The sequence below is a fragment of the Prescottella soli genome (assembly GCF_040024445.1).
Taxonomy (GTDB): Bacteria; Actinomycetota; Actinomycetes; order Mycobacteriales; family Mycobacteriaceae; genus Prescottella; species Prescottella soli.
This window is the reverse complement of record NZ_CP157276.1, coordinates 3945442-4001925: the sequence shown is the minus strand read 5'-3', so window position 1 is coordinate 4001925 and position 56484 is coordinate 3945442. Positions and strand designations below refer to the sequence as shown.

Below are 56484 nucleotides of genomic sequence, written 5' to 3'. Positions count from 1 at the left end.
GCGATGACCAGCCCGAGGACACCGGCGACGACCGCCAGGAGCACGGCCTTGCCCGCGATCACCTGGGTACGGTTCGGGATCGCCTGGAACGTCGTGCGGATGACGCCGAACCGGTACTCGGTGGTCACGGCGAGTGCCGACATGATCATCACGAGCATCGACCCGAACTGGACGGCCCCGAGCTGGGTGTACGCCGCCGTGAACTCGCCCATCGCGTTGTCGCCGGACGACACCATGGACTTGTAGGACAGACCCATCACAGCCGCGAGCCCGACACTGGCTCCGACCGCGATCAGACTGCACCACATCGGCGACTTGGTGGACGTCAGCTTGATGCGCTCTGCATTCAACACGCTCATCGGAGCGCACCTCCCATGTTCTGCCCGGCTGCCCCGGCGATCTGAGCGTGGTACTGCACGTCGTCACCGGTGAGCTTCATGAACGCTTCCTCGAGCGAGCCTCGCTGAGAGGACAACTCGTGCAACACGATTCCGTTGGCCCCGGCCAGCGCACCGATGTCGTCGGTCTTCACGCCGGACACGACCAGCGCCGACTGGTGATCGACACCCGCGTCGTCACGGACCGCGAAGCCCTGCGCGGTGAGCACGCTGCGCAGCGCGTCGAGCTGCGGGCTGCGCACCCGCACCGACGACTCCGACGAGCGGTCGACGAAGTCCTTGACGCTCGTGTCGGCGATCAACCGGCCCCGGCCGATCACGATGAGATGCTCTGCGGTCAGCGACATCTCCGACAGCAGGTGGCTCGAGACCAGGACCGTGCGGCCCTCCGCCGCCAGGGACTGCATGAACTTGCGGATCCACACGATGCCCTCGGGGTCGAGACCGTTGACCGGCTCGTCGAAGAGCAGCACCTTGGGATCGCCCAGCAGCGCCCCGGCCAGACCCAGCCGCTGCGACATGCCCAGCGAGAAGCCGCCGGCCTTCTTCCCCGCGACCTCCGTCAGGCCGACGAGGCGCAGCACCTCGTCGACACGGGACATCGGCAGCGAGTTCGCCGCCGCCATCCACTGCAGGTGCGCCTTGGCCGAGCGGTTGGGGTGCACCCACTTGGCGTCGAGCAGTGCGCCGACCGTGCGCAGCGGCTGCTTCAGCTGGTGGAACGGCACGCCGTCGACCAGTGCGGTGCCCGACGTCGGCCTGTCGAGGCCGAGGATCATCCGCATGGTCGTCGACTTGCCGGCACCGTTCGGGCCGAGGAAGCCGGTGACGATTCCGGGCTTCACGGAGAACGTGAGATCGTCCACCGCTCTCGTCGACCCGTAGGTCTTCGTCAGTCCCCTCACTTCAATCATGAGGACCACTCTGCCCGAAACGCCCCTACCTGCGCATCGGTCTCGGGTCTACACCCGAGTCATACCCAGGGATGACGTCCACCCCGAGACCGTGTCGGGGATCACCCCGGTCAGGCCCGGACGGCCCCGTCCGGCATCGTGACGTCGGTCATGTCCGCGCCGCTCACGTCGGTCGTGGCGAGCACTGCGCCCGTCAGATCCGCATGCGCGAGGTACGCGCCCGCCAACCGGGCCCCGGTCAGGTCGGCGTCCTCGAGGTGTGCACCCGTCATGTACGCCCCCGAGAGGTCCGCCCCGGCCAGGTTCGCGCGGGCCAGGTACGTCGACGTCAGGAACGACAACGTGAGCACCGCACCGGTCAGCTTCGCGTTCGTCAGATAAGCCTTGCTGAAGTCGGCGTCCGCGGCGACCGCCCCGGAAAGGTTGGCTCCGGTCATGTCGGCCCCGCCGAACTCGGCAGCCGTCAGATCCGCACCGGAGAGGTCGGTACCGACGAGATTGGCTCCGGTGAGATTGGCTCCGGCGAGGTCCGCACCCGACAAGTCCAGACCGTGAAGGTCTGGTGCATCGGGCAATTCGTCTCGTCGGGCGTTCCACGCCACGACATCGGAGCGAAGGAGTCGGAGGAGATCTGCATTCAGCATCGTCGACATGGCACGTCCTATCGCAGCAGCGAAACCGACCTGGCCTCACCCAGCCTAGGGCGCAGCGCCCGGACCACCGGGATTTTCGATCATTCCGTTATCGGCGTGGCGCGCGGACAGACCTCCCGTAACGCGCTGCACCCACCCGCACGACACAGGGGACGACTCCGCCGAATCGCCGGCGAACCGACCCACAGTGAGGACGACACGTGAGAAGACTCGTCACCGCGGCCGCGTTCGCGGTCGCGCTCGCCGCCGTCGCCGCGCCCGTCGCCGGCGCCGAGGAACTTGGCCCGCAACCGGTCCCGCCGACCTCGATCACGAGTGGATCCGCGACGAGCACCGTGCCGGGGTTGCGCGCCGCGTTCGACCGGGGAGCGACGATCGTCGAGGCGGTGCGCGACTACACCCACTACGACACCACCCGCGGCGTCGTGTACCGCGTGGTACACGATCCGGCACAGCTGTCCGCGCCGACCGTGAAGTTCGTCGTCGTGGGAGCGCTGCCCGCCGACGAGTTCATCGGCGTCACCTATCCGCCGCAGTCCTTCGCCCGGATCTACCGGATGCCGAGCTCCCACTACGAGGGAAACACCCCGCTCAGTGGGCATTTCGTCACTGCGCCACCGGTCCTGGGCGTCGGCCTCGCGTTCGCGACCCCGTAGCCGTCGTCACATCGGCGACGACGCCTGCGCCCAGAACCGCTTGGGGATGCGTCCGGCACGGCGCGCCTCGTAGCCGGCGGTCACCGCGCCTCGCATCGCCGACGCCATGAGCGCCGGATCCTTCGCGCGGGTGACGGCGGTCGCGAGCAGCACCGCATCGCAGCCCAGCTCCATCGCGAGCGTCGCGTCGCTCGCGGTGCCGATGCCGGCGTCGAGGATGACGGGCACGCCGGCGGCCTCCACGATCATCTCGATGTTGTGCGGGTTCGAGATGCCCAGGCCGGTGCCGATCGGTGAACCGAGCGGCATCACCGCGGCGCAGCCGACGTCCTCGAGCCGCTTGGCGAGCACCGGGTCGTCGGTAGTGTACGGCAGGACGGTGAATCCGTCGTCCACCAACTGTTCTGCCGCGCTGACCAATTCGATCGCGTCGGGCAGCAGCGTGCGTTCGTCGGCGATGACCTCGAGCTTGACCCAGTCGGTCTCGAGCGCCTCACGCGCGAGCTGCGCGGTGAGCACCGCCTCCGCGGCACCCCGGCACCCGGCAGTGTTCGGCAGCGGCGCGATGTCCAGTCGGCGCAGCAGGTCCAGGACACCCGTGCCGCCGGCGGCGTCGACGCGGCGCATCGCGACGGTGGTCAGCTCGGTGCCCGACGCCACCAACGCCTCCTCGAGCACGGCGAGGTTCGCGGCGCCCCCGGTGCCCATGATCAGGCGGGAGCCGAAGGTGCGGTCGGCGATCGTCAGCTTGCTCATCTCAGCCACCCTGCACCGCCGTGAGGATCTCGATTTCCCAACCGCGGCCGACGGATTCGGACCACCGCCCGCGCGGGAACACCGCACCGTCGACCGCCACGGCGATGCCGCGCTGCGGCAGGTCCAGCCGCTCGAGCAGCTGTGTCACCGTCAGCGGTCCGTCGAACTCGCGTTCCTCACCGTTGACGGTGATACCGATCAACTCACTCATCCAAACCTCGCTCAAGCCTTCGCAGGTGAAAATCGTTCGGCGGTGGCACTTTCCGCCTCTACCAATGGTGTGCCGTCGAGGATCGCGACCGTCGCGTCCGCCGTCACCGGGGTCATCAGGATGCCGTTGCGGCCGTGCCCGGTCGCGAGCACCACCCGGTCCGAGACGCGGCCGATGATCGGTAAGTTGTCCGGACTCATCGGGCGCAGACCGGCTTTCGCCTCGTACAGCTCGTACTCGCCGATCGCCGGCATCAAGGCCTCCGCGTCCGCGATCAGGTCACGCACGCCGGCCACCGTCACCTGGGTGTCGTGGCCCGACTCGTACTGCGTCGCGCCCACGACGATGCCGTCGGCGCGCGGCACCAGATACGACGGTCGCCCGTGCACGCTGCCGCGGATCGTGCGTCGCGGCGCGGGCGTCACCCCGGGGCGCGCCCGCAGCCGCAGGATCTCGCCCTTGACCGGACGCACCGGCAGGTCCGGCCACAGCTGCGCCGAGTTCGATCCGGCCGCCAGCACCACCTGGTCGGTGGTGAGGTCGTCCAGATCGGTCACCGCGTGCTCGATCAGCTCGACGCCCGCGTCCACCGCCGCGGTCCGCAGCGCCTGCACCAGCAGCCGGTTGTCGACGGCCAGTTCGGTGGGCGCCTGCAGTGCCAGCCGGATCCCGCGCCCGAGCGACGGCTCGAGTTCACGGATCTGGGCGCGGTTCAGGATGCGCAGCTCGTGCCCCTGCTCGGCCACCCAGTCGGCGATCGTGTGCAGGTCGGCGGCGTCGGCGGCGTCCAGCGCGACGGTCAGCGAGTCGTCCGAGGTGAACAGCGTCACGCCCGCGATACGTTCGAGCTCGGCACCGAAGTCCGGCCACCGCTGCAGCGACGCGGCCCCCAGCGCGAGCGCCTGCTCCTCACCGGGCCAGCCCTCCGAGAGTGGCGCGAGCATCCCGCCCGCGACCCACGACGCGCCCGACCCGGGTGCCGGGTCGTACAACCGGACCGCCCAGCCACGCTGCGCTGCCCGCCACGCGACGGACAGACCGATGACACCGCCGCCGACGACGGAAACCGATCGGGTCAACTTTCTCCACCTCACTCCCTGCGCCGGCATGATCCGGGTCAGGTATGACGGTCGGGGCCGGCAGGCCCCCTCTCAGCCCCGCGCTCCTCGGGACTCCCGTGTTGATTCGTCCGGAGTAGAGACTACCGTTCCAAGTGTGCATGCCTCCCAATCCGTCAAGCACCTCACACCGCGCGAACGCCTCGCCGACGCGCGCCTCTACCTCTGCACGGACGCCCGGCGGGACAAGGGCGATCTGGCTCACTTCGTCGAGGCCGCACTGGCCGGCGGCGTCGACATCGTCCAGCTGCGCGACAAGGGCTCGGCCGGCGAGCGGGAGTTCGGGCCGCTCGAGGTGAAGGAAGAGCTGGCGGCGCTGGCGGTACTGGGCGCCGCGGCCCGACGCCACGGCGCGCTGCTCGCCGTCAACGACCGGGCCGACCTCGCGCTCGCCGCCGGGGCGGACGTCCTGCACCTGGGCCAGAACGACCTGCCCGTGCACTACGCCCGCCGGATCGTCGGCCCCGACGTCGTGATCGGCCGCTCCACGAACAATCGCGCGCAGGCCAGCCTCGCGGCGATCGAGGAGGACGTCGACTACTTCTGCACCGGTCCGGTGTGGGCCACGCCCACCAAGCCGGGCCGGACGGCGTCGGGTCTCGAACTGGTGCGCAGCACCGCCGAGTCCGCGCCGCCGCGGCCGTGGTTCGCGATCGGCGGCGTCGACCAGGAGCGGCTGCCGCAGATCCTCGAGGCGGGCGCCACCCGCGTCGTCGTCGTGCGTGCGATCACCGACGCCGACGACCCGGAGGCCGCCGCGCGGGCGCTGTCCGACGCCCTGCGCGGCTGACCCTCCGCATCAGCAGTTGCCGGAGACACCCGCCTGCACGGACCGCTCGATCATGTCGCGGCTGTCCGCGGGCATGTCCTCCCACGTCGCGGTCGCCGGGTCCAGCTGCGGCTGTCCCGCCACCTCGGCCTGCGCGTTGTAGGCGCCCACCCACGCGCCGGAGCTCGACTTCAACAGCCCCAGGAACTCCTCGCCCTTGGCGGCGCGGTCGAACGGCTGCCCGGCGGCCTGGGCGGCCTGGGCGGACGAGTCGATGAAGACCGCTACCTGGCTGCACATCTCCTTGACGGCCGCGTCGACGACATTGGAGGCGACGGTGGTCTCGGTCGAGGACGACGCGGTCGTGTCCGCGTCGCTGTTGCTGCAGCCGGTGAGGACGAGCAGGGCGACGGGGGCTGCGGCGATCAGGTGTCGAAGTTTCATGCCGGAATGGTGACAGGACGTCCGACTCACGCCGCCACTGGGTGCTGACCAGCCGGTTCGGCCCTGCGGGATGCTACGAGGCCGGCGCCGACCAGGACGGCCGCGTACAGCAACAGGTAGATGTTCATGAGGACGTCGGCGACGGCCCACTGCGGCGGGAACAGGAACAGACCGACCACCACGACGTGTTCGTTCCATCGGTACGGCCAGGCACCGGCGCCGAGGTAGATCACCGCCGCGGCGAGCCACCACCAACTGTTCGTCAGCGCACGGTGCACGATGTAGACGAGCAGCGGGACGAACCACACCCAGTGGTGACTCCACGAGAACGGCGACACCGCCGCGGCGCTCAGACCCGCCACCGTGACCGCGAGCAGACTCTCCCCCGCGCGATGCAGGCGCACCACGATCCACATGCTCACCGCCACGACGAGCGCCGCCAGCACGAGCCACACCGCGACCGGCGTCGCGTGGCCGGTCAGGTGCGCGACGACGCCGCGGATCGACTGGTTCGACGGGTGCTGGTCCTCCGCGATCCGCGTGGATTCGAAGAAGGTGTCGGTCCAGTACTGCCGCGAATCATCCGGCAGTACCAGCCAACTCACGGCGATCGTGGCCACGACCGTGCCGACCGCCACTGCGGCGGCCCGCCACTGGCGAAGCACCAGGTAGTAGAGCACGAAGTACCCAGGGGTGAGCTTGATACCGGCCGCGATCCCGACGCCGACGCCCCTGATCCGGCTCCGTTCGTCGCGGGAGACGTCCCACAGCACCAGCGCCATCAGCACCAGGTTGATCTGCCCGTAGAACAGCGTGGTGCGAACGGGTTCGAGGAACGTGCACGCCACCGCGAGCAGCGCCGAGATCCCGACGAGCCGACGAGAGATCCGGTAGCCGAGCATCCGCCAGCACAGCGCGACGATCCCGACCAGCAGCGCCAGGTTGGCCGCCATCCAGATGTACTTGTCGTAGTCCAGGGGCAGCAGACCGAACGGGACGAACACCAGCGTCGAGAACGGCGTGTACGTGTACAGAAGTCCGTGGATGACGGGTTGGGTGTAGAGCGGCAGATCCTCCATGATGTGGCGCGCGCCGTCGCGGTAGACGTCGAGGTCGGCTCCGCCCGCGAGGAGGCCGATCTCCGGCATCCAGGGACTCACCGTCGTGAGAACCAGGATCGCCGACGTCAGCGCCCACAGTCCGAGCACGACGAGGTGCCCTGTCCGGAGGGGTATTTCGTTTCCTCGTGCCGTCCTGCTCCGCAACAACTGCCAGCCCCCTTGTCGATCGTCCCCGGCCGGATCTACATACGAAGCCTAAGCAACGATGTCGATCACCCTGATGCGGGCACCGCCGAACACAACTCCCCTGCCCGGAAATTCGCGATCGCGCCCGGCGGTGTTACGCACCACCGGACGCCCCGAGAGGTAAGCTCGCCGAAATCGACCACCCGGTCCGCGGGCTGTACCGACGCGCGCCGAGACGGTCTACGCGGAAGGGCCGGAACATGATTCGCTTTCTCATTCGGTGCGCGATCTTCCTGGGATCGGCCGCACTCGGGATCCTCGCGGCGGTGTGGCTGATTCCCGAGGTATCCGTCACTCCCGCAGGATTCATCACTGCCGTCATCCTGTTCGCCATTGCCCAGAGCGTACTGTCGCCGTTCATCACCCGCCTCGCCGAACGGAATGCGCCCGCGTTCCTGGGCGGCATCGGACTGGTGTCGACCTTCGCCGCTCTCGCCATCGCCTCCGCGTTCGGGGGGCTGTCCATCTCCGGTTGGCGCACGTGGATCCTCGCGACGATCGTGGTGTGGCTCGTCACCGCGCTCGCCACCGTCCTGCTGCCGTTGGTCGTGCTCCGCAATCGGCGCGAGGAAAACCACTGGGACAGGAAATCCGGCAATAAGTCCGACGCCTGACCGCTTTTCGCGAGTCCTCGAGCGTCACTCCAGCGAGCGGCGCGCCTGCTCCTCGGTGACGTTCGGGACCACGCGCAACTCCCCGAGCGGCACCCGGCGCCCCGACTCGTTGCGCACCTCGACGTGGACCGGTTCGCCGGTGGTGTCGTCGGCGAGATCCAGCGGCCCGCCACGGCCATCCTGCAGATACTTGTCGCCCCACTGCATCAGCGCCAGCACCGCCGGCAGTAGATCGCGCCCCTTCTCGGTGAGCACGTACTCGTAACGCGTGCGTTGCCCGGGCTCTTTGTAGGGACTCCGCTCGAACAACCCCTCGGCGGTCAACTCCCGCAGGCGCGCGGCGGCCACCGCCTCGGTGATCCCCACCCGCTCGGCGAACTGGTCGAAACGGGTTGTGCCGTAGTACGCCTCACGCAGGATCAGCATCGCCGACCGGGTGCCCACGACGTCCATCGCCTTCGCGATCGAACAGTGCGTGGCCCGCCACGCACTGCGATCAGCGAGAAACCCGTCCAGCCGTGCCGCCTGCATGCGCCCCAGCCTACCCGCTGACTTGTGAAATCCAGAGTCAGGGTCCACACTCCTGACTATGCCAAGCAAAAGTCAGCGTCCGGGCGCGCTCATCGCGGTCCTGTCCGGGGCGCCGTTCGTCGCCGCCCTGGACCTGTTCGTCGTCAACGTGGCCCTCGACGACATCGCCACCGACTTCGCCGGAACACCGCTCACCCACCTCAGCTGGATCCTCAGCGGGTACGCGATCGTCTACGCGGCCCTGCTGATTCCGGCGGGCCGCTGGGCCGACCGTGTCGGGCGCCGCCGCGCGTTCCTGGCCGGCCTGGCGCTGTTCACGATCGCGAGCGCCGCGTGCGCCCTCGCTCCGTCGCTGTGGCCGCTGGTCGCGTTCCGCCTGGCGCAGGCTGCAGGCGCCGCCGCACTCACCCCGGCCAGTCTCGGTCTGCTCATCGCGGCCCTGCCCGACGCCCGACGCGCGTTCGGGGTGCGCCTGTGGGCCGCGACCGGCGCCGCCGCCTCGGCACTCGGACCCGTACTCGGCGGGCTGCTGGTATCCGCGTCGTGGCGCTGGATCTTCCTGATCAACGTGCCGATCGGCGTGGTGCTGTTGTGGGTGGCCGCGCGCATCGTGCCCGAGTCCCGCGATCCGCATCCCGCCGATGTCGACCTTCCCGGTGCGGGTCTGCTCGCGGTCGGTCTCGGTGCGGTGTCGCTGGCGTTGGTGCAGGGCCCCGACTGGGGATGGACACACGCCGGGACCGTGGTCGCCGCGGCCGTCGGAGTCCTGGCACTGGCATGGTTCGCCCGGCGCACGACGCGCCACCGCAATCCGCTGCTCGACCCGGAATTGCTGAGGGTGCGCCCGTTCGCGTGGTCCAACATCACCGCCGTCGCGTTCAGTGCGTCGTTCGCCGCCGGTCTGCTCGCGAACATCCTGTGGATGCAGACCCAGTGGGGGTACTCGGCTCTGCGCACCGGTCTCGCAGTGGCACCCGGTCCCCTGCTGGTCCCGGTCTTCGCGATCGTCGGACAGGTTCTCGGCCGACGCCTGCCGCCCGGCGCCGTGGCCGGTCTCGGCAGTGCACTGTGGGGCGCCGGCACGGTGCTCGTCCTCGCGAGTGTCCACACCGAACCGAACTACGCGACGGGTCTGCTTCCCGGATGGCTGATCGCCGGCGCCGGTGTCGGGCTCGCCCTGCCGACCATCCTGTCGACCGCCGCCGCGACGCTGCCGCCCGCGCAGGGCGCCACCGGCAGCGCGGTCGTCAACACCAGCCGCCAGCTCGGCAGCGTTCTGGGTATCGCGATCCTCGTCGCCGTGCTCGCGGCGTCCGGCTTCACCGCCGCGTGGTGGACCATCGCCGCCCTCGCCGCCGTCGGGGCCGTCACCGCGCTCGCGATGTCGCCCCGATCCACCGCACCGTTGTCCCCGCAAACCGTTACTACACAGGAGTTCTCGTCATGACCACGACACTCGGCCCGTTCCCCACCCGGTTCGACGACACCTGGCGTGCTTTCGACGGCATCCACGGCGGCATGGTGCTCGCGGCGATGCTGCGAGCCGCGGCCGTCGAGACCGGCGCGGTGCCCGCCGCCGCCACCGCACACTTCTACGCCCCGCTGCGCCCCGGCCCGATCGACATGACCGCGCAGCGGGGGCCGACCGGACGCTCACCGGGTGTACAGGTCCGCGCCGGCACCGCCGCGACGGCACTGGTCCGCCTGTCACGAGGTGTCGCTGCCGTCCGGCACGCACCATCGATCGAGACGGCCGTCGACCCGGACAGTCTTGCGGGACTGAATGTTCCGATCGACTTCGTGCCGTTCTCGCAGCACCTCGACATCCGTCCGATCAACGCGGCGCGCCCCTTCGCGGGCGGACCGGACCCCGAGTTCGACGTGTGGATCCGGCTGCGGCCGGGGTTGGAGTTCACCGGTGTCGAGCGCGCCGCGATCCTGCTCGACGCGCTGCCGCCGGGACTGTTCGCGACACGCACTGCGCCGGTGCCGATCCCGACCGTCGAGTTGACGACGCACTTCGCCCCCGCCGCCGCCTCGCCCACCGGACCGTGGCATCGACTGCGCCACCGCACGGTGTGGTGGACATCGGACGAGTGCGTCGACGAGACCGAACTGTTCACCACCGACGGCGAACTCGCCGCCCAGGCGCGCCAGCTGCGCCGGATCCTGGACAGCCCCCGGTGACGTGCAGCTCACACCCGAACCTTGTGGCACACGCGTGCCGCAGCGGGCAGAGTCGGGGGTGAAGGCTCATCGAGGATCGGAGCAGACATGCCGGACCGGACCACCCCTGTCACCGCGCTCACCGAGCAGGAGGCGCTGGACCTGCTGGCCACCGAGCGCCTCGGACGGCTCATCCTCGTCAGCGGCGACCAACCCGACGTCTACCCCGTCAACTACGCGGTGCACGACGGCAAGCTCTACTTCCGCAGCGCCGAGGGCGACAAGCTCACCGAGCTCAAGCTCAAGCCGATGGTCACCTTCCAGGTGGACCACGCCGACACGACGTCCGCGTGGAGCATCCTGGTCCGCGGCATCGCGCGCACACTCGTCCGGTTCGACGAGATCAATGCGGCCGAGGAACTCGACCTGCGGTCGTGGGTACCGACCGAGAAGTACAACTTCGTGGAGATCCGGCCCACCGAGATCACCGGTCGTCGTTTCCTCCTCGAGCGCGGCTGACGTCGGGCTCAGTCCAACCAGGCGAGCACCGTCGACGGCGACAGCGTCAGCACCGATTCCGGCAGCCGTCCGCGCAACCCGCGGTCGGCGGTCACGACGGCGGTGAGGGCGCCGTCGCTCGCGGCCAGCCGGGCCAGCTCGTCGTCACCGCTGCCGGACGCTGTGTGAACCGGGATCCGCGCGTCGACGTGCCCGGCGGCGCGGGCCCGGCCCTCGAGCACCGCCTCGATCCGCGGCAGCCAACCGAAACCGCCGCCGGGCAGCTCGATGGTCCGCGGCAGCACCTGCGCGAGCCGGTCCAGCAGGTTCGTCGTGGCGCCCGCACGATCGCGCCACCACCCGTCGGGCCGCGAGCCGAGCACGTTCGCGGTGTCGAGCAGAACCCGGACCTCGGCGGCCTGCAGCCCCGGCCACGCCGCGGCGAACCCGGGATGAAGCGGCATGCGCTCGACGTCGGACTCGGGCACCCAGCGCAGTTCGGTGCTCTCCCCGTTCGGGACCAGCGCCAGCGGCTTCTCCGCGTCGGCGACGACCGTCGTGTACGTCCAACCGCCCGCGACGGTGGCCGTCACCCGCTCGGTGCGCACGTGCACCGACCCCGCGTCGATTCCGGTTTCCTCCTGCGCCTCGCGGATCGCGGCGTGGATCGTCGTCTCGTGGCTGTCACGCGCGCCACCGGGCAGGGCCCACGTGCCGCCCTGGTGACTCCATGCGGCCCGATGCTGCAGTAGGACCGCGGCCGTGCCGTCCGTCAGCGGGGCACGTAACAACAGACCCGCCGCGCCGTGCCGGCCCCAATGCCGAACCCCGTCGGGGGTCATCGCCCAACCGTCTCCGTCACCGCGCATGGAGTGCCTCTCACCTGCCCTGTCCGCCGAGCCGCTCACCTTTCCCCACAGTATTCCCCGCGACATCACGAATCGGAGGAACAACCTTCCGCTGCGGCTTATGCTCGGCAGTACCGAGGCCTCGAACCAGACGGACGGCGAACGAGGACATGCCGTGGCAGTGCCGGAAACGAAGACGTCGGGAGATACGACGACGCCCGCGCAGAAGCAGACCAGCAGCATGGCGGCGACGACGTTCGGCATCGTCCGAGCGCGCCAGATCGCCCCGCGTGACCTGCTGCGATCGACACCTGCACGGCTACTCGCGGTCGGCGTCGCGCTGCTCCTCGGGACGTTGGCCGCGGGACTGATCACCTCGGCTGTCGCGAGCGACCGGAAGCACCAGATCGACGTCCTGCTGTCCACGACCGAACCGCTCGCCCGGTCGTCCCAGAATCTGTATTCGTCGCTGTCGGTCGCCGACGCCGCCGCCGCCACGGCGTTCCTGTCCGGCGGCGTCGAACCGAGCCAGGCCCGGGAACGCTACGCGCAGGCGATCGGGACCGCGGCCGCCGAACTGGTCGCCACGGCCGACGGGCTGCCCGGTGACGACGAGGGACGACAGCTCATCACCCAGATCGCGACACAGCTGCCGGTGTACACGGGGCTGGTGGAGACGGCCCGCGCGAACAACCGCAGCGGCAACCCCGTCGGCACCGCGTACCTCGCGGAGGCGTCGTCGCTGATGCAGACGAACCTGCTGCCGCTCGCACAGGCCCTGCACACCGAACGTGCCGCGGCATCGCTCGCCCCGCAGTCGGAGTTCGCCCGACCGCCGTGGTTCGCGATCGGACTGCTCGTGGCGGTGCTGGTCGCGCTCGTCGCGACGCAGGTGGTGATGTCCAGGCGCACCCGTCGCACGTTCAACGCCGGCCTGCTGTTCACGACCGCCGCGATGACCGCGCTGCTCGTGTGGATGCTCGTGGCCGGCATCGTGTCCGCGACGTCGGCGCACCGCGCCGTGCGGCAGGGGTCGACGCCATTGTCGACGTTCGGTTCGGCGCGCATCCTCGCTCAGCAGGCCCGGACCCAGGAGATCCTGCAGTTGGTCCGTCGCGACGAGAAGGAACAACACGGACAGGTCTTCGTCGACGACACCGACGAGCTGCGCAAGCTGCTCGACGGCTATTCCGCCGCCGTCGGCGCGGACGACGTGCACGAGGCGAGCCAGGGTCTGGACGGGTGGACGGCAGCACATCAACGGATGAACGATGCCCTCGAGGCGGGCGACACGAATGCGGCGGCGATGACGGCCGTGGGCACCGAGCCCGATTCGAGCGCAACGCAGTTCGGCATCGTCGACAATGCGCTGTCCGACGGTGCCGACAGCTCCCGCGCAGAGCTGCGCGACGACATCGCCAACTCGTCGAGGGTGCTTTCCGCGCTCGGTCCCGGCGCGGTGGTGATCACGATCGTGGCGGCCGTCGGTATCCCGCTGGGCCTGTGGCCCCGGCTGCGGGAGTACCAGTGATCGGACGCCGGCTGCTCGCGACGGCCGCGGTGGCTGTCGGGGTCACCGGCGCGACCGTGTCGGGCTGCACGGAGCCACCGGCGCCGTACACGCTGCCGCCGAGCGAGACGTACAGCGTGGCGCCCCTGCCACACGGAGCGTCGGTCCTGACGTCGGAGCCCGTGCCCCCACCGCAGGAGTGCGGTGATCCCACTGCGAGCCTGCGCCCGTTCTCGCCCGGCGAAGTACCGACGGGGCCGACGCTCGACGCGATCCGGGCGCGCGGTCGGCTCGTCGTCGGACTGGACACGGGAAACAATCTCATGAGCTTCCGGAACCCCGCCACCGGCGGCCTCGAGGGGTTCGACGTCGACATCGCCCGCGAGATTGCCCGCGACCTGCTGGGCAGTCCCGACAAGGTGGAGTACCGGGTCCTCACGGCGGCGGAACGCGAGCAGGCTCTGCAGGACGCGAAGGTGGACATCGTCGCCCACACCATGAGCATCACGTGCGAGCGGCGGCGGCACGTGGACTTCTCCACCGAGTACTACGAGGCGCACCAGCGAATCCTGGTCATGGCGGGGTCCCCGATCCTCGGCGTCGACGACCTCGCCGGCAAGCGGGTCTGCATGACGAAGGGCACGCGTTCCCTCGAGCGCATCCGTGACCTCGTTCCCGACGCGACGGTGATCGCGGTCCCCACGTGGTCGGACTGCCTCGTGATGCTGCAGCAGCGCCAGGTCGACGCGACCAGCGCCGACGACACCCTGCTCGCGGGGATGACCACCCAGGACCCCTACCTGAGGATCGTCGGCCCCAGCCTGGGACCCGAACCGTACGGAATCGGGATCGCGAAGGGCAAGGACGATCTGGTGCGGTTCGTGAACGGCACCCTCGAACGGATCCGCGCGGACGGCACATGGGAGAGGATCTACGACCGATGGCTCTCCGAACTGGGACCCTCACCAGGGCCGCCGCCGGCGACGTACCGGGACTGACGTGCGGCAGGGAACGGAGGATGCATGACGGGAAAGGATGCCGACGAACACGGCACCGGCGAGACCGGTGACCTCTCGAGCACCCGTGCCGCGACACCGGTCGACGACCCGATGGCGACCGCGGCACAGGAGGTGGTGCCCACCACCGGACGGCGCGCGCGCACCCAGCGCACCCGCACCCGCCGCGTGCTCGGCGGCGGACTGGTCGAGGTGCCGCCGGTTCCGGTGCAACAACCCCAGTCGGTGATCCTCAGCGATCCGCGAGTACCCGAACGCAAGCGGTTCTGCTGGAAGTGCAACAACCCGGTCGGCCGCTCGACGAAGGACGGCCCCGGCGCCACGTCCGGGATCTGCCCCCACTGTGGGTCCCGATTCGAGTTCTCCCCGCTGTTGTCCCCCGGGATGGTGATCGCCGGTCAGTACGAGGTGCAGGGGTGCATCGCGCACGGGGGTCTGGGCTGGATCTACCTGGCGATCGACCGCAACGTCGACAACCGCTGGGTGGTCTTGAAGGGTCTGCTGCAGCTCGGCGACGCCGAGGCGCACGCGGTGGCGGCCGCGGAACGTCAGTTCCTCGCCGAGGTGAGACACCCGAGCATCGTCGAGATCTACAACTTCGTCGAGTACCAGGAGGAGGGTTCACCGCCCGCCGGCTACCTGGTGATGGAGTACGTCGGCGGAAGTTCGCTGCGCGACATCCTCGCAGCATGCAAACGTCCCGAGCGCCTGCCGGTCGAACAGGCCATCGCCTACATCCTCGAGATCCTGCCCGCCCTGGAGTATCTGCACTCGATGGGTCTGGCCTACAACGACCTCAAGCCCGACAACATCATGGTCACCGACGTGCAACTCAAGCTGATCGACCTGGGGGCCGTGGCGCCGCTCGAGAGCTACGGCTACCTGTACGGCACCCCGGGGTTCCAGGCGCCCGAGATCACCGAGACCGGACCGACCGTCGCGTCCGACATCTACACCGTCGGAAGAACTCTCGCGGTGCTCACCCTCGACCTGCCGACCACGAACGGCCGCTACGCCGACGGGCTGCCGACACCGGCGAAGGCGCCGCTGCTCGCCCGATACGACTCCTTCCGTCGGCTGCTGCTGCGGGCCACAGCTTCCGACCCCGAGCGGCGCTTCCGCTCCGCCACCGAGATGTCGGGACAGCTCACCGGGGTGCTGCGCGAGATAGTCTCGCTCCAGTCCGACGAGGAACATCCGATCCTGTCGACGGTCTTCACCCGCCAGCGCGCAGTGTTCGGCTCCGACGAGTTCGTCGAGCAGACAGACGTTTTCGCCGACGGCATCGAGCGCGACCGGACCCTCAACCCGCGGAAGGTGGCGCAGGCCCTCGCGGTGCCGCTGGTCGATCCCGACGATCCCGGAGCGCCCGTGGTGAACGCGGCCGCGCACAGCGATCCCCGGCTGACGCTCGACGTCCTCGACCGGGCCCGCGAGAGCCTCGACCGGGACACCCCGGAATCCCCGGAGCTGCTTCTCGCCGAGGTTCGGGCGCACCTCGATCTCGGTGACGCGGACCGTGCGCGTCGGTTGCTGCGCCCCTTGGCGGCCGCCCATCCGAACGACTGGCGAATCGAATGGTACCGGGGCATCGCCGCACTGATCCTCAACGAATTGGCTTCCGCCTACATGGCGTTCGACAACGTCCACACCGCGCTGCCGGGCGAGGTCTCCCCGCAGCTGGCGATGGCCGCCGCCGCCGAACTGCTACTCGAACACAGCACCGAACCCGGCATCGACCGATGGCGTCTGCCGGCGCTCGCGTTCTACCGGACGGTGTGGCGGATGGACCGGAACATCGTGAGCGCCGCGTTCGGCCTGGCCCGACGACTCGCGTCGGACGGCGATGTCCACGGCGCCGTCGGCGCGCTGGACCAGGTCCCGGCCGGCTCGCGCAGCTACGGCGCCGCCCGCATGACGGCGGTCCTGACGTACCTGTCGGTGCGGCCGATCGGCAACATCAGTGAGGCGACGCTGCGCGAGTGTGCCCGGCGAGTGGAAGCACTGCCCCGCACCGAGATCCGCGCCCCGCAGATGCGGACGGTGGTTCTCGGCACGGCACTGCAGTGGCTCCTCGCCGGGCACACCCCCACCACGGCACACGAGCCGCTGCTCGGTGTCCCCTTCACCGAGCGCGGCCTGCGTGCGGGCACCGAATCCGCGTTACGAGCGATGGCGCGCGGCGCGCCTACCGCGACCCACCGCTACACGCTCGTGGACCTCGCGAACGCGGTGCGTCCTCGCAGCCTGTTCTGAGCGCGGCACCGCGACGACTCCCGCTGCCGGACTCCTGGATTCGTGCTCCGACCCATGCGAGCGCCGCGAGGACCAGCACGGCCGCCACCGGGATCGGGAGCACCAACGGGGTCGCCAACGTCAGCGCCACGGTGAGCAGCGGCGCCAACATCCGTCCCGGCTCGGGGCGGAGGTCCACGCCCGGGGCGTGGGCCATCCAGTCGCGGTACCGCCTGCCGTCGTCCATCGTCAGACCGTCGTTTCCTGCTTCAGTTCGACGGCCTTGTCGTCGCGGTGTCCGAGGCCCACGTGCGCCTCGGCCCGCATGCGGTCGACCATGTGCGGGTAGTGCAACTCGAAGGCCGGTCGCTCCGAACGGATCCGGGGCAGCTCGGTGAAGTTGTGCCGCGGCGGCGGGCAGCTGGTGGCCCACTCGAGCGAGTTGCCGTAGCCCCACGGGTCGTCGACGGTCACGATCGGGCCGTAGCGGTAGCTCTTGAAGACGTTCCACAGGAACGGCAGCGTCGAGGCGCCCAGGATGAATGAGCCGACCGTGGAGATCGTGTTGAGCGTGGTGAACCCGTCGGTGGGAAGGTAGTCGGCGTAGCGGCGCGGCATGCCCGACGCACCCAGCCAGTGCTGGACGAGGAACGTGGTGTGGAAGCCGATGAGCGTGGTCCAGAAGTGCCACTTCGCGAGGCGCTCGTCCATCATGCGGCCGGTCATCTTCGGGAACCAGAAGTAGATGCCCGCGTAGGTGGCGAACACGATGGTGCCGAAGAGGACGTAGTGGAAGTGCGCGACGACGAAATACGTGTCGGTGACGTGGAAGTCGAGCGGCGGGCTCGCCAGCAGCACGCCGGAAAGGCCACCGAAGAGGAAGGTCACCAGGAAGCCGACCGCGAACAGCATCGGCGACTCGAACGTCAACTGTCCGCGCCACATGGTGCCGATCCAGTTGAAGAACTTCACGCCGGTCGGGACCGCGATGAGGAACGTCATGAACGAGAAGAACGGCAGCAGAACCGCACCCGTGGCGTACATGTGGTGCGCCCACACGGCGATCGACAGGGCCGCGATGCCCATGGTGGCGTAGACCAGGCCGCTGTAACCGAAGATCGGCTTACGCGAGAAGACCGGGAAGATCTCCGAGACGATGCCGAAGAACGGCAACGCGATCACGTACACCTCGGGATGACCGAAGAACCAGAACAGGTGCTGCCACAACATGACTCCGCCGGTCGCGGGGTCGAAAAGGTGCGCACCGAGGTGTCGGTCCACCCACAGACCGATCAGGGCGGCAGCCAGCAGCGGGAACACCAGCAGGATCAGCAGCGACGTGATCAGGATGTTCCACGTGAAGATCGGCATGCGGAACATCGTCATGCCGGGGGCACGCAGGCACACGATGGTGGTGATGAAGTTGACGCCGCCGAGGATGGTGCCGACACCGCCGAGCGCCAATCCGATGATCCACAGGTCGGCGCCGACGCCCGGTGTGTGCACCGCATTCGACAACGGCACGTAGGCGGTCCACCCGAAGTCGGCGGCACCACCGGGGGTGATGAAGCCGGCCATCGCGATCAGACCACCGAAGAGGTAGAACCAGTAGCTCAGCGAGTTGAGCCGCGGGAAGCTGACATCCGGCGCGCCGATCTGCAGCGGGACGATGTAGTTCGCGAAGCCGAACACGACCGGGGTCGCGTACAGCAGCAGCATGATCGTGCCGTGCATCGTGAACAGCTGGTTGAACTGCTCGTTCGACAGGAACTGCAGACCCGGGATCGCCAACTCGCTCCGCATCAGCAGCGCCATGAGGCCGCCGATGAGGAAGAACGCGAACGCGGTGACCAGGTACATGATCCCGAGCACCTTGGGGTCGGTGGTCGTGATCATCTTGTAGATGAACGAGCCCTTGCGTCCGCGACCGGAGGGAGCCGGCCGGGACGCTGTCAGCGTTCGGGGTGGAGCGAGATCGATCTCGGGGTTGGCAACCATACCCGGAATAGTCGGACTTCCGAGGGCTCCGCGGCGAGGGCCTAAGGTCCCGATCCCCCGCGCCGAGTGACACTTCTTCCCGAATCAGACCAGAGCGATCGCCTTACGTGCTATGGCGAGCTCCTCGTTGGTGGGCACCACGAGGACTTCCACCGCGGAGTCGTCGGCGCTGATCCGCCGCTCGCCGGTCTCCGTCGACGCGTTGCGCGTGTCGTCCACCACAATACCGAGGCGGCCCAGTCCGGCAAGGGCATCACGGCGCACGTCCACATCGTGTTCGCCGACGCCGCCGGTGAAGGTGATGACGTCCACGCCGCCCAACTCCACGAGGTACGCCCCGATGTACCGACGCAACCGGTGCACGTAGACGTCGTACGCGAGCTTGGCCGCGGGGTCCCCGTCGGCGACCATCTGCCGCAGTGCCCGGAAGTCGTTCTCGCCGCACAGCCCCTTCAGACCGGAGTGCCGGTTGAGCAGGTCGTCGAGTTCGTCGCCCTTCATGCCGGCGTTCCGGTTCAGGTGCAGGATCACACCGGGATCCAGGTCTCCGCTGCGGGTGCCCATCACCAGTCCCTCGAGCGGTGTCATGCCCATCGACGTGTCGACGGCGCGTCCGCCCCGGATCGCCGCGGCCGACGCCCCGTTTCCGAGGTGGAGGACGATCTGGTCCAGCTCGCCGTAGTCGCGGTCCACGAACGCGGCGGCCCGCTCGCTGACGTACTCGTGCGACGTCCCGTGGAAGCCGTAGCGGCGCACCCCGTTCGCGCGTGCCACCTCCGCGTCGATCGCGTAGGTGGCGGCGGCCTCCGGCAGCGTGTGGAAGTAGGCGGTGTCGAACACCGCGACGTGCGGGACGTCGGGGAGGAGTCGGCGCGCCACCTCGATCCCGACGACGTTCGGCGGATTGTGCAGCGGGGCCAGCGGCGACAGCCTGCGCAATTCGGCGACGACGTCGTCGTCGACGACGGTCGGCTCCCGGAACACCGGCCCGCCGTGCACGACGCGGTGGCCCACCGCCACGACGCCCCAGTCGCTGAGGGAGCGTCCGGCCTCGGCGATGACGTCCTCCGCGGCGTGCAGCCCCGCCGTGTGGTCGGGGATGACGAGTTCGCGCTCGAGCACGCCCCCCGGGTGGTGGTAGACGATGCGGCCCGACGACTCCCCGATCCGTTCGACGAGCCCCGACCCGACGGCGTCGCCCACCCTCGGGTGGACGAGCTGGAACTTGATCGACGACGACCCCGAATTAATCACCAGCACAACCGGTTCGGTCACTTCTGCACCACCTTCACGGGAACGTCCTGGGCCTGGATCGCGGTGATGGCGACGGTGTTGACGATGTCCTGCACCAGCGCACCGCGGGACAGGTCGTTCACCGGCTTGTTCAACCCCTGCAGCACCGGCCCGACCGCGACCGCACCGGCACTGCGCTGCACCGCCTTGTACGTGTTGTTGCCGGTGTTGAGGTCCGGGAACACGAACACCGTCGCCCGCCCCGCCACCTGCGACTCCGGGAGCTTGGTGTGCGCGACCGTCGGCTCGACGGCCGCGTCGTACTGGATCGGACCTTCCACCAACAGATCCGGCCGCCGCTCACGCACCAGCGCGGTCGCGGTGCGCACCTTGTCGACACCGATGCCGGTTCCGGACTCACCCGTCGAGTAGGAGAGCATCGCGATGCGCGGATCGATCCCGAACCTGGCCGCGGTCTCGGCCGACGAGATCGCGATGTCGGCCAGCTGCTCGGCTGACGGATCCGGCACGACGGCGCAGTCCCCGTACGCCAGCACCCGGTCGGCGAGACACATCAGGAAGACGCTCGACACGGTCGACACACCCGGTTGCGTCTTGATGATCTCGAGCGACGGCCGGATCGTGTGCGCGGTGGTGTGCGCCGCGCCGGACACCATGCCGTCCGCGATCCCCTTGTACACCATCATCGTGCCGAAGTACGAGATGTCGGCCATGATCTCGCGGGCCCGCTCGATCGTCATGCCGCGGTGGGCGCGGATCCTCGCGTACTCGGCAGCGAACTCCGACAGGTAGTCCGACCGCTTCGGATCCAGGACCGTCGCAGACGACAGGTCCACACCGAGTTCCGCGGCGCGGGCACGGACACTGGACTCGTCGCCGAGGATCGTCAGGTCGACCACCCGACGACGCAGCAGACGCCCCGCCGCGCGCAGGATCCGGTCGTCGTCACCCTCCGGCAGCACGATCCGCTTGCGCTCGGCCCGAGCCCGATCGAGCAACTGGTACTCGAACATCTGCGGTGTCACCACCGACGGCAACTTCACCTGCAGCCGTTCGATGAGCGTCGGCGCGTGCACCCTCCGCTCCATCAGCGCGAGCGCGGTGTCGATCTTGCGCAGCGAGCCCACCGAGACCCGGCCGCGGGTCTGTGCCGCGATGTTGGCGGTGTCGAAGGAATCGAAGTGCGTGGCCAGCATCGGTAGCCGCGGACTCAGACCGGCGATCAGACGCGCCACCGATCGGTGCGGCTCGATCCCGCCACTCATGACGATGCCCGACAACGACGGGAACCCCTGCGCGTCATGAGCGTTGACGAGGGCGAGCAGGACGTCGGACCGGTCCCCCGGCACGATCACCAGCGACCCCTCCTTGATCCGTTCGAGGATGTGCTCGGCGGTCATCGCGCCGACGGTCACCTCCAGCGCCTCGCGCTGCAGCAACGCCGTGTCACCGCAGTACAGTTCGCCGTCGACCGCGGTCCGGAGCTCGGCGACCGTGGGCGCGACGAGCAGCGGGATCTCCGGCAGGCTCCACACCGGCACCCCCGCCGCCTCGGGGGCCGCGGCGTACTCCTCCAGCCGGTCCGGATCGCAGCGGTTCACCACTATTGCCACCAGATGTGCGTGCTGCGCAGCGAGTTCCGCGGTGCACAGGTTCGCCAGCTGGGCCACCTCGTGCGGGCTGCGGTGGGCACCGCGCAAGGTCAGCAGCACCGGCGCCTCGAGGTTGGCCGCGATGCGCGCGTTGTAGCCGAGTTCGCTGGGGCTGGCGACGTCGGTGTAGTCGCTGCCCACGACCACGACGGCGTCGCACTGCTCGGCCACCTGGTGGTACCGGGACACGATCTCGCTCAGCGCCGCGTCCGGGTCCGAGTGGACCTGCTCGTACGTCACGCCCATGCACTGGTCGTAGCTCAGGTCGGCGGTGGTGTGGTCGATCAGCAGTTCCAGGATGTGATCGGTCTCGTCGGCCGACCGCGCGATCGGGCGGAACACCCCCACCCGGGCGGTGGACGCGCACAGCATCTGCAGCACGCCCAGGGCCACCGTGGACTTGCCGGTGTCCCCCTCCGGTGACGCGATGTAGACGCTCGACACGGTGCCCGAATCAGCCATGAGCGACAGCCTAGTGACGATCGCGCATAATCGGCGTCCATGAGCGATTCGTCATTCCCGGACGTCCGCTGGGGTTCGGAGAACAGCATCCTCCGCCGGCCCGGCATCGCGTTCGCGTCGACCACGCTGGGTTCGTGGACCATCCGCAAGCTCGCAGGCGTGGACCGGCGACTTCTCGAGCGCAGCAAGGGCCGGTTCACCGTCCTCGGCCCGATCGGGGCACCGACGGTCCTGCTGAACACCGTCGGACGCAAGTCCGGGCAGCGGCGCACCAGCCCGCTCCTGTACCTGCGCGACGGCGACCGCCTGGTGGTCGTGGGCAGCAACTTCGGCCAGGACCATCACCCGGCGTGGACGTCGAATCTGCTGGCGCAACCCGAGGCGAGCGTGACGATGGCCGGACGCGACATCCCGGTCCTGGCCGCCCAGGTCACCGGCGAGGAGAAGGAACGGCTGTACAAGCAGTTCGTCGAACTGGCCGGCGCCTACGCCGTCTACCAGGGCCGCACCGACCGGGACATCCGGATGTTCGCCCTCACCCGCCGCTGACCGGCCTCGACCCCATGTGGCCGAATGTCACATACGTTCAGTTGGACTGGACGTATGTGACATTCGGCCGTCACGGCAGATCAGACAACCGAGGCGCGATCGATGTCGGACACGTCGGCGCCGGCCGCTTCGAGTCGCGTGAACAGTTCGTCGGTGCCGAACCGGGAAGCGAACTGCAACTCGGAGTCGGTGATCGGCACCGCCTGCAACCAGGTGGTCACGTCCTCGGCCCGTTCGACGAGGATCTCGAGCGCCGACCAGATGAACGGGACGACCAGCAGCACGTGCCGGGTGGAACGGCCCGGATCGGCTGCGTGAACGGCGTTGGGAACGATGGCGTTCGGGGTGACGTGCAGCGATCCGGACGCGACCTGGAACGCGCACTGGGCGAGGACGTCGGCGAGAGACCGATAGTCGGCGCGGCCGACGGTGATCAGCTCGGTGCGAATCGGGCGGCCGTCCTCGGTGGTGACGTTCGTCGGGAACCGCGCCATGTCGAGGGTCGCGTAGGACGCGTAGCCCGGGCCGGGGCATCCGTCGCCGACCGCGATCGACACCTCGGGCGGATCCTCGCCGTCTCCGTCCGCGTCGACCGCCGCCCGGAACCGCAACACCTGCGGCGGCACGCCGAATACGTCACCGATTCGGCGTGCCGCGGCCCGGACTTCCTCGCTGGCTTCCATGGGGACGAGCCTAGTTGCCGGTCCCGGGCGAACCGGTGTCAGGCCAGCGCGCGCAGACGCGGTGCGAGGTCGCGCTCGAACAGGTCCAGGAACCGCTTCTGGTCGTGGCCGGGCGCGTGGAACACCAGGTGGTTCAGGCCCGCGTCCAGGTACGGCTTGATCATCTCGACCGCCTCGTCCGGATCGGACGAGACGATCCACCGCTTGGCCACCTGCTCGATCGGCAACGCGTCCGCCGCGGCCTCCATCTCGATCGGATCCTCGATGCTGTGCTTCTGCTCCGCGGTGAGCGACAGCGGCGCCCAGAACCGGGTGTTCTCCAGCGCGGCCGCGGGATCGGTGTCGTACGAAATCTTGATCTCGATCATCCGATCGATGTCGGCGAAGTTGCGGGCCGCCTTCTCGGCGCCCTCCTTCACCGCGGGGATCAGCTTCTCGGTGTACAGGTCCATGCCCTTGCCGGACGTGCAGATGAAGCCCTCGCCCGCGCGGCCCGCGTAACGCGCGACCACCGGGCCGCCGGCCGCGACGTAGACCGGGATACCGCCCTCGGGGACGTCGTAGATCGAGGCACCCTTGGTGCTGTAATACTCGCCCTCGAAGTCCACACGGTCGCCGGTCCACAGATCGCGCATCAACTGCACCGACTCCCGCAACCGTGCGAACCGCTCCTTGAACTCCGGCCACTCGCCCTTGAAGCCGGTCGCGATCTCGTTGAGCGCCTCACCGGTGCCGACACCGAGCATCACACGCCCCGGGTACAGGCACCCCATCGTCGCGAACGCCTGCGCCACCACCGCCGGGTTGTAGCGGAACGTCGGGGTCATCACCGACGTCCCAAGCTGCAGACGCTGCGTGCGCTCACCGACCGCCGTCATCCACGCGATCGAGAACGGCGCGTGGCCGCCGTTGTGCCGCCACGGCTGGAAGTGGTCGCTGACGGTGACGCTGTCGAGGCCGTGTTCCTCGGCCATCACCCCAAGCTCGACGAGGTCGCGCGGGCCGAACTGCTCCGCGGACGCCTTCAAACCCAACTTCAGTCCCTGTACCACCGGTTCTCCGATCGTCTACCCGATTCGATTGGCTTCGAGTATGCCCCGCGTCACTCCCGGGCTACAGCCCCCTCTCATCGGTCGCGGTCGGTGGGGTGCGCGAGATCGTGTTCGACCAGATCCGGGGCGGGTGTCCAGTCGTAGACGACGGACGTTCGCAAAAGGATGTCCTGGAGGGATCTACGGCGCACATCGACGGCGGCCCAGAACAGCCCGAATCCGAAGAGCACGCACAGCACCGCGCGGAGCGCGCACCGCGGCAGCCGGACCAGTCGGCCGTCGCGACTGACCAGACGCAGACCCATCGCGACCGCGCCGACCGAGCGTCCACTGGTTGCCCAGCACACCGTCAGGTACAGCACCGACAGCCCGAGGAAGGTCGTGATCGACAGCAGCAGCTGCGTGTGCGGGAATCGAAACTCCTGCGGCGAGAACAACAACCGGGCGAAGACGAGGGCCGCGTAGATCACCCCCATCTGGAAGAGCACCACTCCGATGTCGATGAGTGCCGCGAGACCGCGGGTGACGATGCCGGCGGGGCGGTGAGCCGGAGCCGACTGCCGAACATCGGTCACGAGTCACCGCTCTCGCGGCCGAACAGCCGTCCGACGAAGCCCGCGACGGCGTCGTCGGCGGCCATGCCCTGCGTCCGCGCACCGCGTACCGCCTCGGTCGACATCGAACTCGTCGATTCCCGGATGATCCGGGGCAGGTCGACGCCGTCGATCACCTCGTTGGACAGCCCGACCAGGTCGATCCGTTCGATCACCGCGTCCACGTCCACCTTCGCGGCGATCGCGTCGACGTCGACGCGGTCGACGATTCGCCCGATGTCGACCCGATCGACGATCCGCTCGACGTCCACCCGGCCGGCGACGTCGTTCACGTCGACGCGATCGAGGATCGGCGCGATGTCCACCCGTGCCGCAATCGCGTCGACGTCGACCCGATCCACTATGTGCTCGATGTCCACCCGGTCGACGATCCGCTCGACGTCGATGCCTTCGGCAATCGTGTCGAGGTCGACGTGATCGCGCACCACGGTCGTGATGTCCACCTCCGCCAACGCGGCGGCCACCACTCGGCGAACGACCAGTCGCAGCAGCCGATCGGTGACGGCGTCCGCCACCCTGAGCGTCTCGGCACCCCGCGCATCCAGCGCTGCGAGGCCGGGCCCGACAACGGGTAACCGCGACGCCACGTCCAGCGTCGTGGTCGCCGCCAGCCGCGCGCCGTCGCCGAGCAGCGTTACGAATCCGGCCATCACGCGTACCGGATCCGGGATTCGATTGCCATCCATACAGACATCCAAGACTCAACAGGCGGGATTGTCGACATGCAGGCACGTCGCGTCCGCGATCCGCTCCCCCAGCCGGATGCCCCGCGGATATGCTGTGCTGAGCTTCATTCAGCCGGAAAGCAATTCAGGCCAACTCGGCCGGAGGTGCGCGATGAGAAGCTCCGGAACGACGGTCGGTGCAACGGCACGCCGGATCCTCCGTTCACTCGTCCTCGTCGGGATGACGGTGGCCGCGATGGCCGGGACGGCGCTCACCGCGCAGGCCGCACCGTCGAACGTCGCGGGCATAGTCCAGGTGAGCGACCGCGTGACCCGGATCTCGGTGTACTCGCCGTCGATGGATCGGGTGGTCACGAGCGACGTCATCCACCCCGTCGGCGGGGGTCCCGCGCCCACGTTCTACCTGCTGACCGGGATCGGTGGCGGCGAGGACGGCATCTCGTGGTTCAACAACACGAAGGTCGCGCAGTTCTTCGCGGACAAGCACGTCAACGTGGTGCTGCCGGTGGGCGGCAAGTTCTCGATGTACACCGACTGGGTCTCCGACGACCCGGTGCTGGGCCGCAACAAGTGGCAGACGTTCCTCACACGCGAGCTGCCGCCCGTGATCGACCGGCAGTTCGGGACCACCGGCGTCAACGCCATAGGCGGCGTGTCGATGGGAGCCGGGCCGGTGCTCGACCTCGCGATCCAGGCGCCCGACGTCTACCGCGCCGTCGGCTCGTACAGCGGGTGCGCGCAGACCAGCGACCCCAACGGGCAGGCCATGGTCCGATCGATGGTCGAACTGCGCGGCGGGGGCAACGCGGCCAACATGTGGGGTCCGAGCGGTGGTCCGCTGTGGATCCAGCACGACCCCGTCGTGCAGGCGGAACGGTTGCGCGGCAAGGCGTTGTACCTGTCCGCTGCGTCCGGTGTGCCGGGACCGATCGACGACCACAACCCGCTGCTGACCATCCCGCAGGCGATCGGCGGCGGAGTGGTGGAGGCGATCACGCAGGGCTGCACCGCGGTGATGGACGCGCGACTGCGCTCGCTCGGGATCCCGGCGACGGTCGTCTACCGCAATCAGGGCAGCCACTCGTGGGGCCTGTTCGAGGCCGAGATGCAGGACTCGTGGGCGGTGATCGGGCCGGCGATCGGGGCATGACGGATACTGGAGTCGTGAGTACCGACGAGCGGAACCCCGGTTGGACCTATCTCATGGACATGGACGGGGTGCTGGTCCACGAGGAACACATCATTCCCGGCGCCGATGACTTCCTGGCCGAGCTGCAAGAGGCCGGAACCCCCTTCATCGTGCTGACCAACAACTCCATCCGTACCCCGCGCGACCTGCGCGCCCGATTGCTGCGCAGCGGTCTCGACATCCCCGAGCAGTCGATCTGGACGTCGGCGCTCGCCACCGCGACCTTCCTGAAGAACCAGCGCCCCGGCGGAAGCGCTTACGTGGTGGGCGAATCCGGTCTGACGACGGCGCTGCACGAGATCGGCTACGTCCTCACCGACAACGACCCCGACTACGTGGTGCTCGGCGAGACCCGCACCTACTCCTTCGAGGCGATCACCACCGCGATCCGCCTGGTCGAGCGGGGCGCCCGATTCATCGCCACCAACCCGGACGCAACCGGTCCGTCCCGCGAGGGTTCGCTTCCCGCAACGGGTTCGGTCGCGGCACTCATCACGCGCGCGACGGGCCGCGAACCGTACTACGTGGGCAAGCCGAACCCACTGATGATGCGTTCGGCGCTGCGCGCGATCGGGGCGCACTCGGAGAACACGCTCATGATCGGAGACCGGATGGACACCGACGTCGTGTCGGGCCTCGAGGCCGGTCTGCAGACCATCCTGGTGCTCAGCGGCATCTCCACCCGTCAGACCGTCGAGACGTTCCCGTACCGGCCGACGCTGGTGCTCGAGTCGGTCGCAGATCTGGTGGGGCGCACCGCGAACCCCTTCTGAAAAAAGATGTTTCACATGATCGCGGCGTAGGCGGCCTCGATCAGCCGGTGCGCCCGACGGTCGCCGGCGAAGTAGTCGCGCTTGAGATTCGGCACGAACGCGAGCGCCAGGCCGTGGTCGGGATCGCCCAATCCCACCGCCCCGCCCGCACCCGGATGCCCGAACGCGGCGGACGCCACCTCGGGAAGCTCGAAACTCTGCGCGGGACGCATGAACCCGAGCCCGTATGCGCTGTCGGTGAGCAGCACCTGATCCAGTCCCCGCACCCGCACGCGGAGCGCGTCGGACAGGGTCTCGTGACTCAGCGACACCCCGTGCACCAGGTCCCGGTAGAAGCGGGCGAGGGCGCGGGCCGTCGTCACCATGCCCGCCGACGGCCACCCGCCCGCCAGCAGGGCCGGGTCGTTGTACGACGCCGCCGGATTGGCGGTGGCGCGGAAGATGAGCGACGCCGGTTCCGCGTACGCGGCACCTATCCGGGTCTGGGTGGCGATGTCCGTCAACGCCGATTTCGGTTCACCGCGGCGCGGGACGCTGATCCGCGCCGCTCGCTCGATCGTGCCCGGTGGTGCCCCGATCCACAGGTCCGAACCGAACTCGTCGCGCACGAACCGGCCCACCGTCGTCCCCGCATGCCGGCGCACCGCTTCGGCGATCAGCCACCCGAATGTGAGCGCGTGGTAGCCGAACGCGGTTCCTGGTTCCCACTCCGGCGCCTGCCGAGCGAGTCGCCGGGCCATCTCGACCGGATCGGCGGCCTGAGCGACGGACACCGGGCCGTCGAAGGCGGGCAGACCCGCCTGGTGCGTCAGCAGGTGCTCGAGTGTGACACCGCTCTTGCCGTTCTCCGCGAACTCCGGCCACCACTCGGCCACCGGTTCGTCGAGGGTGACGTAGCCGCGTTCGACGAGCAACAGCGCTGCGGCCGCCGTCACGGCCTTGGTGCACGAGAACACCACGCATGGTGTGTCCCACGCCCACTCCCGTCCGGTGCCCCGATCCGCGACGCCGCCCCACAGGTCCACCACCGACCGGCCGTCCGCGAACACCGCCACCGCGGCACCCAGATTCTGCCCGTCCTCGAAGCTCTCCTCGAACACCTGACGAACACCGTCGAACGCCGAATCACACTGACCCTGTACAGATGTCATGAACACCTCGAATCGGGCGTGGCCCCACTGCAGTCCCGGTTGCCAGGCTAGGACGCACCCCGCGTGCGGTGCGTCAATTCTCCCGATCGAGCCCAGAATGGGTGTTGTGTGGCGGCATCGGGTCGACGAAATTCGCACCTCGGCCGTTTGGGCGGGACGCCTCCAAGGGTTTCACCCGGTGCGAGCCAAGCGCGCGGGCACACGGTGGGGACGGCGCGAGAGCCCTCGTGCCGCTCCCACGACACACCAAGGACACCCGATGCCGGTCGAAACAATTCCGAAGGGCGTCGCAACGCGACGCGCAACCCTGATCGTGGTCTGCGTGACCACGGCGATGTTGATGCTCGACATCGCCGTGGTCAACACCGCCCTGCCCTCCATCGCGGTCGATCTCGACACCGGCGTGAGCGGGCTGCAGTGGGTCGTCGACGCCTACACGCTGGCGTTGGCGACCGTGGTCCTCAGCGCCGGATCGTGGGCTGACCGGCGTGGGCGTCGCTACGTGTTCGAAATCGGCATCGCGGCGTTCACCGTCGCCTCGCTGATCTGCACGGTGGCGCCGGACATCTTGGTGCTCGACCTTGCACGCACGGTGCAAGGGGTCGGCGCCGCCGTCATGTTCGCCTGCTCGCTCGCACTCCTCGCCGACGTGTTCGAGAAGGGTCCCGCGCGCACCACGGCGCTGGCCGCGTACGGCGCCACGATCGGCGGGGCGTTCGCGATCGGTCCGCTGGTCGGCGGTCTGCTGACCGAGCTGGTGCACTGGCGGGCCATTTTCCTGATCAACGTCCCGATCGGACTGCTGACACTCGCCGTCACTGTCAGGTGGGTGCCGGAGTCGCGGGACCCGAACCCCCGCGGTGCCGACGTGATCGGACAGATCCTCGTCTGCATCGGGTTGGGCGCGCTCGTTTTCGGGCTGTTGCGCGGCAACGAGGTCGGATGGACCGCGCCGGCGACGGTTGTCGCTCTCGTCGTCGGTGCCGTCGCGCTGATCGGATTCGTCGGATACGAACTGCGGGCGCGTGAACCGATGTTGCCGCCGCAGCTGCTGACGAACCGGGCGTTCGCGGGCGCGCAGGTCGCGGCCTTCGCGATCTCGGCGTCGTTGTTCGCGGTGTTCGTCTACACCACGATCTACCTGCAGAACATCCTGCACTTGTCGCCTGTCGAGGCGGGGTTGGTGTACCTGCCCGCGACGGTCGCCATGTTCGTCGTCGCAGGCGCAACCGCGAAACTCGACGGCCGAATCCCTGTGTCGGTCACGCTGACTGCTTCGCTGATCTTGGTGGCTTCGGGCTTGGTGATGATGACCGTCGTGGACGTGTCCAGCTCGAAGTACGCGATCCTGCCCGGGTTCGCCGTCGCCCTGGTGGGCGCCGGAGTGTTCAATCCGGTGATGAGCGGGCTGGTGCTTGGGGAGAGCACTGCCGACCACTTCGGGTTGGCCGCCGGCATCAACGACGCATTCCGCCAGACCGGGATTGCTGTGGGCGTGGCCGGTCTCGGAGCCCTCCTGCCCGCGCAATCGATGCTGCCGGGGGGATCGCCGGAGGACTTCGTCTCCGGCCTCCACGCCGCGCTGATGGTCGCCTCACTCGTCGCGGCGCTCGGAGCGCTGGTCTGCGCGGCAACCCTGCCCGCGCGACGTTCTGCGCGTCGGAGCGCCGACGGTGTCGGTGAGGTCGTTTCGGCAGTGCGATGATCGTTTTGCCGTACATCGACGCCTCTCGGTCCCTACACTCGTGCAGTCCGGAGTCGTCGGGTACGAGGAGTCCACAGATGATCTATCGGCTGCTCGGACCGCTGGAGGTCGCCCACACCGACTCCGGTGACGAGATCCTCGATCTGGGGCCGCGCAAGCAACGCGCGGTCCTGGCCGTCCTGCTGCTCGGTCGGGGGCGGGTGGTGTCCACCGCCCGCCTCGTCGACGCCCTCTGGGGGGACGATGCGCCCGCGAGTGCCATGGCGAGCATCCAGGCGTACATCTCGAACCTACGCCGGGTGCTCCGTGTCGAGACCGGAGCCACCTCGCCGATCGGGCGGCAACCGCCGGGTTACGTCCTCGACATTTCGACCGACGAGGTCGATCTGGTGAGTTTCCTCGACGACGCCGAGAACGCGCGGCGTCTCGCGGAGGACGGGGCGTGGGAACCAGCGCTGAAGACCGCCGACCGTGCACTCTCGGCAGTCCGGGGGCCGTTGCTCGAGGACCTGGCCGATGCGCCGTGGGTTCAGGTGGAGGCCGCGGGCTTCGACGAGGTACGGACAGAATGTAGGGAGACCCGGATCACCGCGCTGCTCGCGCTGGGGCGGGTCCCGCCCGCCCTCGTGGAAGCGGCCCAGTTGTGCAGCGAATTCCCGTACCGGGACCGAACCTGCTGGCTCCGGATGCTCGCGCTGCACCGGGCAGGCCGGTCGTCGGAGGCGCTGGAGTGGTTCCGATCGCACGTCGGTCGGCTCGACGCCGAGTTGGGGCTCGAGCCCGGGACCGAGCTGCGTGCACTCCAGAGTGCGATCCTGCGCCACGATCCGGGTCTCGCGGCCTGGCCCCGCACACCGGGATGGACCGGGGCGGAACACGTTCCGCTAGTTCCGCTACCCGCGTCCCAGTCCTCGAGCGCCGACGCACCCGGGGCGGGCGACGCGGTCGGCGAGGTGGAAACCGGCCGCGTGTTCGTCGGGCGCAGAGGCGAAACGCTCGTGATCGAGCGGATGCTCGACGACGTCCTCGCCGGCTCGACGCGGTGGCTTGCACTCACCGGCCCCGCCGGGATCGGGAAAACACGGTTGGCGGAGGAGTGTGCTGCGCGGACGGTGGCTGTCGGTGGGGCGGCGGTCTGGGCGCGGTGCCCGGAGGACGACGGCGCACCCGCCTGGTGGCCGATCCGCCGACTGGTGCGTGAGCTCGGCGGCGACGCGGACGCGGTGTTGATTCCGGCGACGGGCGTCGACCCGGACGAGGCGCGATTCGCCGTGTACGAACGGGTGCTGGAGGTGATCGAAGCAGCGGTCGCGGGTAAGCCCGCTCTGGCCGTCGTCGTCGACGACATACAGTGGGCCGACCCGACTTCGCTGCGGTGCCTGTCCTATCTGGTGGGCGCGCTACTCCACCGCCCGGTGTGTTTCGTGTTGACGCTGCGTGACACCGGAATCGAAACGGTCGGTGCACTCGTCGATGCGGTGCTGCGCGGGGAAGGCAACCGGCACGTCACGGTGCCGCCGTTGGGGCCGGCCGAGGTCGAGGAGCTGGCCAGCCACGTCGCCGGTGAGCGGATCGGTCCGGCCCATGTCCAGGTCCTGACCGACCGAACCGGGGGTAACCCGCTGTTCGTCTCGGAGTACGCGCGGCTGCCGCGCGACGAGCGACTCGGCGACGAGATACCGATGGCCGTCCGGTCGGTGCTGGGCAGACGACTCGCAGCCGTGGAACCGGCGGTGTTGCAGGTGCTGCGAGTTGCGGCCGTGCTCGGCGACGCCATCGAGATCGACCTCTTGGCGGCGGCGTCTCGCCTCGACCTGGACGCGCTCGCCGACTACCTCGACGAGGCGGCGGACGAACGCATCATCGTGACTGCGCCCGGGGCACGGGGATACGTCTTCGCGCACGGATTGCTGCGACACGAGGTCCTCGAGGCCATGCCCGCGTTGCGACGTCAGCGCATCCACGCGCGGGTCGCCGAGATCCTGGCGGAGTCCTCCGATGCGGACCGTGCCAGTCGGCGTGCCCAACACCTATGCGCCGCACTGCCCCTGGCGGATCCGCGCGAGGTGCTCGACGCGTGCACCGTCGCGGCCCGGGAGGCGACGGAGCGATGGAGTTCGGAGACCGCCGCGCACTGGTGGGAGACCGCCGTCCAGATATTCGACCAACTGCCCGCGTCGGAACGGTCGCCCGACGATCGTGACGATCTGCTGGTGGCTCGGGTGGAGGCACTGGCCCGCGCCGGTCGCGGGCAGACCGTTCTCGACGTCGTCGGTGCCGGTCTGCTCGACGCGGTGCGCGAAGGACGCACCTCGGGCGCGGGGCGGCTGGCGGCCGCACTCCTGCGTGCCGCGGGAGGGTGGCCGTGGGTGTCGTACGGCCGGGATCCGGGGCCGCTCCTCGAACGCCTCGACGCACTGGAACCGTTCGTCGAGTCGGATCCCGTCGCGCACTCCCGGGTCCTGTCCGCGCTCGCGGTGGGCAACTGCTACCACCCGGATTCCGCAGTGCCCGACGGTATAAGCCGGCGCGCGCTCGAACTGGCTCGGGCCCAGGGTGATCCGGACGTGATCGCCGATGCACTGCTGGGTCGGATCCTCCTCTTCTCGGGAGTGGCGCGGCATGGTCGGGAATCGGTCGAACTGCTGACCGAGCTGCTCGAATTGCCGCACCAGCAGTCGCGGGTCGACGACGTCATCGTGCACACGGTCGCGAGCATGACGCAGATGAATCTCGCGAACGTCGATGCCGCCGCCGCACACATGCGCCAGGGAATCATCGGCTGCGACCTGTTGCGCCTACCCGTGGTTCGAGTCCAGCTCAGGTGGATGGAAGGCACGCTCGCGGAGTGGCGCGGAGACCTCGAACAAGCTGCGCGACAGTACGACACGGCACGGCAGATCCATCTGCAAACCGAGCTGTACACCGCGGGTAGCGCCGACCTCGCTCAGAACACCTTGAGATGGGAGCAGGGTGAGCTGGCTGGCACGACACCCGGCTTTGTCGAGCCGAGGGCATGGAGTACCGCGATCGCGGCGGCACGGGGCGACCGGCGGGCCGCGGTCGAGGGCATCGCGCGCTGGACGTCGGGCCCGGGGCCGGACGTGTGGACCACGCTGGGACACCAGACGCTACTCGCCCATATCGTCGCCGATCTGTCCCTGGTCGAGTACGCCGACCTGTTCCTCGAACTTCTCGCGCCCTTCACGGACCGGATCGCGACCGTGGGACAGGTGGGGGTCGTCGGTACGGTCGCCGAGGCGTCCGCACGCTTGCACGCCATGCTGGGGCAGACCGATCAGGCGTCAGCCCTGCTGGAGCAGGCGGAGCAGATCGCACACCGTACGTCGGGCGCGCCGACGCTGCTGCGGTGCAGACTGCTTCGCGCGCAGCTCGAGCCTAACTCGGCTGGGCGCGCCGGTGAACTGTCCGCGGTCGCCGAGGAATCGGAACGCCGCGGGATGCACGGACTGGCGGCACAGGCACGGTCGCTGCCCGCCTGAGCGCGGGCCCCGGCGTCATCGACGGGTCCCGCGCTTGGGGAAAACTTGGAGCCACGGTCTCGCGGTGCACAAGAACCGCCCAAGTGGGCCCAGACATTCTTTCTTTCACGCCCCGAAAGCGGACGACGAAAGGAAGCTTCCATGGACCTCCAGACCCCGGTGAGCGACGAGACGATCGCGTCACTCCGTGCATGTCTGACCGGATCGGTCGCCCTTCCCGGCCAACCGGGATACGAACTGACGACGCCGTGGAACCTGGCTGTCCCGGTCACCCCCCGTGCGGTCGTCGCGGCTGCGAATGCGGACGATGTCGCGACCACGGTCCGCTTCGCCGGGCAGCACGGACTCCGGGTTGCCGTGCAGCGCACCGGGCACGGCGCGGTTGCCGTGAGCGGTGACGTCCTGTTGGTGCACACCGGGCGACTGAACGAGTGCGTCGTCGACCCCGACACCCGCACCGCGCACATCGGTGCCGGCGTGATCTGGCAGGACGTTCTCGACGCAGCGGCGCCACACGGCTTGGCGCCGCTGACGGGCTCCTCCGCCACGGTCGGAGTGGCAGGCTTCCTCACCGGCGCGGGCATCGGTCCGCTGGTGCGCACCTACGGGCTGTCCTCCGACCACGTGCAGGCGTTCGACGTCGTCACCGGTGGCGGTGAGCAGTTACATGTCACACCGGACGAGCATGCCGAGCTGTTCTGGGGCCTGCGCGGCGGAAAGGCGACACTGGGGATCGTCACGGCGGTGGAGATCGATCTGCTGCCACTGTCCCAGATCTATGGCGGCGCTCTCTATTTCGACGGCGCGGACGCTGCGGTGGTCGCGCATGCCTGGCTCGACTGGTGCCGCGACCTGCCCGAGCACAGCTCGACGTCGATCGCGTTCCTGCAGCTCCCTCCGCTGCCGCAGATCCCGCCTCCGCTCGCGGGCCGGCTCACTGTTTCCGTCCGATTCGCCAGTGTCGCAGACGAGCCCGAGGCCGAGTCCCTGATCGCGCGCCTGCGTGCGGTGGCGACGCCGCTGATCGACTCCGTGGGCCCGATGCCGTACGCGGCGCTGTCCGCGATCCACGCCGATCCGGTCGACCCGATGCCGACCCACGAGTTCAATGCCCTCACCCATCCGTTGTCACACGACGCCGTCGACGCCCTGCTCGCGGTCGCCGGACCGGGTTCCGGATCGCCGCAGACGGTGATCGAACTCCGACTGCTCGGTGGTGCACTGGCCCGCGAGCCCCGCCATCGCAGCGCCTTCTGCCACCGCGGCGCCTCGTTCGCGCTGATGGTCGTGGGCGTCCTCGCTCCGCCCCTCGCCGAGGCGGTCGTCGAGCACGCCCGCGTCGTCGCACAGGCCGTGGCCACATGGGTCACCGGAGGTGCCCTGCCCAATTTCGCCGCCAGCGCCGACCCGGAACGGATCGCCCGGTCCTACGACGAGGACACCTGGCACTGGCTCGGTGCGCTGGCGAACGACCTCGACCCGCGCGGAGTCCTGCACGTCGGTCAGGTCGTACGCACTCTGGCATGAGAGGGATCAGTCGGTAGGACCCGACCGCAGCGGCGTCGGCACCCCCGCGACCACCAGCACGACGGACTCGCACTCGGCCACCACCGCGGAGTTCACCCGCCCAAGCAGGTCGCGGAAGCGGCGGCCCGCCGGCGTCGACGGCACCACCCCACTGCCGACCTCGTTGCTCACCGCCACGATCGGCACGCGCGCCGCCCGCCACGCCGCGACGAGGTCGGCGACGTCGGCGTCGACCGCGCCCCAGTCGCCGCCGGTCCACACCCGGTGGTGGTCGAGGCGGCCGGTGAGCCACGTGCCGAGGCAGTCCAGCAGTACGGGGTCGCGCGCGTCCGCGAGCGCCGCCGCGACGTCGGTGGTCTCGACGGTGGTCCACCCGGACGGGCGCCGCTCGCGGTGCAGCGCCACCCGCTCGGCCCACTCCGGGTCCCCCTCCTGCATGCCGCCCGTCGCGAGGTAGGTCACGCGCGGTTCGGCGGCCAGCAGCGCCTCGGCGTACGTCGACTTGCCGGCGCGGGCACCGCCGAGGACGAGCGTGCGCGACGACGTCCCCCGCCGCGGCGCCGGCTCCCCGACCCGCACGACCGCGCCGTCGTCGACGACCCGCGCGCCCCACGGCCGCAGCCGCTCCGCGAGTTCGGACGTCGGCGGGTTGTAGTGACTCAGGTGCACGGCGACGATGTCGGTGGCATCGGTGACGGCGCCGATGTCGCGCAGCGCAACCACGGTGCGCGGGAAGGTCGTCAGATCGTGGTGTCCGGCACCGAGATCGGTGCGGGTGCCGAACGTCTCCTCGAGGAACACCGCGTCGTACCGGGCATCGCGGACGGCGTCGAGGGTGGACGACGGCAGCGGACCGGTATCGGTGGCCCACAGCAGGCGGCCGCCGCCGGACGCGGCGATGTCGTAGAGCACGCTGTCGCCGTCCCGGATCGCGGTGTGCGCGGCCTCGAGCACCCGAACCTCGTACCCGTTCAGGACAATTCGATCTCCGGGGACGACGGGAACGAACCGCACCGGATCGTCGGGGCCCACCCAGTCCCGGCACAGATCGAGCGCCTCGGGCGGGCCGACGACGTCGAGCGGTCGGTCGCGCTGCACCCAGGCGCGGAACAGCAGGGCCGCCGGGCCCACGTGATCGGGGTGGGCGTGAGTGAAGAGGATGTGCCGGACGGCGTCGAGGGGGCGCCCGGCGCGCACGGCCGCCCGCGGGACCTCCGGGCCGCAGTCGAGCAGCAGCACGTCGTCGATCAGGGCCGCGGTCTGGCCACGGATCTCACCGCGCGCGGCGGCGGTGCGACATGACGCGCACACGCAGAAGGGGTTGGGCCACCCGTCGGCACTGCCGGTGCCCAGCAGTACAACCTCGATGACCCAACCCCTCCCGTGAGTGTCAGCGCAGCGCCTGCGCCAGGTCCTCCAGCAGATCCTCCGGATCCTCCAGACCCACCGACAGGCGCACGACGCCGTCGGACAGGCCGATCGCGGCTCGTCCCTCCGGACCCATCGCGCGGTGCGTGGTGGTGGCCGGGTGCGTGATGAGCGACTTGGAATCGCCGAGGTTGTTGGAGATGTCGATGACGCGCAGCTTGTTCAGCAGTTCGAACGCGCGCTTCTTCCCCTCGCCCTCGGCCGCGTCCAGCTCGAACGTCACGACCGTGCCGCCGCCGCTCATCTGCGACTTGGCCAGCTCGTGCTGGGGGTGCGACTCGAGGAACGGGTACTTCACCCAGCGCACCGACGCATCGGCCTCGAGGAACTGCGCGATACGCAGCGCGCTGTCCACCGAGTGGCCCACCCGCAGCGGCATCGTCTCGAGCCCCTTGAGCAGGGTGTGCGCGTTGAACGGGCTCAGCGCCGGGCCGGTGTGCCGGATCAGCTGCTGCACCGGGCCGTCGATGTAGTCCTTGGGGCCCAGGATCGCGCCGCCGAGGACGCGGCCCTGGCCGTCGATGTGCTTGGTGCCGGAGTACACGATCACGTCGGCGCCCAGGTCGAGGCTGCGCTGCAGCAACGGGGTGGCGAAGACGTTGTCGATGACCACCTTCGCGCCGGCCGCGTGCGCCATCTCCGACACCTTGCGGACGTCGACGAGGGTCTGCATGGGGTTGGACGGCGTCTCGAAGAACACGGCCGTGGTCGGCACCGACAGCGCCTGCTCCCACTGGTCGAGGTCCTCGCCGTCGACGAAGACGGTCTCCACGCCCCAGCGCGGCAGGATCTCGTTGCACACCACGAAGCACGAGCCGAACAGGCTGCGCGCGGCGACCAGGCGATCGCCCTTGCCGAGCAGCGCGCCGAGCGCGGTGAACACCGCGGACATGCCGGACGCGGTCGCGTAGCAGCCCTCGGCGCCGTCGAGCAGCCGCAGCCGCTCCTCGAACATCTTCACGGTGGGGTTGCCGTACCGGGAGTAGACGAAGTGGTCGACCTCGCCGGTGAACGCCTGCTCGGCTGCCTCGGCGGACTCGTACACGAAGCCCGAGTTGAGGTAGATCGCCTCGGAGGTCTCCTCGAATCCGGAACGCAGCGTGCCGCCGCGGACGCCGAGGGTCGCCGGACGGACGGACTCGGGCAGTTGCTTGCGGAACGACCCGCCCTGCGGGATGGCGCTCATGACTGCGTCCAGGGCAGGCCCACAGCCCGCCAGCCCGAGGTCCCGCGGCGCCCGTCCCCGCCGAGCCCGCCCTCGAACCCGTCGAGCACGTTGTACGACGGCCCGATGCCGGCGGCGGTGGCGGCCTCGGCCGCACCGATGGAGCGCTGGCCGGAGCGACACAGGAAGACGACCGGCCGCGAGGACTCCGCGTCGGCGCCGCCGACGATCCCGGCCTCGACGAGCTGGTCGACGAAGGACTCGTTGCGCGCACCCGTGGGGTAGCTCACCCATTCGATGAGCACGGTCCGACGGTCGATCGAGGACGTGTCGGGCACACCGACGTATCGCCATTCCGCGTCGGTCCGCACGTCCACGAGCACGGCGTCCGGATGCTCGCGCAGCAGCTCCCAGGCTTGCTGCGGCGTAATGTCTCCTGCGTAGCTCACCGGTCCAGCTTTCCACAGGGGCCGGACGGGCGTAGCACGCGGATGTCCCGAAACGCGAGATCCGGGCAACCCGGGCGCGTCAGTCGGATGGGTTCGCGTCAGTTGCAGACGAGCCAGCGGCCGTCGCCCTGGACGAACTGCCACGTCGACGACGTCGCACCCTTGCCGTCGTCCGCGTTGATGCGCACGTCCGCGGTGGCGCCGCTACCGTTGACCTGGGCATTCGACACGTCCTCGACGGTCACCTCACCCTCGCGGCCGGCGAGCGGCGAGCGGTCGGCGACGAAGCCGTCGCACACCATGCGGTCGACGCCCTCGGGGTCGTCGTTGTTGGCCGCGCGGACGAAGTCGGTGGCCGAGGCGTTCAGCCGGTCGCCGTCGGACCGGTTCTCCTCGGCCGGGGATACGAGCGCCGAGATGATAATTCCGATCATCACGATCGCGACTATTGACACCGCGAGGAGAAACGGCTTCATCGTCGTGCGTGAAGGATCCTCGGCCGGTTCGTGCTGGTCGGTCATACCTGCGATTTTCTCCCGTAGGCGCGGGTCGCCCGCGACCGGGTCCCGAACAGCCCAGGGCACAAACCATATTTGTGACCCCCCAAATCAGAGCCTGGTACCCAGAGGTAGCTCACACCGCAACCGTGGGGTGCCGCCGCACTGCGGGTTCTAGCATGAAGTCGGGGGACGGTTACTTCCAGGGAATCCGCCGCCCGCGGCAGCTGGACGACCACCGGGTGTTAGGTAGGACTCAGTTCGACCCGGAGTCGCACGTACGCTGTCACCCGAGCAAGCACATGCACGTCCGTCCAATCGAAAAGGTAGTTCGCCTCAGATGACTGACCAGACTCGTCCACTGCGCGTGGCCATCGTCGGCGCCGGCCCGGCCGGTATCTACGCCGCCGATGCGCTCATGAAGTCCGACACCGAGGTGAGCATCGACCTGTTCGAGCGGATGCCGGCCCCGTTCGGCCTCATCCGATACGGCGTCGCACCGGACCACCCGCGCATCAAGGGCATCATCACGGCGCTGCACAAGGTCCTCGACAAGGATGCCGTCCGCCTGCTCGGCAACATCGACTACGGCACCGACATCACCCTCGAGGACCTGCGCCGCTTCTACGACGCGGTGATCTTCTCGACCGGCGCCAACGCCGACCGCGCCCTGAACATCCCGGGCATCGAGCTCGACGGCAGCTACGGCGCCGCAGACTTCGTCTCCTGGTACGACGGCCACCCGGACGTGCCGCGCACGTGGCCGCTCGAGGCCGAGAAGGTGGCCGTGCTGGGCGTCGGCAACGTCGCGCTCGACATCGCCCGCGTGCTCGCCAAGACCGGCGACGAGCTGCTGCCGACCGAGATCCCCGCGAACGTGTACGAGGGCCTCAAGAACAACAAGGCCGTCGAGGTGCACGTGTTCGGCCGCCGCGGTCCCGCGCAGGCCAAGTTCACGCCTCTCGAGCTGCGCGAGCTGGACCACTCCCCCACGATCGAGGTCATCGTCGACCCCGAGGACATCGACTACGACGAGGGTTCCGAGATCGCTCGTCGCTCGTCCAAGCAGGTCGACATGGTCGCGAACACGCTGCAGGACTGGGCCATCCGCGACCAGGGCGACCGCCCGCACAAGCTGTTCCTGCACTTCTTCGAGTCCCCCCACGAGGTGCTCGGCGAGGACGGCAAGGTCGTCGGCCTGCGCACCGAGCGCACCGAACTGGACGGCACCGGCAACGTCCGCGGCACCGGCAAGTTCAACGACTGGGACGTCCAGGCCGTCTACCGCGCCGTCGGCTACCTGTCGCAGAACATCCCGTCGATCCCGTTCGACGACCAGGCCGGCACCGTTCCCAACGAGGCCGGACGTGTCATCGGCGACGACGGCAAGCACATCGACGGCACGTACGTCACCGGCTGGATCAAGCGCGGTCCGGTCGGCCTGATCGGCCACACCAAGGGCGACGCCAACGAGACCATCGCCTGCCTGCTCGAGGACGCCCCCAATTTCGCGGGTGCCGCCGAGCCGGGCCAGGACGCGGTCATCGATTTCCTCGAGGGCAAGGGTGTCCCCTACACCACATGGCAGGGCTGGTACCGCCTCGACGCCCACGAGCGTTCCCTCGGCGAGCCCGAGGGCCGCGAGCGCATCAAGGTCGTCGAGCGCGAGGACATGCTGCGCGCCAGCGAGCCGCACAAGGCCTGATCTTCCGGCCTCCAGCTGAAGGGTCCCTTCGTACGCCGACAGCGTATGAAGGGACCCTTCAGCTTTTCGCGGGGCATGATGAGACACGTGTTTGACGCGCACGTGCACATCATCGACCCGCGGTTCCCCCTGGTGGAGAACAACGGCTACCTGCCCGATCCGTTCACGATCGCCGACTACCGCGCCCGCATGGCGGGGTTCGGCGTGGACGGTGGCGCCGTCGTCACCGCGTCGTACCAGGGCACCCTCGGCCGGCCGCAACTGCTGGCCGCGCTGCGCGAACTGGGCGAGGGCTGGGTGGGCGTCACCCATCTCGACCCCGACGCCACCGACGACGACATCCTCGAGCTCGACCGGGCCGGGGTGCGGGGGATGCGGTTCAATCTGCGGCGCAGCGCCACCGACGTGCGGATCCTGACGAAGCAGGCGTTGCGCGCCCACGAACTGGTGGGCTGGCACGCCGAGTTCTACGTGGACGCGACGCTGCTGCTGTCGCTCGAACCGGTGTTCGCGAAGCTGCCGGCCGTGAGCATCGACCACCTCGGGATGTCGACGCGCGGGCTGCGCTACCTGCTCAACCTCGTGGACCGCGGCGCCAAGGTGAAGGCCACCGGCTTCGGACGCACGTCGATCGGCGACGTCGGCGACGTCGTGCGCCAGATCCACGCCGTCAACCCGAAGGCGCTCATGTTCGGCACCGACCTGCCCGGGACCCGCGCCCGTCGCGCGTTCGAGGCCGCGGACGTCGACGTCATCGCCGACGCGGTCGGTGACGACCTCGAGGCGGTCCTCGGCGGCAACGCGCGTGAGTGGTATCGCTGCCCCGCCTGAGTCAGAGCGCGAGCACCGCGCCCAGCCACAGCCCGACGGCGAGCAGTGCCCCGAACAGTTCGACGAGGATCGACAGCCCCACGGCCTTGGTGGCGTGCACGGTCGAGACCCACGCGTCGCGGTGGGTTCGGTGCCGGGCGGCCTCGGCGACGTACGTGCCGAGCAGGAAGCCGAGCAGCAGTCCGACGACGGGGACGACGAAGAACCCGACGATCCCCACCAGGCCGCCGAACATCACCGACCGGTTGGGGACGCCGGCGTCGCGTATCCGGCGCCCCGGCCACGTGTACTTGACGACGCCCGACGCCACGAGCAGCAGCGCGGCCACCGCGAACACCGCCCAGCCGGCCGCGGTGGCGTCGAGGATCGCCCACACCAGCAGCGCCCCGGCGATCAGCAGGGTGCCGGGCAGGATCGGCACCACGACGCCGATCAGCCCGACGAGCATCACCAGGCCGAGCAGAACCTCGACCCCGGTACTCACGCTGGGCTGCTCACTCCGGTACGACGACGTGCACCCGGGACGCCGCCTCGCGGGCGCGCTCACGGGCGGTTTCGACGTCGGGTCCGGTGGACACCGCGACGCCCATGCGACGACGGGTGAACGCCTCGGGCTTGCCGAACAGACGCAGATCGGTCTCCGGCACCGACAGGGCGTCGGCGACGCCCTCGAACGCGACCCCGGCGGACTCGACGCCGCCATAGATGACGGCGGACGCGCCCGGTGCGGCGAGCGTGGTGTCGACGGGCAGGCCGAGGATGGCGCGGGCGTGCAGTTCGAACTCCGAGAACCGCTGCGAGCGCAGCGTCACCAGGCCGGTGTCGTGCGGGCGCGGGCTGACCTCGGAGAAGTAGACGTCGTCGCCCTTGACAAACAGTTCGACGCCGAAGATGCCGCGGCCGCCGAGTGCGGTCGTGACCTTCTCGGCAACCCCGCGTGCCGCCGCCAGCGCGGCCGGGCTCATGGCCTGCGGCTGCCACGACTCGATGTAGTCGCCGGAGTCCTGCAGGTGACCGATCGGCTCACAGAAGTGGGTGCCGTCGACGGCGCGGACGGTGAGCTGGGTGATCTCGTAGTCGAAGTCGACGAAGCCCTCGACGATGACCCGCCCCTTGTTCACCCGACCACCGGAAAGTGCGCAGTCCCAAGACTTCTCGAGATCGTCGGCGCTGCGGGCCACGGACTGCCCCTTGCCGGACGACGACATCACCGGCTTGATCACGCACGGGAACCCGATCCGCTCGGTGGCGGCGCGCACCTCGTCGAGGGAGTCGGCGAACGCGTACGGCGACGTCGGCAGCCCCAACTCCTCCGCCGCGAGGCGACGGATGCCCTCGCGGTTCATCGTCAGCTGCGTCGCACGCGCGGTGGGGATGACGACGGCGAGCCCGCGCTCCTCGACCTCGGCCAGCGCCTCGGTGGCGATGGCCTCGATCTCGGGAACCACGAAATGCGGCCGCTCGTCCTCGATCAGCCGCAGCAGCTGCTCGCGGTCACCCATGTCGATGGTGTGGGCGCGGTGCGCCACCTGGTGTCCGGGGGCGTCGGCGTAGCGGTCGACGGCGATCACCTCGACGCCGAGGCGCTGCAGCGCGATGATCACCTCCTTGCCCAGTTCGCCGGAGCCCAGCAGCATCACGCGGGTGGCGCTCGGGCTCAGGGGGGTGCCGATCCGGGCAGGGACGTCTGCGGAGGTCTCGTGGCGCATGGGTCGGACTATATGCGGTCGCCGATATGCATACTTGCGCGATGACCCTGGGGCTCGACACTCGCCTGACGCTGTTCGCGGCCGGACTGATCTTCCTGCTCGCCCTGATCCTCGGGGCGTGGAAGTACCACGGTATGCGCACGTCGCCGGATCACCTCGCGCACCCCTACGTGGACATCGCGCACCGATCCGCACTCCTGTACTCGTTTGCGACGCTTCTCGTTTCGGCGTTCGTCGAGCTCAGCGACTGGCCGACGGCCGTGAACGCGACGTGTGCGGGGATCCTGGTGTTCTTCTTCGTGGCGGCCATCGGCAGCTACATCGTGCACGGCGCCCGGCGCGACACCGCCAACCAGTTCGAGCGCCCGGACGCGGCACTGCGTGTGTCGATGATCGCACTGGTCGTCGGTGAGATCGGAGCGTTCGCGGTGCTGCTCGGGGGTTTCACGGCCGGCCAGTTCCTCTAGATATACCCGGCCAGGACGTTGGTAGCGCGCGTGTCGGCCGATAGCCCATACTGCCAGCGCAATGGGGTTTCCCGCCGTGTCGGCTGTTGTGTCACGTCGAGGCGGATCGCCGATCAGGTGCGACGCGGCGAATCGGCGGCGGTGAGCTCGAACTGGGTCGTCGGGTGCGGCACACCGTTGACCTGCATCTGAAGGTAGTGCGTTCCTGGGTAGTAGCGCCGCGTCGTGATCGGTACGAAGCTGTGGCGTCGGACGATCGACCACTCGGCCCCGGCTTCGAGCGTTCTCGTCGAGAGTTTGAACACTTTCGCCATATGGGATCCGTTGGCCCGAAGGAAATGTACGGAATAGTCCACGAGGTACGGCGCAGGTCCGGGCCCCGTGTTCCTGATGGTGCAGTCGAATTCGAGGCTGCCACCAATGGCGACGACCTCTGTACGCACCACGGGTCCTGCGACGTGTACCGGTGTGTCGGCGGAGTACCCGAACAGCCCCAGAGCTCCCGGGTGCCCCTTCTTGACGAGCGTGCGCAGTCCGTGGCGGAGGACCCACGCGGTGGAGGCGTCGGGAGCGTGCGCCCAGCGGGTGGCGACGGCGACGGCCAGGTCCGGGTGATCGTGGCTGATGTCGTTGAGGTGGTTGGCCACCGAGCGTCGTACATACTCGGAGTCGTCACGATACAGGGCGTCGAGGATCGGCAGCGTCGGTCGGGGATCCGCGGTCAGGCCGGGAACCCGAACAGCCCACGGCAACCGAGGCCGGGTGGACTCGCTCGCGAGGCGGCGGACATGGGCATCGGGATGACGCGTCCAGGATTCGACCACGGAGAGTGTGCGGTCCTGGGCTACTCGCAAGAAAGGGCGAACAGCCGTCTCTGCGGTCAGTCGCGGCGTCAGGTCGGCCAGAAGTCCGAGTGCCGGTTCGACGAACTCGATGCCTCGCACAGCGACCGCTTCGGTAACCGGGAAGATCATCCATCCTGTGAATTTCTCGTCGCCGAGCGCGGCATGCAGGAGCGCAGAGAAAGAGCCGAAGTCTGCAGGTAGGTCGGCGAGGAGAGCGTCACGGATCGCCGCGACACGCTCCGAGAATCGTCGATCGGACAGTTCGGCGCCGCACGCGCTCAGCCGTGGAACCGGGCCCGCGTGCGCTCGTATCAGACAGTCGGCCAGCTCCTCGACGGTCCGCGCGTTCAACAGTTCGTCCGCTGTGGGCACGGCACCGAACTCCCCTCTTCCGTGTCCTGGACCTATGCGGTGTGCAGAACGGTCGCGTGCCGCATCTCGTGGACGTGACCGATCTCGCGGAAGAACTCCTGCGCGCGACCTTCCTCAGGCATCTCCCGCGCCGCCCGCTCGGCAGCCTCCGGCGAGGCCCAGATCAGGAAGTCCATCAGCGATCCGTCGTCGATTCGGGCGAGGTGCGCACCCAGGAAGTCGCTGCCGTAGCGCTCTTCGAGAACTGCCACCATCCGTCCCCGAGCCGCTACCAGGGCATCCGGGTCGGCGGCCTCGAATCGTACGTACTCAATTGTGTTGCTCACGCTCATACTCCAACCAAGTTGTCACGGTTTTAGTGTTCCAATGCCGCGACAAAGTATCACGGTTTAGTGGGTCTGGATCCGTTAGCATTGGACGGGTGATTCGTGACGTGGACGAGATGCCGTGGATCGGGGAAGGTCGCGCACTCGACCTGGCAAACACCGTGATCGTCGGGGCGAGCCGCAGTGAGGACCTCGACTTCTTCACCGATCCCGCGCTGACGGCACGGTGGCGCGAGCGGGTCACGGATCGCCGGATGGCCCGAATACCACTTGACCAGCTCGTCGAGCTCCGCAGTGTCGTGCGAGAGGCTCTCGATGCCGCAGACAAATCGGAGACGTTGTCGCCCCACCTACGTGCACGGATCAACGGGCTGGCCGCCGCTGCGCCATTGGTGCTCGAACTCGACGAGTCCGGCCTCCTCCGCCAAATCGCCAGCGGGGGTCCAGTCGATGCGGAAATAGCACGAGAGACGTTGCAGCTCATAGCCGCACCCGATACGTTCACCGTCCGCCGTTGCCCCGCGCCCAGTTGCGGCATGTTCTTCGTTCCGCGCCGAAGGAATCAGGGCTGGTGCACCGAGCGATGCGGATCCCGTGCCCGATCGACCCGCCGACATCACAGAGGCGGGCGTCCATCCGATGCGACCTAGAGCTACGTCATCGCCCGGACACGACATCTGTCAGACATTCTCTAGCTGTGCGTCTCCGCACGGGCCAGGAAGTCCAGCACTACGGCGTTGAAGACGTCGGGGCGCTCCTCCGCGCACGCATGCCCCGCGCCGGGCAGGATCACCAGCTCCGCACCGGGAATCGAGTGGGCGATCAGCTCGGTGTGCCGGCGCGGGATCGGGTCGCGCTCCCCCACGACCACGACCGTCGGGACCGTGATGGCTGCCAGGTCGTCCGGCGGAATGTGCGGGTGGTGGACCATGAGGCCCAGCAGTTCGCGCTTGTGCGCGAGCGTCTTCGACAGCGGAGCGACCAGCCCGGCCGCGAGCCAGGCGAGGGTCGCGGGAACCCGGAACTTCCATCCCAGCCCGTGCGGATCGAGGTTGGCGCCGTTGACGATCAGCGAGCGCACCCGGTCCGGTCGGCGCAGCGCCAACGTGAGGGCGGTGTTCCCGCCATCGCTGTAGCCGAGGACGTGCGCGCTGTCGATTCCGAGCGCATCGAGCACCGCACAGACGTCGTCGGCGAAGCGGGCGAAGTCGAGCGGACCGTCGCCGCGCGTCGACTCCCCGTGCGCGCGGGTGTCCAGCGCGATCACCCGATAGCGCTCCGCGAAGGCCGGCGCCTGCGCGGCGAAGTAGCCGAGGTTCTCGCTGTTACCGTGCAGGAGGACCAACGCCTCGCCCTCGCCGGACGTCTCGTAGTGCAGGCGCGCCCCGCCCGCTTCGACGAATCCCATCGGGTCAGCTCGGCGGCTGGTGCAGCGACAGCACGTTGCCGTGCGGGTCGTGGAACCACGCGACGCGGGTGCCGTCGGGTGCGGTCCACGCGGCGTACTCGTCCTGGTCCATCCCCTGGTAGCGCAGGAACTCGACACCCTTGCCCCGCAGGTCCTCGACCGCCGCCGACAGGTCCTCGGTGCGCCAACCCAGCACCGTGTAGCCGGTGTCCACCTTCGACTGGACGAGCGTGATGCGCAGTTCGGTGCCGCCTCCGCCGTCGACGACGAGCGCGAACGGGGTCCGCTCGGTGACCGCCAGGCCGAGCGTGTCGACGTAGAACATCGACGACACGTCCAGATCGGTGCTGGCCAGGAACGCTACGAGTTCTCCCGGGAAGGCCATGCAATCCACTGTGCCCCCCGATCGCGGTCCGAGACAAGTGGTCGGTACGTCGTGACCCCGACCACAGACCGCCGCCGGGAGGGGTTACCGTCACAGGAACGGAGGTCGACCATCCAGGAGGAATACGTGACTGCTGCAGGTGCCGAACGGAAGGGTCCGCTCGCGGGCATCCGTGTCGTCGAGTTCGCCGGAATCGGACCGGGCCCGCACGCCGCGACGCTGCTCGCCGACCTCGGCGCCGACGTGGTCCGGGTCCAGCGCGCGGGGCAGATCCCGCCGGAGGGCAAGGTGGGCGACCAGACCGCGCGCAACCGCCGGATCGTCGAGGCCGACCTGAAGAACCCCGAGGACGTCGAGAAGATCCTCGACCTGCTCGGCCGCGCCGACATCCTCATCGAGGGGTTCCGTCCCGGCGTGATGGAGCGCATGGGCCTGGGCCCCGACGTGGTCCTCGAGCGCTGCCCGCGGGTGGTGTACGGCCGCATGACCGGGTGGGGCCAGGAGGGCCCGCTCGCGCACTCGGCCGGCCACGACATCAACTACATCTCGCTGACGGGCGTGCTGCACGCGGTCGGCCGCAAGGGTGAGCGCCCGGTGCCTCCGCTGAACATGGTCGGCGACTTCGGCGGCGGGTCGATGTTCCTGGTGTTCGGCCTGCTCGCGGCCCTCGTCGAGCGGCAGTCGTCGGGCAAGGGCCAGGTGGTCGACGCCGCGATGGTCGACGGCACACTCGCGCTGTCGCACATCATCTGGAACTTCCGCCGCAGCGGCATGTGGTCGGACGAGCGCGGCGTCAACATGCTCGACGGCGGCGCCCCCTACTACGACACCTACGAGACCGCCGACGGCAAGTACATGGCGGTCGGCCCGATCGAGCCCCAGTTCTACGCCGAACTACTGAAGGGGCTCGAGCTCGACCCCGCCGAGCTGCCCGGCCAGCACGACGCGGCCCGCTGGCCCGAGCTGCGCCAGATCCTCACCGACCGGTTCCTGAGCAAGACCCGGGACGAGTGGACCAAGATCTTCGACGGCACCGACGCGTGCGCCACGCCGGTCCTGACCTTCGCCGAGGCGCCGCAGGACCCGCACATCGCGGCCCGCGGCGGCATCATCGAGCTCGAGGGCGTCCCGCAGCACGCCCCGGCACCGCGCTTCTCGCGCACGCCCAGCGCGACGCCCGAGCCGCCCGCGCACACCGCGACGGACGTCGACACACTCTGGCGCTGAGCGTCTTCCACGACGGGCCGGACACCACTCGGTGTCCGGCCCGTCGCCGTGTCAGAACACGAGGGCGGGTTCGGCCGGCTCCACGGTGACGCCGAGGGCGTCGTAGGCCGCGGCGACACCAGCCACTGCCCGTCGCAGCTCGTCGGTGGGCCGCGCGTACGGCAGCCGGACGTACCGCTCGAACGCCCCCTCGACGCCGAACCGGGGGCCGGCCGCCAGCACCACGCCGTGGCTGGGGGCGGTCGCCGCCAGCGCCGTCGACACCGGCGCCGGCATCTTCAGCCACAGCGACATGCCGCCGGTCCCGACGGTGGGCACCCAGTCCGGCAGTCGCGCGGACAACTCGTCGAGCAGCACGGCGCGCTGAACGCGCAGCTGTTCGCGTCGTTCCTCGACCGGACCGTCCCCGACGCCGAGCAGGTGCACGGCCGCGAGCTGGTCGATGACGGGTGTGCCGAGGTCGAGCGCGGACCGGGAGCCGACGAGCCGGATGATCAGTTCCGGATCGGCCCGGATCCAGCCGACCCGAAGCCCTCCCCAGTGCGACTTGGATACGGACCCGATGGTCACGACCTCCGAATCCCCCGCGCCGCGGGCGTGGGTCGCGACCGGGGCCGGCGGCGGCGCATCGAGCCACACGTCGACCATCGTCTCGTCGACGACGAGCGTCATCCTGGTGTCGCGCGCGATCCGGGCCAGTTCGGCCCGCCCGGCGTCGTCGAGGCACAGCCCGGTCGGGTTGTGGAAGTCGGGAATGAGGTAGGCCATCCGGGCCGCGGTCTGCCTTGCGGCACTGCGGATTCCGCCCAGGTCCCACGCGCGGGACGCACCGCCCTCGGGGCGCACCGGCACCGGTACCGGACGCCCGCCGACCCGTCGGATCGCCTCGAGCGCGTTCGGGTAGGTGGGATGGTCGACGAGGACCCGGTCTCCGGGCGCGGCGAGCACCCCGAGCAGCAGTCGCAGTGCGTGCTGTGCACCCGACGTCACCATGATCTGCGCCGCCGACGTCTCTAGCCCGCGCGTCCGGTATCGCTCCGCGATCGCCTCCCGCAGCACCGCGATGCCGTGCGGTTCCATCCCGTGCGTGTCGAGGAACGGCGGAAGCGCTTGCAGTGCAGCGCTGTACGCGTCCTGCACCTCCGTCACCGGAGCGACCATCGCGGCGTAGCTCAAATCGACGGCGTCGCCCGCCGAGGACGCCCGCCGCGGAACCGCACCGTGCCCCCGCCCACGTGACGCCGCGGGAACCGTGACCGTGCTGCGTGATCCCTGCCGACTGGACAGGTAGCCCTCCTCCCGCAGCACCGAGTACGCGGTCGTGACCGTGGTCCGGCTGACGCTCAGCTCCGCCGCGAGTTCCCGCTCGCCGGGCAGAGCCGCGCCGAGCGGGAGCCGCCCGTCGTGGACGAGCAGGCGTATCCCGTCGGCCAACGCCCGGTAGGCGGGGCGGCGACCGGCCTCGTCCCGCCACCCACCGAGGTCGCGCGTCACCGCCCGTGCTCCCACCGCATGCATCATCATGCGGTCCAGTATTCGGATTCTGGCCATTTATCTCAAGGCCACTTGCTCGACAGACTGGCCACCATGAGTACCGTGATCACCCTCGCCTGCATGTCCGCACTGGCCGGATTCGTGTACTGGTACATGCCCCGCGACCGGCCACGGAAGCGGTTCCGGCTCGAACAGTTCCGTCCAGCAGCACCTTTGGCGGGAATCTTCGACGAGCACGCACGCCCGGACCGGGCGGTCGGCGATTCCTGCCGAGCCCATGCCAAGGATCAGTCCAGCGAGGAAGTACTGGACTGATCGCGTGTCGATCCGATCCAGGACAAAACGAAGGAAATGAACCGGTCGGTAACTTATCCGCCCGCAAAACCAGGGAGCCGCCGGCAATTCTGCAACCAGTTCTCGCCGCCATTACCACGACGGCGCCTGCCAGGCCGGAATCTCCGAGGCGAATGCATCCGCCTCGAATATTCACTCGAGTCGTCCACGCGCACAGTAGGTTTGAGTCCAAAAAAGTCCGGACGGCCGTCCAACTAACCGCTTGATCGATCAAGCGTCAATTTCGCTTATGCCCGGTTCCAATGGAGTGTTAGGTGGAACGCGTTCCACTCCGAACTGGCGATGAATCACATTCCGAAATCCAGGAGTCTCATCCATGACGAACCGATGGCGTCGGATCGCTCTCACCACGGCTGCCGCCACTGCCGGCAGCATGCTGTTCTTCACCGGTACCGCCACCGCGGAGCCGGCCCCCGCCGGCCCGAACGGCTCCCCGGTCCTCCTCGCCGACGAACCCGTGCCGTCCGGGTTCGCGACCCGCGTCGAGCTGACGATGCCCTCGCAGATCAAGACCGGCATCGCGATCGACCTCAAGGCCCAGACATTCGGCGTCGACGCGAACAAGGGCGTCAACGGCGGCCTGGTCCAGTTCCTCGTCGACGGCGCCCCGGTCGGTGCACAGGTCAAGGCGAGCAGCACCGGCGTCGCGACCCTCAAGTACACCTTCACGGCCCCCGGGACGCCGACCGTGACGGTGCAGTACCTCGGTGGCGGCACGCTCACCGGGGTGACCGAAACGGCGGCGGCGAGCCAGACGGGAGGCACCATCTCGGTCGTCGACCAGGACGTGGCCACCGTCGTGGAGGTCCTGCCGAGCGACACCGTGGTCGAGACCGGCGTACAGGCCACCCTGAAGGCCAAGGTGTCCCTGCAAGCCGGTGACATCCTGCCGATCCGCACCAACGGCAAGGTGAGCTTCTACGACGGCGAAGAGCTGCTGGGTACCGCGACTTCGATCCTCACCGACGGTACGACGAGCATCAAGGCGACCTTCCTGCACGCCGGCACCCGGACCATCACGGCCGCGTTCTCGGGAAACACCGGGTTCGCACCGTCCACCTCCGCCCCGACCCCGCTCGAGGTCAAGCACAAGGATCTGGCCACCAGCACGACCCTGCTGGTGCCGAACAACGGCCGGGCCGGACAGCCCGTCACGCTCAGCGCCACCGTCACCGCGCAGTTGGCGGCCGTCGGCACCGTCCAGTTCCTGTCCGGGACCACCCCGCTCGGGGAGCCGGTGTCGGTGGTCAACGGCCTGGCCACGACCACGCATATCTTCCCCGAGGCAGGTGACCACAGCGTCACGGCGGTGTTCACCGGGACCGGATTCGTCTCCTCGACGTCCGCGCCTGCGCCGCTGAGCATTTCGGCCGCTCAGCCGGGTGACACCACCACCACAGTCACCGCACCCGCCGCCACGATCCCACTCGTACCGGTGACCCTGACCGCGACCGTCGCCCCGGCGCCCTACGGCGGCACCGTCCAGTTCTACGTCGGTGACACCCCCGTCGGCGATCCGGTCCCGGTGGTCAACGGCTTCGCCGCGACCAGCCACTCCTTCACCGCGGCCGGGACGTTCCAGGTGACCGCCCGCTACAGCGGCCACATCGCCGCCAATCCGTCCACATCGGCACCGGTGGCGGTGAACGTCGTCGGCGGCGACGGCGGAAACGGCTCGCTGCAGCTGCCGTCGTTCGGATCGCTCGAACTGCCCTTCGGATCCTGACCGGACCGCCCCACATACTTCGAACACCAAGGAAGGCACCATGACTGACAGGTCCGTCAGGCGCTATCTGACGCCCATGTGCGCCACCGCCATCGCGGCCGGCGTCGTACTGTCGGGGGCCCCTGCCTCGGCAGCGACCACCACGACGCCGTTCACCGCGCAGTGCCGAGCGGCGGCACTGCTCACCGTCGACAAGCCCGCTCAGCACGCGTTCACCGTCGACGCGCCGGCGCGGGTCGAGCCGGGTGAGACGTTCACCTACCGCGTCCAGCCGGCGCCGTCGGCGTACCCGGACAAGGACACCGGCGCCACCACCACCAACGTGTCCCGCATGAAGCTCGACTACCAACTGCCGGAGAACGCCCAGTTCGTCGATGCCAAGGTGGTCCAGGGCAGCAGCATCGGCATCTCCGGGACCCCCGCGAACGTGCTGCTGGTCAACGAGAACGGCGACCCCGATCCGGACGGCACCATTCTTCGTCTGTCCGGGGACAACGAGGTCATCGGCAACAGCCCCAAGGCGGACAAGAAGAGCGTCGGCGGCATCGTCGCCCAGAAGACCAAGGCATACCTGGACGGCACCCCGAGCGCCGACGCCTCGACGTGGTTCCAGCTGCCCGCGATCGACGTCACGCTGACCGCCGGTGCGGGCGGAGAGATCACGCCGAAGCTGCGCACGGCGGGTGGCGCCGCGAATCTGGGGAACGAGGGCAACTACAACACCTTCCTCACCCTGGCCGTCTTCGGTGGCAACCAGTGGGCTCCCACGAGGTGCGTGCCCAAGGACGCCAAGGAGGACTCGGCGCCGCTCAACCGTGGCGGCGGACCGCTCGCCACGATCGCGATCGGTGAACAGACCGGCAACGTGACCGCGACCGAGGTCACCGCACCCGCAACCGCGAAAGCCGGTGAGAATGTGACCCTTTCGGCTACGGTCGCCCCGGCTCCCGGCAGCGGCAACGTCGCCTTCCTGGTCGACAGCGTCGTGGTCGGCGAGGCGCCCGTCGTCGACGGCACCGCGACCTTCACGTATGCGTTCGGCCTCGGCGGGGAGCACAAGGTTTCCGCACGGTACGTCGGCAACGCCGCGTTCCGGCCGTCCCTGTCGGCCGATGCGACGGTGACCGTCGAGGGCGGCGGGTCCGGCAGCGCCGTCGGCTCGGTGGAACTGCCGTCACTCGGATCGCTCGGACTGCCCCTCGGGTCCTGACCCGACACCACGGCACGGGTGACGGCGGGTGGGTCGATGGCGACCCACCCGTCGCCTCGTCGTACCGTGGCCTCGTGAACGAGTCGGGCCCCGAGGTACTACTGGACGGACTGCGCGACGTCCTCGTCGGGCGACTCTCGGACATCGGCCGCCGCTTCTCGACACTGCTCGCCGACACCGTCCCGCACAAGGCGCTGGTGATCTTCACGCGCGAGTGCACCGGACGCCCCCGCAAGGTCGCGGGCGACCCGGAGATCGTCGACCGAGTAACGATCGCCGAATTGGATTCCCTCCGTGCCGATCTCGACCACGGTCAGATCCTGCGAGGGCGAGCCACCATCGCCGGCCGCACGCGTGAGGTGTACGCGATCCTCGACCGCACCGACACGCTGCTCGTGATCGTGCCGACGGGCGCGCTGTCTCGGACGCTGCCCCTCGATGCCGTCCGGTCGATGTTCGGGATCGTGGCCACCGGCATCCAGTTGCAGGTCCAGGGGGCGAGCCCGGCCTACCTGGCGGAGTCCCGCGCCGCATCGGCCGAGCGGGCCCGCACCGTCGCCGAACTCACGGAGGTCCACGCCACGACACTCGAGACGCTGCTCGCGACCCTGCGGTCCGGCGACCTCGACGACACCCGCGCCCGGTCCGCCGCCCGCGAGACCGCGTCCGCCGCCCTCATCGGACTGCGCACCGCGGTCGACACGCATCGCGACTTCGCCGAAGAATCCCTGGTGACGGCGTTCGCGCGACTGCGCGGCGAACTGCGCGGACTGCTGCGGCACCGCGACCTCGAACTGGACCTGGTCGAGCCCGCGGCGGCCGGGCGCGCCGTACCCGGCGAGGTGGCCCACGCCGCCCGGGCCGTGGTTCGGGGTGCGGTCCTCTCGCTGTCCGGGCAGTCCGACGTCTCCCGCATCCGCGTCGCCTGGGCCTGCCCCGAGGGGGAACTGGTCGTCGACGTCCGTGACGACGGCCGTGGCCTCGTCGATCCCGCCGACCTCGACCACCAGCTGCGCCCACGCGTCGAAACACTGTCGGGCACAGTCGAAATCGAATCCACCGCCGGCTGGGGTTCGCGCGTCGTAGCGACCCTGCCGCTGCACGCCCCCACCGCGCCGACCACCCACCACGCCCTCGCCGACCTCGGCCCACGTGAGCTCGAGGTCCTGGGCCATCTGGTCGCGGGGCGGCGCAACCGCGCGATCGCCGAACGGCTCGGGGTCAGCGAGAGCACCGTGAAGTTCCACGTCGCGGGCGTGCTGCGCAAGCTCGACGTCGCGACGCGCGCGGAGGCGGCGGCGCTCGGTGGCGAGGCCGGCATCCGCCCCATCCACTGACCGGCCTGACCGTTCGGCCAGGTTCACCCCGTCTGTCGACCAGTCCCGAGAGCGTCCGACACTGATTAGCCTCGTAGTCGGATGCGCACCTCACCATGTGTGCGCCCGTGCGTTCACGTCGACCGAATGGAGAAACCATGCCGCAGCAGGTACGGGGCGTCATCGCCCGCTCGAAGGATGCGCCCGTCGAACTCGTGAACATCACGATCCCCGATCCCGGACCGGGTGAGGCCGTCGTCGCGATCGCGGCCTGCGGCGTGTGCCACACCGATCTGACCTACCGCGACGGCGGCATCAACGACGAGTTCCCGTTCCTCCTCGGCCACGAGGCCGCGGGCATCGTCGAGGCCGTCGGCGATGGCGTCGACACCGTCGAGGTCGGCGACTTCGTGGTCCTCAACTGGCGCGCGGTGTGCGGAAAGTGTCGCGCCTGCAAGCGCGGTCGCCCGCAGTACTGCTTCGACACGCACAACGCGAAGCAGAAGATGACCCTCGAGGACGGCACCGAACTGACGCCGGCCCTGGGCATCGGCGCATTCGCCGACAAGACCCTGGTCGCGGCGGGCCAGTGCACCAAGGTCGACCCCACCGCCGATCCGGCCGTCGTCGGCCTGCTCGGCTGCGGCGTCATGGCCGGCATGGGTGCCGCGATGAACACCGGCAACGTCACCCGCGGCGACTCGGTGGCCGTCATCGGCTGCGGTGGCGTCGGCGACGCCGCCATCATGGGCTCGCGCCTGGCCGGCGCCAACAAGATCATCGCGATCGACCGGGATCCCAAGAAGCTCGAGTGGGCCGTCGAGCTCGGCGCCACCCACACGATCGACGCCTCGAAGGTCGACGACGTCGTCGAGGCGATCCAGGAGCTCACCGACGGCTTCGGCACCGACGTCGTGGTCGACGCCGTGGGCCGCCCGGAGACGTGGAAGCAGGCGTTCTACGCCCGCGACCTCGCCGGCACCGTCGTTCTGGTCGGCGTCCCGACCCCGGACATGACGCTGGAGATGCCGTTGGTGGACTTCTTCTCGCGCGGTGGTTCGCTCAAGTCGTCGTGGTACGGCGACTGCCTGCCCGAGCGCGACTTCCCGATGCTCGTCGACCTGTACCAGCAGGGCCGTCTGCCGCTCGAGAAGTTCGTGACGGAGCGCATCAAGCTCGAGGAAGTGGAGCAGGCGTTCGAGACCATGCACCACGGCGAGGTGCTGCGTTCGGTGGTGGTCCTGTGAGCGGCGACCTGCGGGTCGACCGGGTCGTCACGTCGGGCACGTTCGAACTCGACGGCGGCACCTGGGACGTCGACAACAACATCTGGCTCGTCGGTGACGACGACGAGGTGCTGGTGATCGACGCCGCGCACACCGCGCAGCCGATCATCGACGCCGTCGGCGGCCGCAAGGTGGTCGGAATCGTGTGCACGCACGGCCACAACGACCACGTGACCGTCGCACCCGAGTTGGCCGAGAAGCTGGACGCCCCGATCTACCTGAACCCGGCCGACGACGTGCTGTGGCAGATGACTCACCCGGGCGTCCGCCACCTGTCACTCGAGGACGGTCAGCGGATCTCGGTGGCGGGCACCGACATCCAGGCCATCCACACCCCCGGCCACTCCCCCGGCTCGACCTGCCTGTACCTGCCCGAGGCGGGCGAGCTGTTCTCCGGAGACACCCTGTTCTCGGGTGGACCGGGTGCCACCGGGCGCTCGTTCTCGGACTTCCCGACGATCATCGGGTCGATCCGCGACAAGCTGTTCGCGCTGCCGGCGGAGACCCGCGTCCACACCGGCCACGGCGACGACACCGCCCTGGGCACCGAGGCGCCGCACCTCGAGGAGTGGATCGCGCGCGGCCACTGATCCCCCCCCCTGACCGAATGTCACATGCGTCCAGTTGGACTGAACGCATGTGACATTCGGCCGTTCAGCGCAGTGAGGCGAGGACGCCTCGGCCTCCATCCCATTCGCCGCGCAAGACCGGCCCGCTCGGTTCGACCCCGAGCGGACGGTGGTGCACCACGACGGTCACCCCGCCGCCGGCGATCACGGTGTCGGTGCCGTCCACGACCACGCGAACATCGGTGACGATCGGCGCCTCGACGCCGGTCACTC

The 56484-nt window shown here is 69.3% G+C and carries 56 protein-coding genes and 1 riboswitch (2 of these 57 cut by a window edge); of the genes, 26 read left to right on the top strand and 30 right to left on the bottom strand.

Annotation, left to right across the window (positions count from 1 at the left end; translation table 11 throughout):
- The 3 genes from ABI214_RS18530 to ABI214_RS18520 all read right to left on the bottom strand — a co-directional run.
- Positions 1 to 359, bottom strand: the start of a protein-coding gene (locus ABI214_RS18530; protein ID WP_348603978.1) for an ABC transporter permease. 394 nt of this gene lie to the left of the window's left edge; 359 of the gene's 753 nt are visible here — the first part of the coding sequence; its start codon is at positions 357 to 359; its stop codon lies off the left edge, out of view.
- A complete protein-coding gene (locus tag ABI214_RS18525) occupies positions 356 to 1312 on the bottom strand; it encodes an ABC transporter ATP-binding protein (RefSeq protein ID WP_348603977.1) in 957 nt (318 codons plus the stop codon). Before ABI214_RS18525 ends, ABI214_RS18530 begins: the two co-directional genes overlap by 4 nt.
- A 110-nt stretch (positions 1313 to 1422) precedes the next feature.
- The gene (locus tag ABI214_RS18520; protein WP_348611754.1) at positions 1423 to 1956 is read right to left on the bottom strand and encodes a pentapeptide repeat-containing protein; all 534 of its coding nucleotides are present in this window, start codon (positions 1954 to 1956) and stop codon (positions 1423 to 1425) included.
- Between the two features lie 209 nt (positions 1957 to 2165).
- On the opposite strand from ABI214_RS18520, the gene ABI214_RS18515 reads away from it, so the two are divergent.
- Entirely contained in the window at positions 2166 to 2621 is a 456-nt protein-coding gene (locus ABI214_RS18515) for a hypothetical protein (protein ID WP_348603976.1), read from the top strand.
- A 6-nt stretch (positions 2622 to 2627) separates the two neighbouring features.
- Here the strand turns inward: ABI214_RS18515 and ABI214_RS18510 are convergent, their stop codons facing one another.
- From ABI214_RS18510 to thiO, 3 genes are all read right to left on the bottom strand, one after another.
- Positions 2628 to 3386, bottom strand: coding sequence for a thiazole synthase (locus tag ABI214_RS18510; RefSeq protein WP_348603975.1), 759 nt, complete (start codon positions 3384 to 3386; stop codon positions 2628 to 2630).
- Positions 3379 to 3588, bottom strand: coding sequence for a sulfur carrier protein ThiS (thiS, locus tag ABI214_RS18505; protein WP_348603974.1), 210 nt, complete (start codon positions 3586 to 3588; stop codon positions 3379 to 3381). Before thiS ends, ABI214_RS18510 begins: the two co-directional genes overlap by 8 nt.
- An 11-nt stretch (positions 3589 to 3599) precedes the next feature.
- Positions 3600 to 4697, bottom strand: coding sequence for a glycine oxidase ThiO (gene thiO / locus ABI214_RS18500; RefSeq protein WP_408587177.1), 1098 nt, complete (start codon positions 4695 to 4697; stop codon positions 3600 to 3602).
- A riboswitch (TPP riboswitch) is annotated at positions 4666 to 4777 on the bottom strand. It overlaps the preceding gene by 32 nt.
- A 26-nt stretch (positions 4778 to 4803) precedes the next feature.
- Between thiO and thiE the strand changes: the two genes are divergently transcribed.
- A complete protein-coding gene (gene thiE / locus ABI214_RS18495; protein WP_348603972.1) occupies positions 4804 to 5496 on the top strand; it encodes a thiamine phosphate synthase in 693 nt (230 codons plus the stop codon).
- 9 nt (positions 5497 to 5505) lie between these two features.
- Here the strand turns inward: thiE and ABI214_RS18490 are convergent, their stop codons facing one another.
- Together ABI214_RS18490 and ABI214_RS18485 are read right to left on the bottom strand one after the other, a co-directional pair.
- Complete coding sequence (locus ABI214_RS18490) at positions 5506 to 5919, bottom strand: hypothetical protein (protein WP_348603971.1); 414 nt, start codon at positions 5917 to 5919, stop codon at positions 5506 to 5508.
- Between the two features lie 26 nt (positions 5920 to 5945).
- Entirely contained in the window at positions 5946 to 7127 is a 1182-nt protein-coding gene (locus tag ABI214_RS18485) for a glycosyltransferase 87 family protein (protein WP_348603970.1), read from the bottom strand.
- Positions 7128 to 7426: 299 nt separating this feature from the next.
- Here ABI214_RS18485 and ABI214_RS18480 point away from each other — a divergent pair, with 299 nt between their 5' ends.
- Positions 7427 to 7840 carry a hypothetical protein gene (locus ABI214_RS18480; protein ID WP_348603969.1) on the top strand — a complete coding sequence of 138 codons (414 nt, stop codon included), beginning with the start codon at positions 7427 to 7429 and terminating at the stop codon, positions 7838 to 7840.
- A gap of 24 nt (positions 7841 to 7864) precedes the next feature.
- Here ABI214_RS18480 and ABI214_RS18475 read toward each other — a convergent pair whose 3' ends face one another.
- Positions 7865 to 8371 carry a winged helix-turn-helix transcriptional regulator gene (locus ABI214_RS18475; protein ID WP_348603968.1) on the bottom strand — a complete coding sequence of 169 codons (507 nt, stop codon included), beginning with the start codon at positions 8369 to 8371 and terminating at the stop codon, positions 7865 to 7867.
- 58 nt (positions 8372 to 8429) lie between these two features.
- Between ABI214_RS18475 and ABI214_RS18470 the strand changes: the two genes are divergently transcribed.
- The 3 genes from ABI214_RS18470 (at position 8430) to ABI214_RS18460 (ending at position 11056) form a co-directional block, all read left to right on the top strand.
- A complete protein-coding gene (locus tag ABI214_RS18470; protein ID WP_348603967.1) occupies positions 8430 to 9818 on the top strand; it encodes an MFS transporter in 1389 nt (462 codons plus the stop codon).
- On the top strand, positions 9815 to 10558 hold the full coding sequence (locus tag ABI214_RS18465; RefSeq protein ID WP_348603966.1) for an acyl-CoA thioesterase: 744 nt from the start codon (positions 9815 to 9817) through the stop codon (positions 10556 to 10558). The genes ABI214_RS18470 and ABI214_RS18465 overlap by 4 nt, the downstream gene beginning before the upstream one ends.
- Before the next feature lie 87 nt (positions 10559 to 10645).
- On the top strand, positions 10646 to 11056 hold the full coding sequence (locus tag ABI214_RS18460; RefSeq protein WP_348603965.1) for a pyridoxamine 5'-phosphate oxidase family protein: 411 nt from the start codon (positions 10646 to 10648) through the stop codon (positions 11054 to 11056).
- Between the two features lie 8 nt (positions 11057 to 11064).
- Here the strand turns inward: ABI214_RS18460 and ABI214_RS18455 are convergent, their stop codons facing one another.
- Positions 11065 to 11904, bottom strand: coding sequence for an NUDIX hydrolase (locus ABI214_RS18455; RefSeq protein WP_348603964.1), 840 nt, complete (start codon positions 11902 to 11904; stop codon positions 11065 to 11067).
- 154 nt (positions 11905 to 12058) lie between these two features.
- Here ABI214_RS18455 and ABI214_RS18450 point away from each other — a divergent pair, with 154 nt between their 5' ends.
- The 3 genes from ABI214_RS18450 to ABI214_RS18440 are packed head-to-tail and all read left to right on the top strand — an operon-like array spanning position 12059 to position 16665.
- A complete protein-coding gene (locus ABI214_RS18450) occupies positions 12059 to 13414 on the top strand; it encodes a hypothetical protein (protein ID WP_348603963.1) in 1356 nt (451 codons plus the stop codon).
- Complete coding sequence (locus ABI214_RS18445; protein WP_408587183.1) at positions 13411 to 14391, top strand: glutamate ABC transporter substrate-binding protein; 981 nt, start codon at positions 13411 to 13413, stop codon at positions 14389 to 14391. The genes ABI214_RS18450 and ABI214_RS18445 overlap by 4 nt, the downstream gene beginning before the upstream one ends.
- Before the next feature lie 24 nt (positions 14392 to 14415).
- Positions 14416 to 16665, top strand: coding sequence for a serine/threonine-protein kinase (locus ABI214_RS18440; RefSeq protein WP_348603962.1), 2250 nt, complete (start codon positions 14416 to 14418; stop codon positions 16663 to 16665).
- A gap of 228 nt (positions 16666 to 16893) precedes the next feature.
- On the opposite strand, the gene ctaD is transcribed toward ABI214_RS18440, so the two are convergent.
- The 3 genes from ctaD to pta form a co-directional block, all read right to left on the bottom strand.
- Positions 16894 to 18642, bottom strand: a complete 1749-nt coding sequence (gene ctaD, locus ABI214_RS18435; RefSeq protein ID WP_348603961.1) for an aa3-type cytochrome oxidase subunit I — start codon at positions 18640 to 18642, stop codon at positions 16894 to 16896.
- An 84-nt stretch (positions 18643 to 18726) separates the two neighbouring features.
- Positions 18727 to 19917 carry an acetate/propionate family kinase gene (locus tag ABI214_RS18430; RefSeq protein ID WP_348603960.1) on the bottom strand — a complete coding sequence of 397 codons (1191 nt, stop codon included), beginning with the start codon at positions 19915 to 19917 and terminating at the stop codon, positions 18727 to 18729.
- Positions 19914 to 22010, bottom strand: coding sequence for a phosphate acetyltransferase (gene pta / locus ABI214_RS18425; RefSeq protein ID WP_348603959.1), 2097 nt, complete (start codon positions 22008 to 22010; stop codon positions 19914 to 19916). The genes ABI214_RS18430 and pta overlap by 4 nt, the downstream gene beginning before the upstream one ends.
- A 39-nt stretch (positions 22011 to 22049) precedes the next feature.
- Here pta and ABI214_RS18420 point away from each other — a divergent pair, with 39 nt between their 5' ends.
- On the top strand, positions 22050 to 22559 hold the full coding sequence (locus ABI214_RS18420; RefSeq protein WP_348603958.1) for a nitroreductase/quinone reductase family protein: 510 nt from the start codon (positions 22050 to 22052) through the stop codon (positions 22557 to 22559).
- 80 nt (positions 22560 to 22639) lie between these two features.
- Here ABI214_RS18420 and ABI214_RS18415 read toward each other — a convergent pair whose 3' ends face one another.
- From ABI214_RS18415 to ABI214_RS18400, 4 genes are all read right to left on the bottom strand, one after another.
- Positions 22640 to 23242, bottom strand: coding sequence for a suppressor of fused domain protein (locus ABI214_RS18415; RefSeq protein ID WP_348603957.1), 603 nt, complete (start codon positions 23240 to 23242; stop codon positions 22640 to 22642).
- Between the two features lie 38 nt (positions 23243 to 23280).
- Positions 23281 to 24294 carry a glucose-6-phosphate dehydrogenase (coenzyme-F420) gene (gene fgd, locus ABI214_RS18410; protein WP_348603956.1) on the bottom strand — a complete coding sequence of 338 codons (1014 nt, stop codon included), beginning with the start codon at positions 24292 to 24294 and terminating at the stop codon, positions 23281 to 23283.
- Between the two features lie 74 nt (positions 24295 to 24368).
- On the bottom strand, positions 24369 to 24869 hold the full coding sequence (locus ABI214_RS18405; RefSeq protein ID WP_348603955.1) for an RDD family protein: 501 nt from the start codon (positions 24867 to 24869) through the stop codon (positions 24369 to 24371).
- Positions 24866 to 25594 (bottom strand): hypothetical protein, encoded by a 729-nt coding sequence (locus ABI214_RS18400; protein WP_348603954.1) that lies wholly within the window; start codon positions 25592 to 25594, stop codon positions 24866 to 24868. The genes ABI214_RS18405 and ABI214_RS18400 overlap by 4 nt, the downstream gene beginning before the upstream one ends.
- A 151-nt stretch (positions 25595 to 25745) precedes the next feature.
- On the opposite strand from ABI214_RS18400, the gene ABI214_RS18395 reads away from it, so the two are divergent.
- Together ABI214_RS18395 and ABI214_RS18390 are read left to right on the top strand one after the other, a co-directional pair.
- A complete protein-coding gene (locus tag ABI214_RS18395; RefSeq protein ID WP_348603953.1) occupies positions 25746 to 26744 on the top strand; it encodes an alpha/beta hydrolase in 999 nt (332 codons plus the stop codon).
- Positions 26745 to 26797: 53 nt separating this feature from the next.
- Entirely contained in the window at positions 26798 to 27556 is a 759-nt protein-coding gene (locus tag ABI214_RS18390) for an HAD-IIA family hydrolase (RefSeq protein WP_348611748.1), read from the top strand.
- A gap of 11 nt (positions 27557 to 27567) precedes the next feature.
- Here the strand turns inward: ABI214_RS18390 and ABI214_RS18385 are convergent, their stop codons facing one another.
- Positions 27568 to 28707, bottom strand: a complete 1140-nt coding sequence (locus ABI214_RS18385; RefSeq protein WP_348603952.1) for a serine hydrolase domain-containing protein — start codon at positions 28705 to 28707, stop codon at positions 27568 to 27570.
- Positions 28708 to 28966: 259 nt separating this feature from the next.
- Here ABI214_RS18385 and ABI214_RS18380 point away from each other — a divergent pair, with 259 nt between their 5' ends.
- From ABI214_RS18380 to ABI214_RS18370, 3 genes are all read left to right on the top strand, one after another.
- Entirely contained in the window at positions 28967 to 30412 is a 1446-nt protein-coding gene (locus ABI214_RS18380; protein WP_348603951.1) for an MFS transporter, read from the top strand.
- A gap of 77 nt (positions 30413 to 30489) precedes the next feature.
- Positions 30490 to 33915: a BTAD domain-containing putative transcriptional regulator gene (locus ABI214_RS18375; protein WP_348603950.1), complete on the top strand. Its 3426-nt coding sequence runs from the start codon at positions 30490 to 30492 to the stop codon at positions 33913 to 33915.
- A gap of 141 nt (positions 33916 to 34056) precedes the next feature.
- Positions 34057 to 35442, top strand: coding sequence for an FAD-binding oxidoreductase (locus ABI214_RS18370; protein ID WP_348603949.1), 1386 nt, complete (start codon positions 34057 to 34059; stop codon positions 35440 to 35442).
- Positions 35443 to 35448: 6 nt separating this feature from the next.
- On the opposite strand, the gene ABI214_RS18365 is transcribed toward ABI214_RS18370, so the two are convergent.
- The 4 genes from ABI214_RS18365 to ABI214_RS18350 form a co-directional block, all read right to left on the bottom strand.
- Positions 35449 to 36810, bottom strand: coding sequence for a bifunctional adenosylcobinamide kinase/adenosylcobinamide-phosphate guanylyltransferase (locus tag ABI214_RS18365; RefSeq protein WP_348611745.1), 1362 nt, complete (start codon positions 36808 to 36810; stop codon positions 35449 to 35451).
- A gap of 22 nt (positions 36811 to 36832) precedes the next feature.
- The gene (locus tag ABI214_RS18360) at positions 36833 to 38056 is read right to left on the bottom strand and encodes an O-succinylhomoserine sulfhydrylase (RefSeq protein ID WP_348603948.1); all 1224 of its coding nucleotides are present in this window, start codon (positions 38054 to 38056) and stop codon (positions 36833 to 36835) included.
- Entirely contained in the window at positions 38053 to 38484 is a 432-nt protein-coding gene (locus ABI214_RS18355) for a rhodanese-like domain-containing protein (RefSeq protein WP_348603947.1), read from the bottom strand. The genes ABI214_RS18360 and ABI214_RS18355 overlap by 4 nt, the downstream gene beginning before the upstream one ends.
- 98 nt (positions 38485 to 38582) lie before the next feature.
- The gene (locus tag ABI214_RS18350; protein ID WP_348603946.1) at positions 38583 to 39005 is read right to left on the bottom strand and encodes a hypothetical protein; all 423 of its coding nucleotides are present in this window, start codon (positions 39003 to 39005) and stop codon (positions 38583 to 38585) included.
- Positions 39006 to 39321: 316 nt separating this feature from the next.
- On the opposite strand from ABI214_RS18350, the gene ABI214_RS18345 reads away from it, so the two are divergent.
- Both ABI214_RS18345 and ABI214_RS18340 read left to right on the top strand, forming a co-directional pair.
- On the top strand, positions 39322 to 40686 hold the full coding sequence (locus ABI214_RS18345) for an FAD-dependent oxidoreductase (protein ID WP_348603945.1): 1365 nt from the start codon (positions 39322 to 39324) through the stop codon (positions 40684 to 40686).
- Between the two features lie 87 nt (positions 40687 to 40773).
- Positions 40774 to 41517, top strand: a complete 744-nt coding sequence (locus ABI214_RS18340) for an amidohydrolase family protein (RefSeq protein WP_348603944.1) — start codon at positions 40774 to 40776, stop codon at positions 41515 to 41517.
- A 1-nt stretch (position 41518) separates the two neighbouring features.
- On the opposite strand, the gene ABI214_RS18335 is transcribed toward ABI214_RS18340, so the two are convergent.
- Both ABI214_RS18335 and purT read right to left on the bottom strand, forming a co-directional pair.
- Entirely contained in the window at positions 41519 to 42001 is a 483-nt protein-coding gene (locus tag ABI214_RS18335) for a DUF456 domain-containing protein (protein WP_348603943.1), read from the bottom strand.
- 10 nt (positions 42002 to 42011) lie between these two features.
- Complete coding sequence (purT, locus tag ABI214_RS18330; protein WP_348603942.1) at positions 42012 to 43226, bottom strand: formate-dependent phosphoribosylglycinamide formyltransferase; 1215 nt, start codon at positions 43224 to 43226, stop codon at positions 42012 to 42014.
- 41 nt (positions 43227 to 43267) lie between these two features.
- Between purT and ABI214_RS18325 the strand changes: the two genes are divergently transcribed.
- Positions 43268 to 43693, top strand: coding sequence for a hypothetical protein (locus ABI214_RS18325; RefSeq protein ID WP_348603941.1), 426 nt, complete (start codon positions 43268 to 43270; stop codon positions 43691 to 43693).
- A gap of 113 nt (positions 43694 to 43806) precedes the next feature.
- Here ABI214_RS18325 and ABI214_RS18320 read toward each other — a convergent pair whose 3' ends face one another.
- On the bottom strand, positions 43807 to 44910 hold the full coding sequence (locus ABI214_RS18320; RefSeq protein WP_348603940.1) for a DNA alkylation repair protein: 1104 nt from the start codon (positions 44908 to 44910) through the stop codon (positions 43807 to 43809).
- A 32-nt stretch (positions 44911 to 44942) separates the two neighbouring features.
- Positions 44943 to 45236, bottom strand: coding sequence for a hypothetical protein (locus tag ABI214_RS18315; RefSeq protein ID WP_348603939.1), 294 nt, complete (start codon positions 45234 to 45236; stop codon positions 44943 to 44945).
- 116 nt (positions 45237 to 45352) lie between these two features.
- Between ABI214_RS18315 and ABI214_RS25530 the strand changes: the two genes are divergently transcribed.
- Complete coding sequence (locus ABI214_RS25530; protein WP_408587277.1) at positions 45353 to 45886, top strand: ABATE domain-containing protein; 534 nt, start codon at positions 45353 to 45355, stop codon at positions 45884 to 45886.
- Positions 45887 to 45927: 41 nt separating this feature from the next.
- On the opposite strand, the gene ABI214_RS18310 is transcribed toward ABI214_RS25530, so the two are convergent.
- Positions 45928 to 46644, bottom strand: coding sequence for an alpha/beta fold hydrolase (locus ABI214_RS18310; RefSeq protein ID WP_348603938.1), 717 nt, complete (start codon positions 46642 to 46644; stop codon positions 45928 to 45930).
- Positions 46645 to 46648: 4 nt separating this feature from the next.
- Positions 46649 to 47029, bottom strand: a complete 381-nt coding sequence (locus ABI214_RS18305) for a VOC family protein (protein ID WP_348603937.1) — start codon at positions 47027 to 47029, stop codon at positions 46649 to 46651.
- Positions 47030 to 47155: 126 nt separating this feature from the next.
- On the opposite strand from ABI214_RS18305, the gene ABI214_RS18300 reads away from it, so the two are divergent.
- Entirely contained in the window at positions 47156 to 48256 is a 1101-nt protein-coding gene (locus ABI214_RS18300; RefSeq protein WP_348603936.1) for a CaiB/BaiF CoA transferase family protein, read from the top strand.
- A gap of 51 nt (positions 48257 to 48307) precedes the next feature.
- Here the strand turns inward: ABI214_RS18300 and ABI214_RS18295 are convergent, their stop codons facing one another.
- The gene (locus ABI214_RS18295; protein WP_348603935.1) at positions 48308 to 49780 is read right to left on the bottom strand and encodes a PLP-dependent aminotransferase family protein; all 1473 of its coding nucleotides are present in this window, start codon (positions 49778 to 49780) and stop codon (positions 48308 to 48310) included.
- Positions 49781 to 49843: 63 nt separating this feature from the next.
- Between ABI214_RS18295 and ABI214_RS18290 the strand changes: the two genes are divergently transcribed.
- The 6 genes from ABI214_RS18290 to ABI214_RS18265 all read left to right on the top strand — a co-directional run bounded on the left by ABI214_RS18290 (position 49844) and on the right by ABI214_RS18265 (position 56232).
- Positions 49844 to 50065 (top strand): hypothetical protein, encoded by a 222-nt coding sequence (locus tag ABI214_RS18290; protein ID WP_348603934.1) that lies wholly within the window; start codon positions 49844 to 49846, stop codon positions 50063 to 50065.
- Positions 50066 to 50420: 355 nt separating this feature from the next.
- Positions 50421 to 51830, top strand: a complete 1410-nt coding sequence (locus ABI214_RS18285) for an Ig-like domain-containing protein (RefSeq protein WP_348603933.1) — start codon at positions 50421 to 50423, stop codon at positions 51828 to 51830.
- A gap of 40 nt (positions 51831 to 51870) precedes the next feature.
- On the top strand, positions 51871 to 53040 hold the full coding sequence (locus tag ABI214_RS18280) for an Ig-like domain-containing protein (RefSeq protein ID WP_348603932.1): 1170 nt from the start codon (positions 51871 to 51873) through the stop codon (positions 53038 to 53040).
- A 74-nt stretch (positions 53041 to 53114) separates the two neighbouring features.
- Positions 53115 to 54377, top strand: a complete 1263-nt coding sequence (locus tag ABI214_RS18275) for a helix-turn-helix transcriptional regulator (RefSeq protein ID WP_348603931.1) — start codon at positions 53115 to 53117, stop codon at positions 54375 to 54377.
- 137 nt (positions 54378 to 54514) lie between these two features.
- Complete coding sequence (locus ABI214_RS18270; RefSeq protein ID WP_348603930.1) at positions 54515 to 55603, top strand: S-(hydroxymethyl)mycothiol dehydrogenase; 1089 nt, start codon at positions 54515 to 54517, stop codon at positions 55601 to 55603.
- Positions 55600 to 56232, top strand: coding sequence for an MBL fold metallo-hydrolase (locus tag ABI214_RS18265; RefSeq protein ID WP_348603929.1), 633 nt, complete (start codon positions 55600 to 55602; stop codon positions 56230 to 56232). The genes ABI214_RS18270 and ABI214_RS18265 overlap by 4 nt, the downstream gene beginning before the upstream one ends.
- A 64-nt stretch (positions 56233 to 56296) precedes the next feature.
- On the opposite strand, the gene ABI214_RS18260 is transcribed toward ABI214_RS18265, so the two are convergent.
- Positions 56297 to 56484: the end of a CG0192-related protein gene (locus ABI214_RS18260; RefSeq protein WP_348603928.1), read on the bottom strand. The gene runs 424 nt beyond the window's last position; only the last 188 of its 612 coding nucleotides appear in the window; the start codon falls outside the window, past its right edge; its stop codon occupies positions 56297 to 56299.

Coding starts and splice junctions, on each gene's coding strand:
- ABI214_RS18525 (WP_348603977.1), bottom strand. CDS start 1,312: ATGATTGAAGTGAGGGGACTGACGAAGACCTACGGGTCGACGAGAGCG.
- ABI214_RS18520 (WP_348611754.1), bottom strand. CDS start 1,956: ATGCTGAATGCAGATCTCCTCCGACTCCTTCGCTCCGATGTCGTGGCG.
- thiS (WP_348603974.1), bottom strand. CDS start 3,588: ATGAGTGAGTTGATCGGTATCACCGTCAACGGTGAGGAACGCGAGTTC.
- thiO (WP_408587177.1), bottom strand. CDS start 4,697: ATGCCGGCGCAGGGAGTGAGGTGGAGAAAGTTGACCCGATCGGTTTCC.
- ABI214_RS18490 (WP_348603971.1), bottom strand. CDS start 5,919: ATGAAACTTCGACACCTGATCGCCGCAGCCCCCGTCGCCCTGCTCGTC.
- ABI214_RS18480 (WP_348603969.1), top strand. CDS start 7,427: ATGATTCGCTTTCTCATTCGGTGCGCGATCTTCCTGGGATCGGCCGCA.
- ABI214_RS18475 (WP_348603968.1), bottom strand. CDS start 8,371: ATGCAGGCGGCACGGCTGGACGGGTTTCTCGCTGATCGCAGTGCGTGG.
- ABI214_RS18470 (WP_348603967.1), top strand. CDS start 8,430: ATGCCAAGCAAAAGTCAGCGTCCGGGCGCGCTCATCGCGGTCCTGTCC.
- ABI214_RS18465 (WP_348603966.1), top strand. CDS start 9,815: ATGACCACGACACTCGGCCCGTTCCCCACCCGGTTCGACGACACCTGG.
- ABI214_RS18460 (WP_348603965.1), top strand. CDS start 10,646: ATGCCGGACCGGACCACCCCTGTCACCGCGCTCACCGAGCAGGAGGCG.
- ABI214_RS18455 (WP_348603964.1), bottom strand. CDS start 11,904: ATGCGCGGTGACGGAGACGGTTGGGCGATGACCCCCGACGGGGTTCGG.
- ABI214_RS18440 (WP_348603962.1), top strand. CDS start 14,416: ATGACGGGAAAGGATGCCGACGAACACGGCACCGGCGAGACCGGTGAC.
- ctaD (WP_348603961.1), bottom strand. CDS start 18,642: ATGGTTGCCAACCCCGAGATCGATCTCGCTCCACCCCGAACGCTGACA.
- pta (WP_348603959.1), bottom strand. CDS start 22,010: ATGGCTGATTCGGGCACCGTGTCGAGCGTCTACATCGCGTCACCGGAG.
- ABI214_RS18420 (WP_348603958.1), top strand. CDS start 22,050: ATGAGCGATTCGTCATTCCCGGACGTCCGCTGGGGTTCGGAGAACAGC.
- ABI214_RS18415 (WP_348603957.1), bottom strand. CDS start 23,242: ATGGAAGCCAGCGAGGAAGTCCGGGCCGCGGCACGCCGAATCGGTGAC.
- ABI214_RS18400 (WP_348603954.1), bottom strand. CDS start 25,594: ATGGATGGCAATCGAATCCCGGATCCGGTACGCGTGATGGCCGGATTC.
- ABI214_RS18395 (WP_348603953.1), top strand. CDS start 25,746: ATGAGAAGCTCCGGAACGACGGTCGGTGCAACGGCACGCCGGATCCTC.
- ABI214_RS18390 (WP_348611748.1), top strand. CDS start 26,798: ATGGACATGGACGGGGTGCTGGTCCACGAGGAACACATCATTCCCGGC.
- ABI214_RS18385 (WP_348603952.1), bottom strand. CDS start 28,707: ATGACATCTGTACAGGGTCAGTGTGATTCGGCGTTCGACGGTGTTCGT.
- ABI214_RS18380 (WP_348603951.1), top strand. CDS start 28,967: ATGCCGGTCGAAACAATTCCGAAGGGCGTCGCAACGCGACGCGCAACC.
- ABI214_RS18375 (WP_348603950.1), top strand. CDS start 30,490: ATGATCTATCGGCTGCTCGGACCGCTGGAGGTCGCCCACACCGACTCC.
- ABI214_RS18370 (WP_348603949.1), top strand. CDS start 34,057: ATGGACCTCCAGACCCCGGTGAGCGACGAGACGATCGCGTCACTCCGT.
- ABI214_RS18360 (WP_348603948.1), bottom strand. CDS start 38,056: ATGAGCGCCATCCCGCAGGGCGGGTCGTTCCGCAAGCAACTGCCCGAG.
- ABI214_RS18350 (WP_348603946.1), bottom strand. CDS start 39,005: ATGACCGACCAGCACGAACCGGCCGAGGATCCTTCACGCACGACGATG.
- ABI214_RS18345 (WP_348603945.1), top strand. CDS start 39,322: ATGACTGACCAGACTCGTCCACTGCGCGTGGCCATCGTCGGCGCCGGC.
- purT (WP_348603942.1), bottom strand. CDS start 43,226: ATGCGCCACGAGACCTCCGCAGACGTCCCTGCCCGGATCGGCACCCCC.
- ABI214_RS18325 (WP_348603941.1), top strand. CDS start 43,268: ATGACCCTGGGGCTCGACACTCGCCTGACGCTGTTCGCGGCCGGACTG.
- ABI214_RS25530 (WP_408587277.1), top strand. CDS start 45,353: ATGCCGTGGATCGGGGAAGGTCGCGCACTCGACCTGGCAAACACCGTG.
- ABI214_RS18310 (WP_348603938.1), bottom strand. CDS start 46,644: ATGGGATTCGTCGAAGCGGGCGGGGCGCGCCTGCACTACGAGACGTCC.
- ABI214_RS18305 (WP_348603937.1), bottom strand. CDS start 47,029: ATGGCCTTCCCGGGAGAACTCGTAGCGTTCCTGGCCAGCACCGATCTG.
- ABI214_RS18295 (WP_348603935.1), bottom strand. CDS start 49,780: ATGATGATGCATGCGGTGGGAGCACGGGCGGTGACGCGCGACCTCGGT.
- ABI214_RS18290 (WP_348603934.1), top strand. CDS start 49,844: ATGAGTACCGTGATCACCCTCGCCTGCATGTCCGCACTGGCCGGATTC.
- ABI214_RS18285 (WP_348603933.1), top strand. CDS start 50,421: ATGACGAACCGATGGCGTCGGATCGCTCTCACCACGGCTGCCGCCACT.
- ABI214_RS18280 (WP_348603932.1), top strand. CDS start 51,871: ATGACTGACAGGTCCGTCAGGCGCTATCTGACGCCCATGTGCGCCACC.
- ABI214_RS18270 (WP_348603930.1), top strand. CDS start 54,515: ATGCCGCAGCAGGTACGGGGCGTCATCGCCCGCTCGAAGGATGCGCCC.